55 protein-coding genes and 1 pseudogene (2 of these 56 running past the window's edge) are annotated in these 53,714 nt (G+C 70.4%); 34 read left to right on the plus strand and 22 right to left on the minus strand.

Annotated features, from left to right (window positions below):
* The 3 genes from HLB44_RS08445 to HLB44_RS08455 form a co-directional block, all read right to left on the minus strand.
* A protein-coding gene (locus HLB44_RS08445; protein WP_173122095.1) for an ABC transporter permease crosses the window boundary here: on the minus strand, nucleotides 1–590 show its beginning. It extends 619 nt beyond the left edge of the window; only the first 590 of its 1,209 coding nucleotides appear in the window; its start codon is at nucleotides 588–590; its stop codon lies beyond the left edge, outside the window.
* A complete protein-coding gene (locus HLB44_RS08450; protein WP_173122096.1) occupies nucleotides 587–1,282 on the minus strand; it encodes an ABC transporter ATP-binding protein in 696 nt (231 codons plus the stop codon). The genes HLB44_RS08445 and HLB44_RS08450 overlap by 4 nt, the downstream gene beginning before the upstream one ends.
* Before the next feature lie 93 nt (nucleotides 1,283–1,375).
* On the minus strand, nucleotides 1,376–2,548 hold the full coding sequence (locus HLB44_RS08455; protein WP_173122097.1) for an efflux RND transporter periplasmic adaptor subunit: 1,173 nt from the start codon (nucleotides 2,546–2,548) through the stop codon (nucleotides 1,376–1,378).
* Nucleotides 2,549–2,867: 319 nt separating this feature from the next.
* Between HLB44_RS08455 and HLB44_RS36740 the strand changes: the two genes are divergently transcribed.
* On the plus strand, nucleotides 2,868–3,479 hold the full coding sequence (locus HLB44_RS36740) for a PEP-CTERM sorting domain-containing protein (protein WP_217283569.1): 612 nt from the start codon (nucleotides 2,868–2,870) through the stop codon (nucleotides 3,477–3,479).
* An 83-nt stretch (nucleotides 3,480–3,562) separates the two neighbouring features.
* On the opposite strand, the gene HLB44_RS08465 is transcribed toward HLB44_RS36740, so the two are convergent.
* From HLB44_RS08465 to HLB44_RS08475, 3 genes are all read right to left on the minus strand, one after another.
* Nucleotides 3,563–3,994, minus strand: coding sequence for a PaaI family thioesterase (locus HLB44_RS08465; RefSeq protein ID WP_173122098.1), 432 nt, complete (start codon nucleotides 3,992–3,994; stop codon nucleotides 3,563–3,565).
* A 95-nt stretch (nucleotides 3,995–4,089) separates the two neighbouring features.
* Nucleotides 4,090–4,605, minus strand: a complete 516-nt coding sequence (locus HLB44_RS08470; protein WP_173122099.1) for a GFA family protein — start codon at nucleotides 4,603–4,605, stop codon at nucleotides 4,090–4,092.
* Nucleotides 4,606–4,622: 17 nt separating this feature from the next.
* The gene (locus HLB44_RS08475) at nucleotides 4,623–5,516 is read right to left on the minus strand and encodes a LysR family transcriptional regulator (RefSeq protein WP_173122100.1); all 894 of its coding nucleotides are present in this window, start codon (nucleotides 5,514–5,516) and stop codon (nucleotides 4,623–4,625) included.
* Nucleotides 5,517–5,618: 102 nt separating this feature from the next.
* Between HLB44_RS08475 and HLB44_RS08480 the strand changes: the two genes are divergently transcribed.
* The gene (locus tag HLB44_RS08480; RefSeq protein ID WP_173122101.1) at nucleotides 5,619–6,614 is read left to right on the plus strand and encodes a Bug family tripartite tricarboxylate transporter substrate binding protein; all 996 of its coding nucleotides are present in this window, start codon (nucleotides 5,619–5,621) and stop codon (nucleotides 6,612–6,614) included.
* On the plus strand, nucleotides 6,611–8,095 hold the full coding sequence (locus HLB44_RS08485; protein WP_173122102.1) for an N-acyl-D-amino-acid deacylase family protein: 1,485 nt from the start codon (nucleotides 6,611–6,613) through the stop codon (nucleotides 8,093–8,095). The genes HLB44_RS08480 and HLB44_RS08485 overlap by 4 nt, the downstream gene beginning before the upstream one ends.
* Here HLB44_RS08485 and HLB44_RS08490 read toward each other — a convergent pair.
* Both HLB44_RS08490 and HLB44_RS08495 read right to left on the minus strand, forming a co-directional pair.
* The gene (locus HLB44_RS08490; protein ID WP_173122103.1) at nucleotides 8,065–8,427 is read right to left on the minus strand and encodes a c-type cytochrome; all 363 of its coding nucleotides are present in this window, start codon (nucleotides 8,425–8,427) and stop codon (nucleotides 8,065–8,067) included. The two genes, HLB44_RS08485 and HLB44_RS08490, sit on opposite strands and share 31 nt — an antisense overlap.
* Nucleotides 8,428–8,446: 19 nt before the next feature.
* A complete protein-coding gene (locus tag HLB44_RS08495) occupies nucleotides 8,447–9,025 on the minus strand; it encodes a ferritin-like domain-containing protein (protein WP_173122104.1) in 579 nt (192 codons plus the stop codon).
* A gap of 219 nt (nucleotides 9,026–9,244) precedes the next feature.
* Here HLB44_RS08495 and HLB44_RS08500 point away from each other — a divergent pair, with 219 nt between their 5' ends.
* Nucleotides 9,245–9,772, plus strand: a complete 528-nt coding sequence (locus tag HLB44_RS08500; RefSeq protein WP_173122105.1) for a glycine zipper domain-containing protein — start codon at nucleotides 9,245–9,247, stop codon at nucleotides 9,770–9,772.
* A gap of 18 nt (nucleotides 9,773–9,790) precedes the next feature.
* On the opposite strand, the gene HLB44_RS08505 is transcribed toward HLB44_RS08500, so the two are convergent.
* From HLB44_RS08505 to HLB44_RS08515, 3 genes are all read right to left on the minus strand, one after another.
* Nucleotides 9,791–10,132, minus strand: coding sequence for a YciI family protein (locus HLB44_RS08505; RefSeq protein ID WP_173122106.1), 342 nt, complete (start codon nucleotides 10,130–10,132; stop codon nucleotides 9,791–9,793).
* A 16-nt stretch (nucleotides 10,133–10,148) separates the two neighbouring features.
* Nucleotides 10,149–10,622, minus strand: a complete 474-nt coding sequence (locus HLB44_RS08510; RefSeq protein ID WP_173122107.1) for a VOC family protein — start codon at nucleotides 10,620–10,622, stop codon at nucleotides 10,149–10,151.
* A gap of 106 nt (nucleotides 10,623–10,728) precedes the next feature.
* Nucleotides 10,729–11,988, minus strand: coding sequence for an RNA polymerase sigma factor (locus tag HLB44_RS08515; protein WP_173122108.1), 1,260 nt, complete (start codon nucleotides 11,986–11,988; stop codon nucleotides 10,729–10,731).
* Nucleotides 11,989–12,109: 121 nt separating this feature from the next.
* Between HLB44_RS08515 and HLB44_RS08520 the strand changes: the two genes are divergently transcribed.
* The 4 genes from HLB44_RS08520 (at nucleotide 12,110) to HLB44_RS08535 (ending at nucleotide 15,405) form a co-directional block, all read left to right on the plus strand.
* Complete coding sequence (locus tag HLB44_RS08520) at nucleotides 12,110–13,639, plus strand: MFS transporter (protein WP_173122109.1); 1,530 nt, start codon at nucleotides 12,110–12,112, stop codon at nucleotides 13,637–13,639.
* Nucleotides 13,640–13,680: 41 nt separating this feature from the next.
* Nucleotides 13,681–14,184, plus strand: coding sequence for a hypothetical protein (locus tag HLB44_RS08525; protein WP_173122110.1), 504 nt, complete (start codon nucleotides 13,681–13,683; stop codon nucleotides 14,182–14,184).
* Complete coding sequence (locus HLB44_RS08530; RefSeq protein WP_173122111.1) at nucleotides 14,175–14,549, plus strand: nuclear transport factor 2 family protein; 375 nt, start codon at nucleotides 14,175–14,177, stop codon at nucleotides 14,547–14,549. The genes HLB44_RS08525 and HLB44_RS08530 overlap by 10 nt, the downstream gene beginning before the upstream one ends.
* A 61-nt stretch (nucleotides 14,550–14,610) precedes the next feature.
* A complete protein-coding gene (locus HLB44_RS08535; protein ID WP_173122112.1) occupies nucleotides 14,611–15,405 on the plus strand; it encodes an alpha/beta fold hydrolase in 795 nt (264 codons plus the stop codon).
* On the opposite strand, the gene HLB44_RS08540 is transcribed toward HLB44_RS08535, so the two are convergent.
* Entirely contained in the window at nucleotides 15,380–15,712 is a 333-nt protein-coding gene (locus HLB44_RS08540) for a hypothetical protein (protein WP_173122113.1), read from the minus strand. The two genes, HLB44_RS08535 and HLB44_RS08540, sit on opposite strands and share 26 nt — an antisense overlap.
* A complete protein-coding gene (locus tag HLB44_RS08545) occupies nucleotides 15,709–16,173 on the minus strand; it encodes a RidA family protein (protein ID WP_173122114.1) in 465 nt (154 codons plus the stop codon). The genes HLB44_RS08540 and HLB44_RS08545 overlap by 4 nt, the downstream gene beginning before the upstream one ends.
* Nucleotides 16,174–16,385: 212 nt before the next feature.
* Here HLB44_RS08545 and HLB44_RS08550 point away from each other — a divergent pair, with 212 nt between their 5' ends.
* The 10 genes from HLB44_RS08550 (at nucleotide 16,386) to HLB44_RS08595 (ending at nucleotide 25,573) form a co-directional block, all read left to right on the plus strand.
* Nucleotides 16,386–16,631, plus strand: a complete 246-nt coding sequence (locus HLB44_RS08550) for a hypothetical protein (RefSeq protein WP_173122115.1) — start codon at nucleotides 16,386–16,388, stop codon at nucleotides 16,629–16,631.
* Entirely contained in the window at nucleotides 16,624–18,078 is a 1,455-nt protein-coding gene (locus HLB44_RS08555) for an efflux transporter outer membrane subunit (RefSeq protein ID WP_173122116.1), read from the plus strand. The genes HLB44_RS08550 and HLB44_RS08555 overlap by 8 nt, the downstream gene beginning before the upstream one ends.
* Nucleotides 18,075–19,301, plus strand: coding sequence for an efflux RND transporter periplasmic adaptor subunit (locus HLB44_RS08560; protein WP_173122117.1), 1,227 nt, complete (start codon nucleotides 18,075–18,077; stop codon nucleotides 19,299–19,301). Before HLB44_RS08555 ends, HLB44_RS08560 begins: the two co-directional genes overlap by 4 nt.
* A complete protein-coding gene (locus HLB44_RS08565; RefSeq protein WP_246312123.1) occupies nucleotides 19,298–22,408 on the plus strand; it encodes an efflux RND transporter permease subunit in 3,111 nt (1,036 codons plus the stop codon). The genes HLB44_RS08560 and HLB44_RS08565 overlap by 4 nt, the downstream gene beginning before the upstream one ends.
* Before the next feature lie 101 nt (nucleotides 22,409–22,509).
* Complete coding sequence (locus tag HLB44_RS08570) at nucleotides 22,510–23,127, plus strand: PEP-CTERM sorting domain-containing protein (protein WP_173122118.1); 618 nt, start codon at nucleotides 22,510–22,512, stop codon at nucleotides 23,125–23,127.
* A 122-nt stretch (nucleotides 23,128–23,249) separates the two neighbouring features.
* A complete protein-coding gene (locus HLB44_RS08575) occupies nucleotides 23,250–23,723 on the plus strand; it encodes a group II truncated hemoglobin (RefSeq protein WP_173122119.1) in 474 nt (157 codons plus the stop codon).
* A gap of 19 nt (nucleotides 23,724–23,742) precedes the next feature.
* Nucleotides 23,743–24,231, plus strand: coding sequence for a DUF6265 family protein (locus HLB44_RS08580; protein WP_173122120.1), 489 nt, complete (start codon nucleotides 23,743–23,745; stop codon nucleotides 24,229–24,231).
* A 174-nt stretch (nucleotides 24,232–24,405) separates the two neighbouring features.
* Nucleotides 24,406–24,633 carry a hypothetical protein gene (locus HLB44_RS08585; protein ID WP_173122121.1) on the plus strand — a complete coding sequence of 76 codons (228 nt, stop codon included), beginning with the start codon at nucleotides 24,406–24,408 and terminating at the stop codon, nucleotides 24,631–24,633.
* A 53-nt stretch (nucleotides 24,634–24,686) separates the two neighbouring features.
* Entirely contained in the window at nucleotides 24,687–25,112 is a 426-nt protein-coding gene (locus HLB44_RS08590) for a PaaI family thioesterase (RefSeq protein ID WP_173122122.1), read from the plus strand.
* Between the two features lie 56 nt (nucleotides 25,113–25,168).
* Nucleotides 25,169–25,573 (plus strand): GNAT family N-acetyltransferase, encoded by a 405-nt coding sequence (locus HLB44_RS08595; protein WP_173122123.1) that lies wholly within the window; start codon nucleotides 25,169–25,171, stop codon nucleotides 25,571–25,573.
* Between the two features lie 5 nt (nucleotides 25,574–25,578).
* Here the strand turns inward: HLB44_RS08595 and HLB44_RS08600 are convergent, their stop codons facing one another.
* Nucleotides 25,579–26,580, minus strand: a complete 1,002-nt coding sequence (locus HLB44_RS08600; RefSeq protein WP_173122124.1) for a Bug family tripartite tricarboxylate transporter substrate binding protein — start codon at nucleotides 26,578–26,580, stop codon at nucleotides 25,579–25,581.
* 16 nt (nucleotides 26,581–26,596) lie between these two features.
* The gene (locus HLB44_RS08605; RefSeq protein ID WP_173122125.1) at nucleotides 26,597–28,510 is read right to left on the minus strand and encodes an acyl-CoA synthetase; all 1,914 of its coding nucleotides are present in this window, start codon (nucleotides 28,508–28,510) and stop codon (nucleotides 26,597–26,599) included.
* Between the two features lie 116 nt (nucleotides 28,511–28,626).
* On the opposite strand from HLB44_RS08605, the gene HLB44_RS08610 reads away from it, so the two are divergent.
* Nucleotides 28,627–29,844, plus strand: coding sequence for a lanthionine synthetase C family protein (locus HLB44_RS08610; protein ID WP_173122126.1), 1,218 nt, complete (start codon nucleotides 28,627–28,629; stop codon nucleotides 29,842–29,844).
* Between the two features lie 58 nt (nucleotides 29,845–29,902).
* Nucleotides 29,903–30,382 carry a hypothetical protein gene (locus tag HLB44_RS08615; RefSeq protein WP_173122127.1) on the plus strand — a complete coding sequence of 160 codons (480 nt, stop codon included), beginning with the start codon at nucleotides 29,903–29,905 and terminating at the stop codon, nucleotides 30,380–30,382.
* Here the strand turns inward: HLB44_RS08615 and HLB44_RS08620 are convergent.
* Nucleotides 30,379–31,293: a LysR substrate-binding domain-containing protein gene (locus HLB44_RS08620; RefSeq protein ID WP_173122128.1), complete on the minus strand. Its 915-nt coding sequence runs from the start codon at nucleotides 31,291–31,293 to the stop codon at nucleotides 30,379–30,381. The genes HLB44_RS08615 and HLB44_RS08620 overlap by 4 nt on opposite strands.
* Nucleotides 31,294–31,397: 104 nt before the next feature.
* Here HLB44_RS08620 and HLB44_RS08625 point away from each other — a divergent pair, with 104 nt between their 5' ends.
* On the plus strand, nucleotides 31,398–31,700 hold the full coding sequence (locus tag HLB44_RS08625; protein WP_173122129.1) for a DUF6506 family protein: 303 nt from the start codon (nucleotides 31,398–31,400) through the stop codon (nucleotides 31,698–31,700).
* Between the two features lie 7 nt (nucleotides 31,701–31,707).
* Here the strand turns inward: HLB44_RS08625 and xdhC are convergent, their stop codons facing one another.
* The 3 genes from xdhC to xdhA are packed head-to-tail and all read right to left on the minus strand — an operon-like array spanning nucleotide 31,708 to nucleotide 36,387.
* On the minus strand, nucleotides 31,708–32,511 hold the full coding sequence (gene xdhC, locus HLB44_RS08630) for a xanthine dehydrogenase accessory protein XdhC (RefSeq protein WP_173122130.1): 804 nt from the start codon (nucleotides 32,509–32,511) through the stop codon (nucleotides 31,708–31,710).
* A 10-nt stretch (nucleotides 32,512–32,521) separates the two neighbouring features.
* Entirely contained in the window at nucleotides 32,522–34,849 is a 2,328-nt protein-coding gene (xdhB, locus tag HLB44_RS08635; RefSeq protein ID WP_173122131.1) for a xanthine dehydrogenase molybdopterin binding subunit, read from the minus strand.
* Nucleotides 34,846–36,387, minus strand: coding sequence for a xanthine dehydrogenase small subunit (gene xdhA, locus HLB44_RS08640; protein ID WP_173122132.1), 1,542 nt, complete (start codon nucleotides 36,385–36,387; stop codon nucleotides 34,846–34,848). The genes xdhB and xdhA overlap by 4 nt, the downstream gene beginning before the upstream one ends.
* 70 nt (nucleotides 36,388–36,457) lie before the next feature.
* Here xdhA and HLB44_RS08645 point away from each other — a divergent pair, with 70 nt between their 5' ends.
* From HLB44_RS08645 to HLB44_RS08685, 9 genes are all read left to right on the plus strand, one after another.
* On the plus strand, nucleotides 36,458–37,414 hold the full coding sequence (locus tag HLB44_RS08645; RefSeq protein ID WP_173122133.1) for a LysR family transcriptional regulator: 957 nt from the start codon (nucleotides 36,458–36,460) through the stop codon (nucleotides 37,412–37,414).
* Nucleotides 37,415–37,500: 86 nt separating this feature from the next.
* Nucleotides 37,501–38,799, plus strand: a complete 1,299-nt coding sequence (guaD, locus tag HLB44_RS08650; RefSeq protein WP_173122134.1) for a guanine deaminase — start codon at nucleotides 37,501–37,503, stop codon at nucleotides 38,797–38,799.
* A gap of 51 nt (nucleotides 38,800–38,850) precedes the next feature.
* Entirely contained in the window at nucleotides 38,851–40,428 is a 1,578-nt protein-coding gene (locus HLB44_RS08655) for an ABC transporter ATP-binding protein (RefSeq protein ID WP_173122135.1), read from the plus strand.
* On the plus strand, nucleotides 40,421–41,506 hold the full coding sequence (locus HLB44_RS08660; protein WP_173122136.1) for an ABC transporter permease: 1,086 nt from the start codon (nucleotides 40,421–40,423) through the stop codon (nucleotides 41,504–41,506). The genes HLB44_RS08655 and HLB44_RS08660 overlap by 8 nt, the downstream gene beginning before the upstream one ends.
* 3 nt (nucleotides 41,507–41,509) lie before the next feature.
* Complete coding sequence (locus HLB44_RS08665; RefSeq protein ID WP_173122137.1) at nucleotides 41,510–42,424, plus strand: ABC transporter permease; 915 nt, start codon at nucleotides 41,510–41,512, stop codon at nucleotides 42,422–42,424.
* A gap of 61 nt (nucleotides 42,425–42,485) precedes the next feature.
* Nucleotides 42,486–43,640: a BMP family ABC transporter substrate-binding protein gene (locus tag HLB44_RS08670; protein WP_173122138.1), complete on the plus strand. Its 1,155-nt coding sequence runs from the start codon at nucleotides 42,486–42,488 to the stop codon at nucleotides 43,638–43,640.
* 7 nt (nucleotides 43,641–43,647) lie between these two features.
* The gene (locus tag HLB44_RS08675) at nucleotides 43,648–44,748 is read left to right on the plus strand and encodes a hypothetical protein (protein ID WP_173122139.1); all 1,101 of its coding nucleotides are present in this window, start codon (nucleotides 43,648–43,650) and stop codon (nucleotides 44,746–44,748) included.
* Nucleotides 44,749–44,811: 63 nt separating this feature from the next.
* The gene (locus tag HLB44_RS08680; RefSeq protein ID WP_173122140.1) at nucleotides 44,812–45,861 is read left to right on the plus strand and encodes an adenosine deaminase; all 1,050 of its coding nucleotides are present in this window, start codon (nucleotides 44,812–44,814) and stop codon (nucleotides 45,859–45,861) included.
* Nucleotides 45,862–45,958: 97 nt separating this feature from the next.
* Nucleotides 45,959–46,429 carry a hypothetical protein gene (locus HLB44_RS08685; protein WP_173122141.1) on the plus strand — a complete coding sequence of 157 codons (471 nt, stop codon included), beginning with the start codon at nucleotides 45,959–45,961 and terminating at the stop codon, nucleotides 46,427–46,429.
* A 61-nt stretch (nucleotides 46,430–46,490) separates the two neighbouring features.
* On the opposite strand, the pseudogene HLB44_RS08690 reads toward HLB44_RS08685, so the two are convergent.
* The 3 genes and pseudogenes from HLB44_RS08690 to cysD form a co-directional block, all read right to left on the minus strand.
* Nucleotides 46,491–47,374, minus strand: a pseudogene (locus HLB44_RS08690) (PDDEXK nuclease domain-containing protein); the annotation flags it as partial.
* Nucleotides 47,375–47,400: 26 nt separating this feature from the next.
* Nucleotides 47,401–49,311 (minus strand): sulfate adenylyltransferase subunit CysN, encoded by a 1,911-nt coding sequence (gene cysN / locus HLB44_RS08695; protein WP_173122142.1) that lies wholly within the window; start codon nucleotides 49,309–49,311, stop codon nucleotides 47,401–47,403.
* Nucleotides 49,311–50,222 carry a sulfate adenylyltransferase subunit CysD gene (gene cysD / locus HLB44_RS08700; RefSeq protein WP_173122143.1) on the minus strand — a complete coding sequence of 304 codons (912 nt, stop codon included), beginning with the start codon at nucleotides 50,220–50,222 and terminating at the stop codon, nucleotides 49,311–49,313. Before cysD ends, cysN begins: the two co-directional genes overlap by 1 nt.
* An 84-nt stretch (nucleotides 50,223–50,306) precedes the next feature.
* Between cysD and cysQ the strand changes: the two genes are divergently transcribed.
* The 4 genes from cysQ to HLB44_RS08720 form a co-directional block, all read left to right on the plus strand.
* Complete coding sequence (gene cysQ, locus HLB44_RS08705) at nucleotides 50,307–51,098, plus strand: 3'(2'),5'-bisphosphate nucleotidase CysQ (RefSeq protein WP_246312124.1); 792 nt, start codon at nucleotides 50,307–50,309, stop codon at nucleotides 51,096–51,098.
* Nucleotides 51,095–52,270 carry an acyltransferase family protein gene (locus HLB44_RS08710; RefSeq protein WP_173122144.1) on the plus strand — a complete coding sequence of 392 codons (1,176 nt, stop codon included), beginning with the start codon at nucleotides 51,095–51,097 and terminating at the stop codon, nucleotides 52,268–52,270. The genes cysQ and HLB44_RS08710 overlap by 4 nt, the downstream gene beginning before the upstream one ends.
* A gap of 86 nt (nucleotides 52,271–52,356) precedes the next feature.
* On the plus strand, nucleotides 52,357–53,238 hold the full coding sequence (locus tag HLB44_RS08715; protein WP_173122145.1) for a tetratricopeptide repeat protein: 882 nt from the start codon (nucleotides 52,357–52,359) through the stop codon (nucleotides 53,236–53,238).
* A 32-nt stretch (nucleotides 53,239–53,270) separates the two neighbouring features.
* Nucleotides 53,271–53,714: the 5' end (the start) of a DMT family transporter gene (locus HLB44_RS08720; protein WP_173122146.1), read on the plus strand. Its footprint extends 465 nt past the window's final position; only the first 444 of its 909 coding nucleotides appear in the window; the start codon lies at nucleotides 53,271–53,273; the stop codon falls past the right edge of the window.

A 53,714-nucleotide genomic window follows, 5' to 3' on the forward strand; every position in this document is an offset into this window, starting at 1 on the left:
CCCTGGCCTGCCGGGGCCAGCACGCCGATCACCCGCAGCCGGCGCTCGCCCAGGCGCATCCACTGGCCGAGTGCGGGTTGGGCGCCGAACAGTTCGCGCTTCAGTTCCGAGCCGAGCACGATCACTGAAGAGCTGCGGCTCCATTCGTCGTCGGGCAGGAAGCGGCCCTGCGCCAGCGGCAGGCGGCGCACCGCGACGAACTCGCTGGTCGTGCCGACAACAGTGGTCTCACGCAGCCGCCCGCCGGTGCTGGCATCGGACAATCCGACGATGATCGGCGCCAGCCTGCGCACGGCGGTGGCGCGCTGCAACGCGCGGGCGTCGGCGACCGTCAAATCGCGCGTGGTGGTGGTGATCGCGCTGGCCGGGCTCAAGCCCCCGGTCTGCGAGCGGCCGGGCAGCACGATCACCAGGTTGCTGCCGATGGAAGAGAACTGGTCGACCACGTAGCGCCGGGCGCCGTCGCCGAGCGCGGTGAGCACCACCACCGCGGCAACGCCGATCGCCATCGCCACCATCATCAGCGCGGTGCGCAACGGGCTGCCGCCGGCGGCGTCGCGGGCGAAGGCGAGGATGTCGCGGGCTCTCATGACATCGCAGCGGTGGCCGCGCTGTCGTGCTTGATCGCGCCGTCTTCCATCGCCACCCGGCGCCGGGCGCGTGCGCCCATCTGCGCGTCGTGGGTCACGACGATCAGGGTCACGCCGCGCGCATTGAGCGCTTCGAGCAGGCGCATGACCTCGTCGCCGGTGGCGCGGTCGAGGTTGCCGGTCGGCTCGTCGGCGAGGATCAGCGCCGGCTGCATGATGGTCGCGCGGGCGATCGCCACGCGCTGGCGCTGGCCGCCCGACAGTTCGTTGGGCTTGTGCGCGGCGCGGTCGTCCAGGCCGTAGTCCTGCAGCGCCTGCGCCACGCGGGCGTTGCGCTCGCGCGGCGTGATGCCGGCCAGCACCATCGGCAGCGCGATGTTCTCGGCGGCGCTCAGCCGCGGCACCAGGTGGAAGCTCTGGAAGACGAAGCCGATGCGGCGGCTGCGCACGTGGGCCTGCTCTTCGGGTGTCAGCGTCGTCACGTCGCGGTCTTCGAGCCGGTAGCGGCCGGCGTCGGGCCGGTCGAGCAGGCCGACCACATTCAGCAGCGTCGACTTGCCTGAGCCCGAGGGCCCCATCACCGCGACGTATTCGCCGGCGTCGATGCGCAAGTCGAGCGCGCGCAGTGCATGCACCGGGCTGCCGCCGAGGTGGAAGACCCGCGCGATGCCTTCGAGCTCGACCTGGGCCATCGTGGTCCGGATCAGTCGGCGCTGGGCCGTTCCCAAGCCGACTGAACGCCCCCTCGGGGGGCAGCGAGCAACGCGAGCGTGGGGGCTGACATCTCAGCGCGCCTTGGCCGGCGCGGCCTCGACGGTCACGCGCGCGCCGGGCTTGACGCCTTCGCGTTCGAGCGAGGTCACGACCCGCTCGCCGGCGGTCAGGCCTTCCAGCACCTCGGCCTGCTCCCAGTTCGCCAGGCCCGTCTTCAGCCTGCGCTCGACCAGCTGGTCGCCCTCGACCACCAGCGCGCGGTTGCCTTCGCCGAGCGCCGCCGTCGGCACCCGCAGCACCTTGTCGCGCACATCGAGCACCACCTCGACATCGGCGCTGTAGCCCACCAGCAGCGGGCCGATCGCATCGCGCTGGTCGAAGCTGACGTCGATGTCGACCGTGCGCGCCTGCTTCTCGACCGCCGAGACAAAGGGCGCGATCCGCTTCACGTGGCCGGGGAAGGTCTGCCGCGGCAGCGCGTCGATCGAGATGCGCACCACCTGGCCGGGCTTGATGCGCGGCGCATCCACCTCGTCCAGCGGCGCCTTGACGTACAGGCAGGTGTCGTCGATGAGGTCGATCGCCGGTGGCGTCGGCACCCCCGGCGGCGAGGGCGTGGAGTATTCGCCGACCTCGCCGACGATCTTGGCCACGGTGCCGGCGAAGGGCGCCAGCAGCAGCGTGCGGCTTTGCTCGACGCGCGTGACCTCGACCCGCGCCTGCGCCTGGCGCACGTCGGCCTGCGCGGTGGCGCAGCTGCCACGGCGCGCGTCGGCCTCGCTGCGCGCGCCGTCTTCACGCGCGGTCGAGACGAAGCCCTGTTCGCGCAGCGCGGTCTGGCGCTGCGCCTCGCGCGCGGCCGCGTCGGCCATCGTGCAGGCTTCGGCCACCCGCTTGCGCGTGGTCTCGAGCTGCGCCTGCGCCAGCGCCTGCTGCGCCTGCTGGTCGTCGTTCCACAGCTTCATCAGCAGCTGGCCCTTCTTGACGCGGTCGCCCTCCTTGACCGCCAGCAGCTCGATGCGGCCGCCGCTGGTGGTCGACAGCTTGGTGCGCTGGCAGGCCTCGATGCTGCCGGCGCGCGTATTGGCGACGGTCGATTCGACCTTGCCCAGCGTGACCTCGGCCACCACCACGGCAACCGGCTTGCTGCGGCTGAACCATGACACCGCGGCGATGAGGGCGCCGAGCAGGACCAGCATCACCAGGCCGCGGCGCCACCAGGGTGAAAGGGAAGGGGGCTTCATCGTGGCGGCGATTCTGCCCCCGGGACTGCCCCTGGCCCGGCCAACTCCAGCGGCCGCTGCGCGGCCTGTGCCGGGCGTGCCAGTCGGCCAGCGACTACTTCGCAAAGCCGCTGGCCATCGCCGACTGCACGCGGGCGCTGGTCGAGGACCGGCGGCTGCCGGCGTCGGCCGTGCCGGCGCTGCGCGTGGTGGCCGGCTGAGGCTCACGACCCACCCCGAATGAGGGGGTGGCGCAGCGCCGCTGCGTCCGCTGCACAGGCCTTCCCGTAGGTACCCCGCCGCTGCTCCTGGCGGCTCGCACCCGGAAAGGCTTGCCACCATGAATCTCCGCCACGTCGCCGCAGCTGCGGCCTTCGGCTCTCTCACGCTTGGCGCACAGGCGGCACCCGTCGCCGACGCCGCCGGCGACTTCCTCGCCAGCTTCACCGGCACGCAGCAGGCGGCGCTCGACGTGCTGTCGTCCGACGTCAGCTTCGACGTCGTGCACCAGCGCTTCAACCTGCATGCCGTCACCAGCGGCGCGATCGCCGGTGCGCCCGGTGCCGCCTATGTCTTCGGCTTCGACCGCGGCGGCGCGGCGAACTCGCCCTTCGGCGCCATCGGCGCGCCCGGCATCGCCTTCAACGCGACCGCGGTGCTGCGCTCGAACGGCACCGGCAGCGTCGGCGCCAATCCGATCAGCGTGAACATCGTCGGCAATGAAATCTTCGCGACGGTGCTGGCCAGCCTGCTGCCGTCGAACGGCGCGGTCTTCGAGGACTACGAATGGGCGCTGTGGTCGATCGACGCGACGATCACCGGCCTGCCGCGCAACGCCGACTTCGCGCCGGGGGTCAATACGCTCGTCGCCGTCGTGCCCGAGCCGGCGAGCCTGGCGCTGGTGGCGCTGGGGCTGGCCGGCATCGGCGCGCTGCGGCGGCGCCGGGCCTAGATGGAGCACCCGGCCCCGCGGGTACGCGTGGCCACCCGCCAAGCGGGTTGCGCGGCCGCCTTGGGGCGGCCCGGCGCCGGCCGCTAGGCCGACGCCTCGTCGCCGACCACCGACAGGATCGTCTCGCCGGTGGCCACCAGCCGCTCACCTTCGGCGTCATGCGCGAACAACTCGCAGGCGGTGAACACCTGCGAGCGGCCGGCCTTGATCACGCGGGCGCGGGCGCTGAAACGCTCGCCGACGGCGGGGCGCAGGCAGTTGACCGAGTAGTGCGACGCCAGCACGCGGCCGGCGACCGTGGCCGCGGCATAACCGCAGGCGGTGTCGATCAGGGCGCCGACCAGGCCGGCGTGCAGGAAGCCGGCGTACTGCCCGGTGTCGCGCTTGAACGGCATGCTGATCTCGGCGCGACCGGGCTCGGCCGCGGTCACCTCGATGCCGCACCAGCGGTTGAAGGCCGCCGTCTGGTTGACAGCGCGCAGTTGTTCGAGCGTGGCGCGTGGCGACGTGCTCATGGCGGGCTTTCGAAGTGATGCTGCGTGCACTCTAGGCCGGCGGCGGCGCCGTGCCTGTCGCCTGTGCGACGGCACATGGCCACGTCCTTATGGCGCTAGGACTGCGCGTCCTTGCGCGGCGACGCCAGGCCATGCTGCTCGTGCCACTCGGCCAGCGACATCGACGGGTAGGCGTTGAAGCGCTCGTCACCCGTGCGGCCCTCCGCCTCGACCCAGTTGGCCTTCGAGCCGAGCATCAGGTGCACGTGCGCCGGCGGCACCGGCAGCGGCGTGTCGATCGCGCCGGCGTGCGGATGCACGAGCTCGGGCCAGCGCGGGTCGTACAGCCACAGCGGGCTGCCGCAGCGGCCGCAGAAGTGCCGCTGCGCGCTGCTCTCGCGCTCGCCCCCGGGGGCACTGTCGTCGGGCAGGCGCGCCTGGTAGATGCGCAGCTCGCGCTTGCCCTTCACCACCTTCAGCGTCGAGGCATCGGCGCCGAGGTTGATCGCGAATCCGCCGCTGCCGGCGGTCTTGCGGCAGATCGAGCAGTAGCAGCGCATGAAAGGCACGGGGCTGTGCGCCCAGACGCTGAATTGCACGCGGCCGCAATGGCAGGAGCCTTCAAGTTGCATGGCGTCGGTTCTCCGGTTCAGGCGGGGTCGCCGAGCGAGGTGAGCCACTGCTCGAAGCGGCGGATCGGCACCAGGTCGGCCTTCCAGGCCGGGTAGCGCAGGTAGTAGCCCTTGTCGGCCGTCACGCCCAGCGGCGACAGTTGTACCAGCTGGCCAGCCGTGTGCGCGCTGCTGGCCGCGTAGTCGGGCAGCAGCGCGATGCCCAGGCCGGCGATCGCGCCGTTCAGCGCCATCGACAGCAGGTCGTACTGCGGGCCGGCGCCCAGGTGATCCACCGGCACCGCGTCCTCCAGCCCGACCACGCGCAACCACGCCGCCCACCCGAGCGGCACGCTGGCGACGCGGATCAGCGGCAGCGTGCGCAGCCAGCGCTTGAGGTCGCCGCTCTGCACACGGTGCGGCGCCGCATAGGGCCGCACCACAAGCGGCAGCACGCGCGTTGCATGCAGCCCCGGCGCCGGGCCGTCGCAGAACTCGATCGCCGCATCGTGCGGCGAGCCCGCCAGATCGACCGGGCCGACATGTGTCGCCAGGTTCAGCGTGATCTCCGGATGCGCGGCAATGAAGCCGGCCAGGCGCGGAATCAGCCAGTAGGCGCCGAAGCTCGACGCCACCGACAGGTTCAGGCTGCCGCCGTCGCCGCGGTGCATCGCCAGGTCCTGCGTCGCGCGCTCGATCTGGCGCAGCGCCGGCGAGATCGCCGCCCAGTAGCCGCGGCCGGCGGCGGTGAGCTGCAGCCCGGCCTTGCGGCGCAGGAACAGCGGCACGCCGAGCTGGGCCTCGAGGCCGAGGATCTGGTGGCTCACGGCCCCTTGCGTCAGGTGCACTTCAACGGCGGCACGGGTGAAGCTCGAATGGCGCGCGCTGGCATCGAAGCAACGCAGCGCCCGCAGCGAGGGCAGGGTGCTCATGGATGAGAAAGTCTAATGCCTGCTGCAGAAGGATTCGATGGTCGACGCGGTGCCTCACCGATACATTGGCGCTCGACGAAGCAGCGTACGAGGAGTGTTGTCATGAGTGATGTCGATGGATTCGGGGCGCCCGGCCGGCGCCGCTGCCTGCAAGTGCTCGCCGCGGCAGCCACCGCACACGCGCTGCCGGCGCGCGCCGCCGGCTACCCCGACAAGCCGGTGCGGCTCATCGTGCCGTCGGCCGCCGGCGGCTCGCCGGACATGATCTGCCGCATCCTGGCCGAGGAGCTCGGCCGCACGCTCGGCCAGGCCTTCGTCGTCGACAACAAGCCCGGCGCCGGCGGCGCGATCGGCATGAGCGAGCTGGTGCGCGCCGCGCCCGACGGCTACACGATCGGCTACGGCAACGTCGGCACGCTGGCGATCAACCGCTCGCTGTTCACGAAGCTGCCCTACGACCCCGAGACGCTGACCGGCATCGCGCTGACCGGCACCGTGCACAACGCGCTGGTGGTGCGCAACGGGCTGCCGGTGAAGAGCGTGCGCGAGCTGATCGAGCATGCGCGTGCGCGGCCCGGCAAGCTGATGATGGGCTCGGCCGGCAACGGCACCACCGGCCACCTGGGCGGCGAGCTGTTCAAGGCGCTGACCGGGAGCTTCATCGTGCACGTGCCCTACCGCGGCAGCCCGGCCGCGATCCAGGACCTGATCGGCGGGCAGATCGACCTGATGTTCGACAACCTCGCGTCGGCGGGCCCGCACATCCAGGCCGGCCGCGTGCGCGCGCTGGGCGTCAGCGGGCCGCGGCGCAGCGCGCTGTATCCGGAGCTGCCGACGATCCAGGAGGCCGGCGTCAAGGGCTACGAGACGACCGCCTGGGGCGGGCTGGTCGGCCCGCCGGGCTTGAGTGTCGAGATCGTCGCGCTGCTGAACCGCGAGGTCAACCGGCTGGTCGCGCTGCCGGCCGTGCGCGACAAGTATGCGAAGCTGGCGGTCGAGACCCTGGCCTCGCCGCCGAGCCTGATCATGACGATGGCCAAGCTCGAGACGCCGCGCTGGGCCGAGGTCATCAAGCGTTCGGGAGCGAAGATCGAATGAAACCCGATACCGACATCATCGACACCACGCAGGCCTTCGTGATCCGCGGCGCCGAAGTCATCGATGGCAGCGGCGCGCCGCGTTTCGAGGCCGACGTCGTTGTGCGCGGCGGGCTGATCGACGCGATCGTTCCGCCCGGCAGCGCAAGCACGCCGCAGGTGCTCGACGGATCGGGCCTGATCCTGTGCCCCGGCTTCATCGACACGCATTCGCACGACGACCTGCTGGTGCTGCAGGCCACCGAGCCGCATCCGAAGCTGGCGCAGGGCGTCTGCACGGTGGTCACCGGCAACTGCGGCATCAGCTTGGCGCCCTTGCTGGTCGAGCATCCGCCGGCGCCACTGGACCTGCTGGACGCCGAGGGCGCACCGCGGCTGGCCGACTTCCGCGACTACCTGGCGCGGCTCGACGCGACGCCGCTGGCGCTGAACGTCGTGCCGCTGATCGGCCACAGCAACCTGCGCCTGAAGCACCTGGCCGACCTGCAGCGGCCGGCCGACGCCGCGCAGGTGGACGCGATGCGCGACGAGGTGAGCGCCGCGCTCGATGCCGGCGGATTCGGGCTGTCGACCGGTGTGTACTACCCGCCGGCGCGCGCCGCGACGACGGCCGAGCTGATCGGCGTCAGCGCCGCGCTGCAGGGCCGGCCCGGCGCGGTGCTGGCGATGCACCTGCGCGACGAGGCCGACCACATCGACGCGGCCATTGCCGAGGCGCTGGAGGTCGGCGCGTCGAACGGCGCGACGCTGGTGCTGTCGCACCACAAGGTGATGGGCCGCCGCAACCATGGCCGCACGCGGCAGACGCTGCAGGCGATCGAAACCGCCGCCGGCCTGCAGTCCGTGTGCATCGACTGTTATCCGTATGCGGCCTCGTCGACGATGCTGCGCCTGGACCGCATCGCCGATTCGGACGACGTGCTGATCACCACGTCGGTGCCGCATCCGGAGCAGGGCGGCCGGCGCCTGGCGGCGATCGCTGCCGACTGGGGTGTTCCCCAGTCCGAGGCGGCGCAGCGCCTGATGCCCGGCGGCGCGGTGTATTTCGCGCTGGCGGAAAGCGACGTCGAGCGTGTGCTCGTGCATCCGCTGGCGATGATCGGCTCCGACGGGCTGCCGCACGATCGCCATCCGCATCCGCGGCTGTGGGGCAGTTTTCCGCGCGTGCTCGGCCACTACAGCCGCGAGCGCGGCCTGCTGCCGCTGGAGAGCGCCGTGCACAAGATGACCGGGCTGCCGGCGCGGCGCTTCGGCCTCGCCGACCGCGGGCGGGTGGCGGTCGGGCAGGCCGCGGACCTGGTGCTCTTCGATGCCGCGCGCGTGCGCGATGCGGCGAGCTACGAAGCCCCCGCGCAGGCGCCCGAGGGCATTCACGCGGTGCTGGTCAACGGCCGGCTTGCGCAGTGGCAGGGCCGCGCGGTCGACCGCGCCGCGGGCCGCCGCCTGACCCGTCAGCGCGACGCCGACAAGGTCGCCAGGTAGGCGATCACGTCGGCGCGCTCGGCCGCATCGCCGAGCCGGTAGCCCATGCGCTGGCCGGGGATCAGGCTCTCGGGATCGGCGAGCCAGCGCTCCAGCGTCTGCGCATTCCAGCGCAGGGCGCTGGTCTTCAGCGCCGGCGAGTAGTCGAAGTCCATGACGCCGCCGGCGCGGCGCCCGACCAGGCCGGCGTGGCGCGGGCCGATGCGGTCGGTCTCGACCGCATGGCAGCCGCCGCAGCGCGCTTCGTAGAGCTTCGCGCCGCGCACCGCATCCGGCCCGGCCACCGCCGGCAGCGCTGCCGCGGCCAGCAGGCCGGCCAGCAGCGCTGCCATGGGACGCGCTTTTGGCACGCTAGGCTCCGAAGCTCAGCGCGCCGTTGGGCAGCGACTGTCCCAGCGCACCCATCAGCGCCGTGTAGTGCATCGTCTCGTCGGCGGCGAGCCGCGCTGCGACCTGGCCGAGCTTGTTGTCGCGGAAGGCCGGAATCACGCCGAGGTAGGCGTTGGTCGCGCCGAGCTCGAGCCGGGTGGCCAGCATCAGCACGTCGGCCTGGTTCTTCAGCGCGCCGGCGTTGAGCGCCTTGGCGTAGTCGTCCATCTTCTTCTCGGCCACCGGCATGCCGCCCATCTTCTGGATCGTCGCGATCAGCGCGTCGCGGTGCGCCTTGTGGTGCGACTGGAAGGCGACCGCGACGTCGAGCACCGCCTTCTGCAGCAGGCCGCTCATCGCGCCGAGCTGGTAGGCGTTGATCGCCTCGTGCTCGAGGCCGAGCGCGACGTTCAGGATGCCGACGTCGGCGGCCATCGAAGTCGACGACTGCGCATGGGCGGCGCCCGAGCCGGCGAGCAGCCCGACGGCGGCGGCCGACAGGGTGATCTGGCTGGAACGCGAAAGGAACAGGCGCCGCGGCGGCGCAATCAGCTGGCTCATGAATCTCTCCTGCGGGGGTCTTGGAAGGTGTGTCGAAAACCTCGACAGCAGGCCTTACGCGCGCCGCGGCGGATCGGATGCGGAAGTCCGCGACGGGCGTTGTAGGCCGCTTCCGACAAATCCGCGGCGCCTTGTCGCCAGTGGCGACGGGCTGCACCGGAATGGTCGCGCGCACGCCGCTTGCCTACGCTTCAGGCCACTACCTTGAAGGAGTTCACGATGACTCGGACCAGAGACATTCCCAGCACCACCGACGCCAATCTCGATCCGCTGACCGGCGCACCCGGTTCGCACCCGGTGGGCACCGGCGTCGGCGCCATTCTGGGTGGCGTCGCCACCGGCGCGGCGGTCGGCACTGCGGCCGGCCCGGTCGGCACGGCCATCGGCGCGGCGGCCGGCGCGATCGTCGGCGGCCTCGCCGGCAAGGCCATTGCCGAGCAGATCGACCCGACGGCCGAAGAGACCTATTGGCGCGAAAACTATTCGAAGCGCCCCTACGTCGACTACGGCGCGCCGTTCGACGACTACTCGCCGGCCTACAACTACGGCGTCGATGCGTACAGCCGCTTCCCGGGCGAGCGTTATGAAGACATCGAGCCGCGCCTGGCATCCGATTGGGACAGCGTGCGCGGCGAGTCGAACCTGACCTGGGAACGCGCAAAGGACGCCACGCGCGACGCATGGCAGCGTGTCAGCGACACGATCGAACGCGCGACGCCGGGCGACTCCGACCGCGACGGCAAGTAAACCCGCCCGGTGCGGTCCTCAGCGCAAGGGCCGCACTTCGATGCAATCGGTTCGCGCGGCAGGCATCTGCTGTGCGATGCGGATCGCTTCGTTCAGGTCCTTCGCCTCGATCAGGAAGAAGCCGCCGAAGAGCTCGCTGGTCTCGGCGAACGGACCGTCGGTGATCGACACGCGGCCGCCGCGCATGCGCACGCAGGTCGCCGTTTCCGGTGGCTGCAGTGCATGCGCGGCGATGCCGTGGCCCTGGCGTTGCAGCTGCGCGAAGTAGTCGACCTGCTCGCCCATGCAGGCTTCGAGCTCGGCGGGCGACTGCGTCTCGAGCCGGCCGTTTTCGCAGTAGACGAAACACAGGTAGCGCATCGGGGCTCCTTGGATCTCAGGATTTCTCGTAGGCGGCGTGCAGGCCGGCGATGTCGAACTTGACCATGCCGAGCATCGCCTGCATCACGCGCTGTGCGCGCTGCGGATCGGGGTCGGTCAACAACTTCTCCAGCACCGACGGCACGACCTGCCAGGAGACGCCGAACCGGTCGGTCAACCAGCCGCACTGCTGCGTGCTGCCGCCTTCGGAGAGGCCCACCCACAGGTGATCGATCTCGGCCTGCGTCTCGCAGCGCACGACGAAGGAGATCGCCGGCGAGAACTTGAACATCGGCCCACCGTTCAGCGCGATGAACTCCTGGCCCTCGAGCTCGAAGCTGGCGGTCATCACGCTGCCTTTCGGGCCGGGGCCGGCTTCGCCATAACGCGCGACCTTGCCAGTCCTGGCGTTATTGAACAGACGGGTGTAGAGCTCGACGGCTTCTTCGGCTTGCGTGTCGAACCACAGGAACGGGGCGATCTTCTGCATGGTGCTGTCCTCGTGAAGGGTATGCGGCCGACAGGTGGCTCGCGTCGCTAGACGAACGGCGGGTGCGTGATTCGACATCGCGCGCCGTCTTTTTTTCGAGCCGCCTTCAGGCCGGCGGCAACGCGGCCAGCCGGCGCTGCAGGAAACGCCGCTCGGGCTCCTGCTGCGCCAGCGCCAGCGCGGCTTCGTAGGCACGGCGCGCCTCGGCGAAGCGGCCGAGCCGGCGGCACAGCTCGGCGCGCGACGCCTGCGCCAGGTGGTATTGCGCCAGCTCGCCGCGCGCCAGCAGCGCGTCGATCAGCGCCAGCCCGGCGGCCGGCCCGTCGCGCATCGCCAGCGCCGCCGCATGGTTCAACGCGACCACCGGCGAGGGCTCCTGCTGCAGCAGCAGCTCGTACAGGGCGACGATCTGCGGCCAGTCGGTCGCCGCCGGCGTCGCTGCCGCGGCGTGCAGTGCGGCGATCGCCGCCTGCAGCGTGTACGGCCCGGCGCGGCCGGCGCGCAGCGCGCGCTGCACCAGGCCGCGGCCTTCGGCGATCAGTGCACGGTCCCAGCGGCCGCGGTCCTGGTCGTCCAGCAGCACCAGCTCGCCGTCGGCCGTGCTGCGCGCGGCGCGGCGTGATTCGTGCAGCAGCATCAACGCCAGCAGCGCGGGGAGCTCGGCGCCGGCGGCCTCCGGCGGCAGCAGCTCGAGCAGCAGCCGGCCGAGCCGGATCGCCTCGGCCGACAGGTCGTGGCGCGTCAGCGCCGGCCCGGCGGCCGGTGAATAACCTTCGTTGAACACGAGGTAGACCACGCGCAGCACCGGCTCCAGCCGCGCCGGCCACTCGCCGTCGGCCGGCACCTGGTACGGGATGCGGGCCTCGCGGATCTTGGTCTTCGCGCGCACGATGCGCTGCGCCAGCGTCGGTGCGCCGGTCAGGAAGGCATGGGCGATCGCCTCGGTCGTCAGCCCGCAGACCTCGCGCAGCGTCAGGGCCACTTGCGCGTCCGGCGCCAGCGCCGGGTGGCAGCAGGTGAAGATCAGCCGCAGCCGGTCGTCCTCGATCGGCTCGCGCTCGTTGGGTGCATCGCCCAGGCTGGCCGGGTCGACCGCGTCCGCATCGTCGGCGAGCGGCTCGAAACGCGCGCCGCGGCGCAGCGCATCGATGGCCTTGTAGCGGCCGGCCGAGACCAGCCAGGCGCGCGGGTTGTCCGGCAGGCCGTCGCGCGGCCAGTGTTCGAGCGCGGCACGAAAGGCCTCGTGCAGCGCCTCTTCGGCGCGGTCGAAGTCGCCGAGCAGCCGCACCAGCGTCGCGAAGATGCGGCGCGACTCGCTGCGGTAGATCGCATCGATCGTGGCGTGCAGCTCGGCGGATGCGCTCATGCAACGGAGTGTGCCGTGGCCCTGGGGTACGGGGGTTTCCCGCGACGGCTAGCATGGCTGTCGATTTGCAGCCGCGTCCTTCGTCGTGCAGGCAGATCCCACTTCAGCACGAGAGCGCAACATGACGCATCCCCCTCCCGGCCCGCGGGCGACCCGGCGCGAATGGATCGGCCTGGCCGTGATCGCGCTGCCCTGCCTGGTCTACGCGATGGACCTGACGGTGCTGAACCTGGCGCTGCCGGCGCTGAGCGCGGAGCTCAAGCCGTCGAGCGCGCAGCTGCTGTGGATCGTCGACATCTACGGCTTCCTCGTCGCCGGCTTCCTGATCACGATGGGCACGCTCGGCGACCGCCTCGGCCGGCGCAAGCTGATGCTGATCGGCGCCGCGGCCTTCGGCCTCGCGTCGGCGGCGGCCGCGTTCGCGCGGAGCGCCGAGATGCTGATCTTCTGGCGCGCCGTGCTCGGCATCGCCGGTGCCACGGTGGCGCCCTCGACGATGTCCCTGATCCGCAACATGTTCCACGACGAGCAGCAGCGCCGCTTCGCGATCGGCGTGTGGATCGCGAGTTATTCGGTCGGCGGCGCGATCGGCCCGCTGGTCGGCGGCGTGCTGCTGCAGTTCTTCCACTGGAGCGCCGTGTTCTGGCTGGCGGTGCCGGTGATGGGCCTGCTGCTGCTGCTGGGCCCGGCGCTGCTGCCCGAGTACCGCGACCGCCAGGCCGGCCGCATCGATGCGGCGAGCGTCGTGCTGTCGCTCGGCGCCGTGCTGGCGACGATCTACGGGCTGAAGCAGACGGCCGAGCACGGGCCATCGCTGGTCCCGCTGGGGATCGCGGCGCTCGGCATCGCGCTGGCCATCACCTTTGTGCGGCGGCAGCGCAGGCTCGCTTATCCGCTGCTCGACCTGGCGCTCTTTCGCACGCCGACCTTCGGCGCAGCGATCGCCGCCTACGCGCTGTCGTGCCTCGCCATGATGGGCGTGTACATCTTCATCACGCAGTATTTGCAGGGGGTGCTCGGGCTGACGCCGCTCGAGGCGGGGCTGGTCACGCTGCCCTGGGGCATCGGCTTCGTCGCCGGCTCGCTGCTGGCGCCCAAGCTCGCGCAGCGCGTGCCGCCGCTGGCGATCCTGGTCTGGGGCCTGGTCGCCGGCGCGATCGGCATGCTGCTGCTGGTGCCCGCCGACGGCCGCTTCGCGCTGCCGCTGATGATCGCCAGCATGGTCGTGATGAGCCTCGGCATGGCGCCGGTGTTCACGATCGGCAACGAGCTGATCATCACCGCCGCGCCGCCGCAGCGCGCCGGCGCGGCCTCGGCGCTGTCGGAGACCAGCGCGGAATTCAGCGGTGCGCTCGGCATCGCGGTGTTCGGCAGCGTCGGCATGGCGCTGTACCGCGGGCGGCTGGCGGCGGCGATGCCGGCCGGCTTGCCGGCGGACGCCGAACGCGCGGCCGCGGCGACGCTGGGCGGTGCGCTGGCCGCGGCCGACGCGGCGGCGGGGCCGGCCGGCGCCGCGCTGCAGGCGGCGGCGCGCGCGGCCTTCGGCGATGCGCTGCAACTCACCGCGGCGCTGGGCACCGTTGTGGTTATCGTTGCCGCCGTGCTGGCGGCGCGGATCGGCCGGGAGAGGGTCGTGGCGCAGGGCGCGTAGCGCTATGCTGCCGCTGTTGCAGGTCCGCACGCGAGGCTGGCATGGGCACACCCACTGCGCTTCTTCCATTGACTGCTGCCGTGCTGTTGATGATGGCCTGGCATCGCTCCCGGCTGCATGGCCTGATCCTGATCGCGATCGCCAGTGTTTTGCTCAGCGGGCCGCTCGGCGCGACCGCACTCGACGCTGAGGCGGCCCAGGGTGCGCTGCTCGCGGCCAGCGCGCTGCTCGCGGGGGGCGCGTGGTCGCTGTTCGCGGCGCTCGCGCGGCCCGGGCCCTCACGATCGATCAATCCGCAGCAGCGCTCCGGGGCGAGTGCGATTGCGCATGTGGCCTTGCGCCTGCTCGTCTGTGCCTTCGTCGCGATGTTCGCGTCGATGTTCGGCACGATCGCGCCGGGCATCGCCGACGCGGTCCCCGCGTTGACGGGCTACGGCATGGCAGGCGCTATCCTGCTGCTCGTCTGGTCGCTCTGGCCTGTCACCGAATACCACCGCGCATCATGTCCTTCACGATCACGCCTTCCGTCGCCTCAATGTCCATAGCCCCTGAAGTGATCGTCCAGCGCCAGCTCGACGCCTACAACGCCAAGGACCTCGAGGCCTGGCTCGCCACCTATGCCGAGGACGCGAAGCAGTACGAACACCCGGGCAAGTTGCTGACCGACGGCCACGCACAGATCCGCGCGCGCACCGCGCCGCGCTTTGCCGAGCCGAACCTGCATGCGCGACTGATCACGCGCTCGGTGATGGGCAAGGTGGTCATCGATCATGAAGAGGTCACGCGGACCTTCCCCGAAGGGCCCGGCCATGTCGAGCTGGTGTGCATCTACGTCGTCGAGCACGGGCTGATCCAGTCGGCGTCCTTTGTTTTCGGGCCGCCGGTGCTGGCCCCCCAGCCTACCGCCTGACCCCCGGCGCGGTCGCGCCGCTTTGGCCAAGCCGAAGGTTCGGGCCGCGAAACTGCGGGACATGCCAACGCTCACTCCCCCCGTGCACCCGGTGCTGCTCGACGACCGGCGCCACGACGTGCTGCGCCTGGGCAGCGGCGCCCCGGTGATCGTGCTGATCAATGGCGCCGGCGGGCCGGTCGATGCCTGGTTCCGCCTGCTGCCCCTGCTCGACGGATTGGGCACGCTGTTCGCGTACAACCGCCCGGGCATCGGCCGCAGCGCGCCGCCGCAGGCGCCGCAGACGAGCGCCGAGGTCGTGCGCACGCTGCGCCGGCTGCTGGCCGCATTGCGCCTCGCGCCGCCGTACCTGCTGGTCGCGCATTCGCTCGGCGGGCTGCATGCGCAATGGTTCGCGCGCGCGCATCCGCAGGAGGTCGGCGCGGTCGTGCTGCTCGACGCCACCGCGCCGCAGGACATCGCGCTGATGCAGTCGGGCGAGAGCGCGCTGCAGCGCGGCTTGCGTCGGCTGATCGACCGCTGGTCGCCGCCCGATCCGCTCGGCGAGACGCAGCAGGCTGCCATCAGCGCGGCCGCGCTGCAGGCCCTGCCGCCGTTCCCACCGCTGCCGCTGCGCGTGATCACCGGCGCGCGGCCGGCACTGCGCTGGCTGACGCCGGCTGCGCAGCTCGCCGGCCGCGCGCAGCACCAGCAGGAACTGGCCCGGTTGTCCCCGTGCGGCCGCCAGCTGATCGCTGCACGCAGCGGGCACTTTCCGCAATTCACCGAGCCGGCGCTGGTGGCCGCGGCGATCCGTGCGCTGGCGGCGGGTCAGGCGCCGACGGCGCGCGTCATGCACCCATCCACCAGCCGATGAGCGCCACGGCCGCGGCCACGCCGGGCAGCAGATTGCCGAGCCACACGCGCCGCTTGCCCGGACGATGGCCGGCCAGGCGCGCCTCGCCTTCGAGCAGCGCCCAGCGGTGCTCACGCGTCATGCCGTAGGCCACCCAGGCGCCGCTGACCAGCAACGCGACGACGATCGCGCCGAGCAGCGCCGGCATCAGCGCATGGCGCCAGAAGAGCAGCGGCACGAAGGCCAGGAAGCCGGCCACAGCGAAGACCTTCAAGCGGTCCTGCTCCACGTGTTCGAGCTCGTCCCCTGCCACGAGCGGTGCTTTCAAGCGAACTCCACGACCGCCTCGATCTCGACCGCGAAGCCGCGCGGCAGCGAGCCGACGCCGATCGCCGATCGTGCGTGTTCGCCGCGCGTGCCGAGCACCTCGATCAGCAGGTCCGAGCAGCCGTTGATCACCTCGGTGTGGCCGGTGAAGTCGGGCGTCGCGTTGACCATGCCGAAGACCTTGACCACCTGCTTGATGCGTTCGAGATCGCCGAGCGCCAGCTGGGTCACTGCCAGCAGGTACAGGCCGATCTCGCGCGCATGCGCCTTGGCTGCGTCGACCGACACCTCGGCACCGACCTTCGGCACCGGGCCGCCGCCCTCGCGCAGCGGGGCGCCCTTGCCCGACAGGGTCAGCAGGTTGCCGGCGATCGTGAAGGGCTTGAAGCTGCCGCGTGGCGTGGTCACGGCCGGCAGCGTGAGGCCGAGGGCGAGCAGGCGCGATTGAATGGTCTCGGGCATCAGCGGTGGGAGTGAGGAAAGGGGTTTCGCGGTCGCTCACTGCAGCGCGTACAGCTTGCCGTCCGCGCCGCCAATATAGATCACGCGCCCGCCCTGCGGCGCCATTTCATCCGTAATCGCGGCGCCGCCATTCGCAACCGCAGCGCAACGCCGCCCGGGCGAAATACGAATCCTGGTGCAGCCCCGCACCGCCCGCAACAGGAGACGAGTTCATGTCTGCCACGCACACCCTGGCCCCGAGCCGCCTGACGACGACCCGCTGGTTCGAGCGCTGGGTCGGCCAGCTCGCCGATGCCCTGCGCCGACCGCCGTCGTTCGACGATCTGCGCGGCCTCGATGCCCGCACGCTCGCCGACATCGGCATCGATGCCAGCGAGATCAGCTCCGTCGAGGCGGAGGCGCGCCAGCAGCGCCCGCTGACGCGCAAGCGCATCGTCCGGGGGAGCCGGCATGCATGAGCCGACCCTGCGCGCCGCGGCGCTGCCGCTGGCCGTCGTGGCGAGCCTGCTCTTCGCCGGCTGCGCAACGCCGCCGGCACCGGCGAACGAAGCCTTGTCGTTCGGCTCCGTCACGCTGCCGCAGCCGGGCGCCGCCACGAGCCTGCAATTCCAGAGGGACTTGAGCATCGAGCGCTGGTGGGTGCTGTTCGACGACCCGGCGCTGACCCGCCTGGTCGACGACGCGCTGCGCGACAGCCACGACCTCGCCGCCGCCGCGGCGCGGGTGCGCTCAGCGCGCGCACAGCTCGACGAGCGGCGCGGTGCGCAGGGCCCGGCGCTCGAGCTGCAGGCCGGCCACACCCGTGCGCGGCAGGCCGGCTTCGATGCCACCGGCACGCAGCACACGGCCGCGCTCGCTGGTCGTTATGAGCTGGACCTGTGGAGCAGGCTGGCGTCGGGCAGCGAATCGGCGCGCCAGAGCCTGCTGGCGCAAGCGTGGGCGCAGGCCGCGCTGCAGGCCAGCCTCGCCGCGCAACTGGCCGACGCCTGGTTCGCGCTGCGCGCGCTCGATCGCCAGATGCAGATCAGCGACGCGCTGCGCGAATCGCGCCGCGGCACGCTGCGCCTGCGCCACCAGGAGCGCGCGATCGGCGCAGCCAGCGAATTCGAGCTGCGCCGCGCCGAGGCGGAGCTGGCCGGCAGCGAGAGCTCGCTGGCAGGGATGAAGCGGCAGCGCAGCGCATTGGAGTCAGGCATCGCCTTGCTGGCCGGCCGCCCGGTGCATCAGATCGCGACGCTGACGATGCCGGCCGCGCCGCTCGACGTCAGCCAGCCATTCACGGCCCGCCTGCCGCAGGGCAACGCCGCCGAACTGCTCGCGCGCCGCCCCGACATCCGCCAGGCCGAGGCCGAGCTCGCCGCGGCGCGCGCCAACGTCAGCGCCGCGCGGGCCGCGACGCTGCCTTCGATCGTGCTCGCCGGCAACGTCGGCAGCGACGCGCGCAGCCTGAGCCGCCTGTTCGAAGGGCCCGGCTTCTTCTGGTCGCTCGCGCTCAGCGCCTCGCAGGTGCTGTTCGATGGCGGCCAGGCGCAGGCCCGCGTGCGCGGCGCCGATGCCCGAGCGGACGAGCTGTTGGCGAGTTATCGAAAGACAGTGACCGCGGCGCTGATCGACCTGCGCGACGCCTACGCCGAGCTCGAATTCAGCGAGGAGGCGCAGCGCGCCGAGCAGCAACGCGTGGCTGCGCTCGGCCGCGCGCGCGGCCTGGCCCAGCTGGGCGTGCGCAACGGCGCGCTCGGCACGCTGGACCTGCTGGACGCCGAGCGCAACCACTACCAGGCGCAGCTGGCCGAGGTCGACGCGCTGCGCGACCGGCTGCAGGGCCAGGTCGCCGCCTTCAAGGCGGTCGGCGGCGGCTGGAGCCCGGCCACGCTGGCCAAGAACACTTCCGGAGAACCTTCATGAGATGGCCTTTCAAGAACCCCGACTCACTGCTGCCCGGGCCGCTGGCCGCCGTGCCGCGCCGCCACGTGATCGGCACCGCCGCGGTGCTGCTGATGGGCGCTGGCGCGGCCGGCTGGCTGGTCAGCGCGCACAGCGGCGAGACCGATGACGTTCAATCGCGCAAGCAGGTCGCCGCATCCCACGCGGCCGCGTTGCCAGCGAGCCTGACGGTGCAGGTGCTGACGCCGCAGCGCCAGACCATCGCGCGCGGCCTTGCCGCCACCGGCAGCGTGGCCGCGCGCGACGAATTGATCGTCGGCTCGGATGCCTCCGGCGTGCGCCTGCTCGAGGTGCGAGTGGAGGTCGGCAGCGTGGTGAAGAAGGGCGACCTGCTGGCCCGCGCCGACGATGCGCAACTGCTCGCGCAGCTCGCGCAATCGGCGGCGCAGATCAAGGCCGCCGAGGTCGAGCTGCGCCAGGCCGAGGCCAATCTCGAGCGCGCCGAGCGCGTCGAGGAGTCGGGCCTCTACAGCGTCGAAGCGGTGCAGACGCGCCGCACGGCGATGCAGGCCGCCGCCGCGAAGCTGGAGCTGACGCAGGCGCAGCGCCGCGAGCTCGACGTGAAGCTCGCACAGACCCGCGTACTCGCACCGGCCGACGGCGTGATCGCCAAGCGCGCAGCCACCGTCGGCGCGGTGCTGCAGCCGGGCATCGAGCTGTTCCGGCTGATCCGCGACCAGCAGCTCGACTGGCTGGCCGAGCTGCCCAGCCACGCGCTGGCGCAGGTGCGCCCGGGCGTGGCGGTGCAGCTGCTGCTCGACGATGGGCGCACGCTGTCAGCGGCCGTGCGCCTGGTGGCGCCGACGCTCGATGCCGGATCGCGCAACGGGCTGGTGCACGTGGCGCTGCCCGCAGCCGCCGGCCTGAAGGCCGGCAGTCACGCGCGCGGCGAGATTCTGGTCGGCGAAGCCCGCGTGCTGACGCTGCCCGACAGCGTGCTGCTGATGCGCGACGGCCAACCGCACGTCTTCGAGCTCGGCAGCGACAGCATCGCGCGGCTGAAGCGCATCGAGACCGGCCTGCGCCAGCGCGGGCTGATCGAGGTGACCGCCGGCCTGACCGAATCGAGCCGCGTCGTCGGCACCGGCGCCGGCTTCGTCAAGGACGGCGAGCGCGTGCAGGTCGCGCCCGCTCCACAGGCCAGCGCGCAAGTGACCGGAGTGCCCGGAGGACCCAGGACATGATGCAGAACATCTCGGCGAAGTCGATTCGCCAGCCGATCCCGTCGATCATCCTTTTCATCCTGCTGACGCTGGCTGGGCTGCTCGGCTTTCACAAGCTCGGCATCAACCAGTACCCGGACATCGACATCCCGGTCGTCACCGTCACGGTGAACGATCCGGGCGCCGCGCCGGCCGAGCTGGAGACGCAGGTCGCGCGCATCGTCGAGAACGCGGTGGCCACGGTCGGCGATGTGGCGCACATCCGCTCGACCGTCAGCGACGGCTCGTCGGCGACCTCGGTCGAGTTCCACTTCGGCAAGGACGTCGACCGTGCCGTCAGCGACGTGCGCGATGCGGTGACGCGCATCCGCGGCGACCTGCCTGGCAGCGTCAACGAGCCGGTGATCACGCGCATGACGACCTCCGGCGGTCCGATGATGACCTATGTCGTGAAAGGCGCGGCCGGGCAGCTGAAGATGGCACCCGACCAGCTGTCGTGGTTCGTCGACAACGAGGTCGCGAAGCGGCTGCTGACGGTGCCCGGCGTCGGCCAGGTCAAGCGCGTCGGCGGCATCGACCGCGAAGTGCGCATCGTGCTCGATCCGCAGCGGCTGAACGCCCACGGCATCACCGCCGCCGAGGTCAGCAAGCAACTGCGCGCGACCAACATCAACCTGCCGGGCGGCAAGGCCACCGTCGGCGGCCACGAGCAGAGCATCCGCACGCTCGGCGGCGCGCAGTCGATCGAGGCGCTGCGCGCGCTGCAGATCGGCCTGCGCGACGGCCGCACGCTGCGCCTGGGCGACCTCGGCACGGTGATCGACGACGCCGCCGAAGCGACGCAGGACGCCTTCGTCGATGGCCAGCGCGTGGTCGCCTTCCAGGTCATCCGCGGCATCGGCTCGTCGTCGGTCGACGTCGCGCGCGCAGTCGAGAAGGCGGTGCAGCAGATCGACCAGGCGCATGCCAACGTCGACGTGACGCTGTTCAATTCGACGGTCGAGTTCACGAAGGAGAGTTACTACGCCTCGATCGAGGCGCTGATCCTCGGCGCGCTGCTGGCCGTGGTCGTCGTCTTCTGGTTCCTGCGCGACTGGCGCGCGACCTTGATCTCGGCCATCGCGATGCCGCTGTCGGTGATCCCGACCTTCATCGTGATGTCCTGGCTCGGCTTCTCGCTGAACCTGATCACGCTGCTCGGGCTGTCGCTCGTGGTCGGCATCCTGGTCGACGATGCGATCGTCGAGGTCGAGAACATCGTGCGCCACATGCGCATGGGCAAGAGCGCGTACCAGGCAGCGATCGACGCGGCCGACGAGATCGGGCTGGCGGTGGTGGCGACGACGCTGGCGATCGTCGCGGTGTTCGTGCCCGTGAGCTTCATGTCCGGCGTGCCCGGGCAGTTCTTCCGCCAGTTCGGCATCTCGGTGGCGGTGGCGGTTGTCTTCTCGCTGCTGGTCGCGCGGCTGCTGACGCCGGTGATGGGCGCCTACTGGCTCAAGCCGCACGGCACGACGCAGACCGAGGACGGCCCGGTGATGCGGCGCTACCTCGCGCTCGTGCGCTGGGGCCTGAAGCACCGCAAGCTGGCGATGTTGTCGGGCGTGGGCCTGTTCGCCGGTTCGATGGCGCTGGCGCCGCTGCTGCCGAGCGGCTTCATTCCGAACAGCGATCGTTCGGTGTCGACGATCAACTTCGAGCTGCCGCCCGGCACGCGCCTGGCCGACACCGCGGCCGCCGCCGAAGCAGCGCGGCAGCTGTTGGCGCGCCATCCGGAAGTGAAGGCGGTGCTGGCGACGGTGGGCACCGGCGCCGCGCTCGATGGCATGGGCACCGCCGGCAATGCCGAATCGCGCGCCGGCACGATGACGGTGTCGCTGGTGCCGCCGTCGAAACGCGACGTCACGCAGCGTGAATTCGAGAAGCAGGTCGAGCGCGAGCTGCGTTCGATCCCGGGCCTGCGTTTCCGCTTCGGCGGCGGCGAGGCCGGCGAGACGCTGGAGGTGATCCTGGTCGGCGACAACCCGCGTTCGCTGGAGCAGGCGGCGGAAAACGTCGAGCGCGAGATGCGCGGCGTGCCCGGTGTCGGCAACCCGGCGGCGGCTTCGTCGCTGAAGCGGCCGGAGCTGGTCGTGCGGCCGGACCTGGCGCGCGCGGCGGACCTGGGCGTCACGGTCAGCGACCTCGCGACGACGGTGCGCGTGGCGACCATCGGCGACAGCGCGACGCAACTGCCGAAGTTCCACCTCGACGAGCGCAGCCTGCCGATCCGCGCGCAGCTGGCGCTGCCGGCGCGCGACGACCTCGATACGCTGCGGCTGCTGCGCGTGCCGACTGCAGATGGCAAGAGCGTCACGCTCGACACCGTCGCGACGCTGGAGATGGCCTCGGGCTCGGCGCAGATCACGCGCTTCGACCGCCAGCGCAGCGTCAGCATCCGCGCCGATGTCGGCGGTGCGCCGCTCGGTGAGGTCAACGAGGCGATTGCCAAGCTGCCGTCGGTGCGCCAGCTGCCGTCGGACGTGCGCCAGGTCGAATACGGCGACAGCGAGCGCATGACGCAGCTGTTCGAGGACTTCGGCATCGCGATGATCGCCGGCGTGCTGCTCGTCTACTGCGTGCTGGTGCTGCTGTTCCACGACTTCGCGCAGCCGGTGACGATCATGGCGGCGCTGCCGCTGTCGATCGGCGGGGCGCTCGGCCTGCTGCTGCTGGCGGGCGAGGCGATGAGCCTGCCGGCGACGATCGGCATCCTGATGCTGATGGGCATCGTGACGAAGAACTCGATCCTGCTGGTGGAGTACGCGCTGGTCGCGCTGAAGAACGGCGCGTCGCGGCGCGAGGCGATGCTCGATGCCTGCAGCAAGCGCGCGCAGCCGATCCTGATGACGACGGTGGCGATGGGCGCCGGCATGCTGCCGATCGCGCTGAAGATCGGCGCCGACGCCGACTTCCGCGCACCGATGGCGATCGCGGTGATCGGCGGGCTGATCACCTCGACGGTGCTGTCGCTGTTCTACGTGCCGGTGGTGTTCAGTTATGTCGACGATGCGAAGCGGTGGGTCCTGCAGCGCTTCGAGCGGCCGGTGGCACCGGGGCAGGACGCCCAACCTGTCTCCGTCGAGTAAGGGGGTGCGCCCGCGGGCGCACCTTCCTATACTCGCCCCCGGGCGCGCGCACAGCGCCCGGGACCGGCGCAATCACGCGCCGGCACAAGGGAGGAGTTTTCATGATTCGTCGATTCTTCGCGGCCGTGGCCGCGCTTTTGCTTTTCCAGTTCCAGCCGGCCGCGTCGGCCGCCGTCGTCACCGTCCATGAGGTGATCGACGCGCGCGACATCGTGATGCACACCGGCATTTCCGATGACCATTCGCCCTTCACGCTCGCGCCGGGCGACATCCTGAAGATCCGCTTCGACTTCCTGCCGGGCCAGGCGCTGCAGGTCGTGGATCTGGTGGCCCTGGGCGTGATCCTCAACGCCACCGATGGTGCGGACCATGCCGTGACCAACGGCAATGCGATGAGCTTCTTCGGCCTGCAGGGGCCTGCGCACGATCCGGCGCCGAACACCACCACGACGACCGGTTTCGGGCTGCTGTCGGTCTTCTACGCCAACGACATTCTCGACAACCCGCCGCACGGCGTCATTTCGTTCAGCGGCTTCGAGTTCACGATCTCGCTCGACTCGTTCTCGGACGGCCTGTCCGAGCGCACCTACCACCCGGCGATGATGTTCGTCAGCGGCGCATCGATCGCCGTGCTGCCCGAGCCTTCGACCATGCTGCTCGTGCTGTTGGCGCTGGGCGGCATCGCTGCGGTGCGTGCCGGTACGCGCGGGCGGCGCTGACCAGCGGCAGGTCGTCGAGCCGGGCGAGCGCATCGGCGCTTGCTCGGCGGGGTTGCCTCGATCCGATCGTGTCCCGGCCGCGCTAGAGTGCGGACCAGTTCGCTTCACCGATCGAGGAGCCCATGCCCGAGACGACCATCCCCACTCTCTACGAATGGCTCGGCGGCATCGAAGCGCTGACTCGCCTGACCACGCGCTTCTATGAACGCGTCAAGGACGACGAGGTGCTCGCGCCGGTCTTCGCCCACATGGGCGGCGAGCACCCGGCGCATGTCGCCGCCTTCCTCGGCGAAGTGCTCGGCGGACCGACCACGTACTCCGAGCAGCACGGCGGCCATCCGCACATGATCCGCCAGCACCTGAACCGCCACCTGAAGCAGGAGCAGCGCCGCCAATGGGTCGCACTGCTGCTCGACACCGCCGATGAGCTGAAGATGCCGGACGACCCGGAGTTCCGCTCCGCGCTGGTCGGCTACCTCGAATGGGGCTCGCGGCTGGCGGTGATCAATTCGCAGCCCGGCGCCGGTGCCGATCCGGATGCGCCGATGCCGAAGTGGGGCTGGGGCGAGGTCAAGGGGCCGTACGTCGGCAGCTAGGGTGAACCGCCTCGCTGCGATGAACGGCCTGCGCCTCGGCATTGCGCTGGCCTTCACGCTGGTTGCAGGACTTGCTGTACCGGCTCGCGCACAAGGCATCGAGCAGCTGGCCTGGCTCGCCGGCTGCTGGAGCGCCGAGGGGGGCGAGCCGGGCTCGGGTGAGCAGTGGATGGCACCCGCCGGCGGCACGATGTTCGGCATCGGCCGGACCATCCAGCGCGGCCGCACGGTCGAGTACGAGTTCGTGCAGATCAAGAGCGGTGCCGATGGCCAGCTGGTCTATGTCGCGACGCCATCCGGCCAGCGCGAAACGACCTTCACGCTGAAGAGCCAGTCGACGCACGAGGTGGTCTTCGAGAACTCGGCGCACGACTTTCCGCAGCGCGTGATCTATCGGCTGCTGCCCGACGGCCGGTTGGCCGCGCGCATCGAGGGGCTGCGGCAAGGCGTCTTGCGTGGCATCGACTTCCCGATGCGGCGCGCGGCGTGCGAGGCGCTCGCGCGATGAGCCCATCGCATCTCGGCCATTCCCGGCCGAGCGGCAAATTCCCGTCGGAGCATCCAACAAGTGCATCGCCGCAGCGGTGATGCGCCGGTGTACGCTGCGCGCCGAGGTTTCCACCTCGCCGAGGATCCCCCCCGGCCACCCCAAGGTCAGTCAGTCCCCAGCCAAGGAGCGCTCATGAAGCAAGTCATCGCATTGCTGGCAGCCATCGCCCTCACGGGCTCGTCGGCCACGTTCGCCGCCCAACCCAACATGGAAGCCGCGCTGGTGAGCCTGGAACAGGCGCGGGCGAGCCTGGAGAAGGCCACCGCGGACAAGGGCGGACACCGCGTCAAGGCCATCAAGGCCGTCGACGAGGCGATTGCGCGGGTCAAGGCCGGCATCGAGTACGCCAAGACGCACTGAACCGAGCCCGGCGCGCCGGTGGCCGCGGCACCACCGGCGCTTATGCTCGCCCGATGGACAAACAATCCTTCTTCTGGCGCATCATGGCCGGCGAGCTGCCGCCGCCGCGCGCGGCGCAGACGCTCGGCGCGGTGTTCCTGCATGTCGACGGCGAGGCCGGCCTGGCCGAGCTGCAGTTCGACGGCAAGCCCGAGTTCACCAACCCGGCCGGCAACATCCAGGGCGGCTTCCTCGCCGCCATGCTCGACGACACGATGGGCCCGGCGCTGGCCGCGACCTTGAAGCAGGGCGAATTCGCGCCGACGCTGAACCTCAATGTCTCGTTCCACCGCGCGGCGGTGGTCGGCGTGCTGACGGGCAAAGGACGCGTGATCAAGCGCGGCCGCGACGTCTGCTTCCTCGCCGGCGAGCTGTTCCAGAACGGCGAGCTGGTGGCGTCGGCCACCGCGACGGCGATCGTGCGGGCAATGACGAAGTGACGGGTGGACCGCCGATCGGGGCGCTGCTGCGTCCGCTCGAAGCCGCTGAATGTTCCGTGGTTGCCCGCTGGGCAATCGCCGAAGGATGGCCTGGCCGCAGCAAGGACGTGCCGCTGGACGAGGCGGAGTTCGTCCAGCTGCTGCGCCTGCCGCAGCACTACAGCCACGCGCTGGCCGACGAGGCCGGCAGCGTGGTCGGCTTCGGCCAGGTGTGGATCAACCCGGCAGGGCGTGTGAACCTGGTGCGCGTTCTGGTCGACCCCGCGCGGCGCGGACAAGGCATCGGCAGGCGCCTGTGCGCATTGCTGTTCGCCGAGGCGCAGCGCCACTCCGCCGATGGATCGGTGTGGCTGCGCGTGCGGCGCGACAACGCTGCCGCGATCAGCGTGTACCGTGCACTCGGGTTCGAGGTGATCGAGATCGAGTCGAACGACGTGGCGTGTTCGATGAGGTTCGGCTGAAAGACCTACTCCAGCTTCGCCCCCGACTGCTTGACCATGCGCTGCCACACCGGCAGCTCGCGCTTGTAGACCGCCGCAAACTGCTCCGGCGTGTTGGCGCGCACGTCGAAGCCCATCGCGACGATGCGGGCCTTGACGTCGGGCTGCTCGCAGGCGGCGCGCAGCTCGTCGGCCAGGCGCTGCAGCACCGGTTTCGGCGTGTTCGCGGGCGCGGCGATGGCGAGCCAGCCGGTCAGCCGGTAGGCCTCGTCCTTCAGGCCCTGCTCGGCCATCGTCGGCACGTTGGGCAGCGTCGCGATGCGGTTCTCGCCGGTGACGCCCAGCACCTTCAGCTTGCCGGCCTCGATGTGCGGCTTGGCCTGCAGCGCGCTGGCGTAGGCGATGTGGATCTGGCCGCCGATCAGGTCCTGCACCATCGGTGCCTCGCCCTTGTACGGCACGTGCGACATGTCGCCGTTGGCCACGTCGCTCATGTGCGCGCCGGCCAGGTGCGGATAGGCGCCGATGCCGTAGGAGCCGTAGGACAGCTTGCCCTTGTTCTTGCCGATGTACTGCATCAGCTCGCCGGCGTTGTTCGCCGGGATGCTCGGGTGCGCGATCAGCAGCAGCGGCGCGACGGCGATCTGCGACACCAGCGTCAGGTCGCGCTCGACGTTGTACGGCAGCTTCTCGTACAGGAACTGGTTCGTCAGCAGCGAGTTCGACAGGCCCAGCACGATGGTGTGGCCGTCCGGCGGCGACTTGGCGACGAGATCCGTGCCGACGATGCCGGCGGCACCAGGCTTGTTCTCGACCAGCACCGGCTGCCCCATCTTCGGCGCCATCTTCTCGGCCAGCAGGCGGGCCAGGATGTCCGTTGCGCCACCGGGTGCGAAGGGCACGATGATCTTCACCGGCTTGCTGGGATAACCCTGTGCATGAGCGGCCGGCGTGGCCAGGCCGGCGGTGGCCGCGGCGGCGAGTGCCAGCACGCACAGGCGCCGTTCGAGCGAGGTTCTCTTCGTCATGCTGTCTCCGGAAGGTTCATTGCGGCCGGCTGATCCGGCTCGGGAAGGGCAGGCGTTCCAGCGCCCGCCGCAGGGCTTGTTCGAACGCCGCGGCGGCGCCGGCGGGCAGCGTCACGGCGATGCGCTGGTCGCCTTCGTTGGCGATCTGCATGCCGGCCGGGTCGGCGCCGTGCTCGCGGCACAGCGCCTCGGCGATGTCGCGCGCCACCGCCGCTGCCGCCATCGCGCGCAGCTCGGGCTTGTAGATCTTGCCGACGTTGGTCTGCGGCATGCGCTCGATGATGATCACGCGCTTCGGCTTTGCCGGCGCCTCGTCGACACGCTCGGCGGTGAAGGCCAGCAGCTCGGCTTCGCTGACGGGCGCGGCGCCGGGCGCGAGTGTTGCGAATACCACCGGCAGCTCGCCGGCATACGCATCCGGCGCGCCGACCGCGGCGCAGAGCTGGATCGCCGGATGCGCGCCCAGTGCGTCCTCGATCACCTTCGGGTCGATGTTGTGGCCGCTGCGGATGATCAGGTCCTTCGAGCGGCCGGTCAGGTTGAGCCTGCCCTCGCCGTCGATCCAGCCCAAGTCGCCGGTGGCGAGCCAGCCGTCGGCGGTGAAGGCCTTGGCGTTGTCGGCGGGATCGACGAAACCGGAGAACAGGTTCGGCGACTTGAACAGCACCATGCCGGTTTCGCCGGGGGGCAGCTCGGTGTCGCTGGCGCCCCCTTGCGCATCGAGCGCGACGATGCGCAGCTGCGAATACGGCATGCGAAAGCCCACGCAGCCCGCCGGCGCCGTGACGCCCGGCGGCGTGATCGTGGAGATGCCGGCCATCTCGGTCATGCCCAGGCTCTCGTGCGGATGCAGGCCGCTGATCCGTTCGAAGCGCGCCGACAGCTCGGGCGACAGCGGCGCGGCGCCGGTGCGGCAGAAGCGCAGCGACGAGATGTCGGCCGCGCCGACCGGCACGTTGGCCAGCGCCGCGAGCACCGTCGGCACGGCGGACAGCACGGTCGCGCGGTGCTGCTCGACGAGGCGCCAGTAGTGCTCGATCACCGCGCGGTTGCGGAACAGCGCCGGCGTCGGGATCACCGTTTCCATGCCGCAGGACAGCGCCGCCAGCGTGCCCGGCAGCACGCCGGCGACATGGAACAGCGGGTAGCCATTGATCGTCACGTCGTCGGCGCGTGCGCCCTGCAGCTGCACGCAGGCCCAGGCGGTGAAGACTTGCGCGCCATGGCTGTGGCGCGCCAGCTTGGGCGCGCCGGTGGTGCCGCCGGTGTGGAAGTAAGCTGCAATGTCCTCGGCCGCGATCTGGCGCCCGCTGACGAGGCGATCGTCGGGCTCGGCAGCGCGCGCCGCGGCGAAGTCCAGCACGCCGTCGGGCAGCGCGGCGGGCGTGGCGGTCTCGCCGAGCGGCGCCACGCGCAGGATCGTGCGCAGCGCCGGCAGCTGCGCGCGCAACCGCAAGGCCTTGGACCAGTAACCCGCATCGTCGTCGCCGCCCCAGGCGAACAGCACGGTCGCGCGCGCCGCCTTCATCAGCGAGATGAGCTTCTCGTCGCTGAGCAGCGGGTTCAGCGGCTGCACGATCGCCGCCGCCTCGCCGCCCCACAGCGCCAGGTGGTAGTCCAGGCAGCCGGGCAGCAGCACCGCGACCGCATCGCGCGGCGTCACGCCGAGCCGGTGCAGCAGGTTCGCGGTCTGGTGCACGCCGGCCAGCAACTCGGCATAGGACCAGCGCAGCGGCGCGGTGCCGGGCGCGGCGTCGGGCAGGAAGCTCAGTGCGGTCTTCGCGCCGAAGGCCTGCGCCGAATTGCGCAGGATCTCGTAGGTACTGCGCACCGGCAGCGCCTCGGCCAGCGGGCGTTGCTCGAGCCGGCGCACGTCGTCGAGGCTGCGGATCGGGAACGACGGGGCGAACGGCGGGTGGAGCTCGGGCATGCGGCGATCCAAAGCGGGTCGTCGATGATGCCACCCGGGCCCGGTGCGCGGTGTACCGGCCGTGACAGCAGGAACGCGCATGGCATAGTGCCCGGCCGCTACCCGAAAGCCGCGCGATGACGAGCCTGTTCGACCCCGCACGCCACGAGGCGCTGGCCGGCCCGCGCTGGGATGCTGCGCTCGCGCGCAGCGCGCTTCAGCGCATCGCTGCCGAGGCCATCGCCGCCTTCGAGCCCGGCCGCGGCTGGCCGGCCCATGCACGCGACGATCCCGAAGCGCCCGGGCAGCGTTTCGACATGCTGTACATGGGCTCAGGCGGCGTGATCTGGGCGCTGCAGCATCTGGCGCGCAGCGGCGTGATCGAAACGCCACCGCCGGCGCTGCTCGACGAGGCGCAGGCGCTGCCCGAGCGCAACCGAGCGCTGACCACCGGCTGGGGCTACGGCACCGCGTCGTACTTCATGGGCGATGCCGGGCTGATGCTGCTGCAGCACCGCCTGGCGCCGAGCGCGGCGCTGGCCGATGCGTTGTACGCGGTGGTCGAGGGCAACTTCGGGCATCCGGCGCGCGAGCCCTTGTGGGGCTCGCCGGGCACCTTGATCGCCGCGCTGCACATGGCCGAGCGCACGGGCGAGGCGCGTTGGCGCATGCTGCTGCAGCGCGGCCTCGAGCATCTGTGGCAGCAGATGCAGTTCGACGAATCGGCCGGCGGCGTGTGGCTGTGGCGGCAGGACCTGTACGGCAAGCAGCGCTGCTTTCTCGGCGCCGCCCATGGCTTCGTTGGCAACCTGTACCCGGCGCTGCGGGGTGCCGCACTGCTCGATCCGGCGCTCGTCGCGCGGTTCCTCGAACGCGGCCTTGCGACGCTCGAGGCCACTGCCCTGCGCGACGAGGCCGGCCGCATCAACTGGCATGGCTTTGCCGACCCGGCACTGGCCGCGAAGGCCCTGCCGCTGGTGCAGGACTGCCACGGCGCGCCGGGCGTGATCTGCCGCCTGGCCGGCGCGCCGCGCACGCCCGCGTGGGACGCGCTGTTGCTCGCCGCCGGCGAACTGATCTGGCATGCCGGCCCGCTGGCCAAGGGCGCGGGCCTCTGCCACGGCAGCGCCGGCAACGGCTGGGCGCTGCTGAAGCTGGCCCGGCGCAGCGGCGAAGAGCGCTGGCTCGATCGCGCACGCGCCTTTGCGATGCATGCGATCGGGCAGGTCGAGCAGCAGCGCGAGAAGAGCGGCCACGGCTGGTACTCGCTGTGGACCGGCGACCTCGGTGTCGCGCTGTTCCTCGCCGCCTGCCTGAGCGGCGACGACGCCTGCCCGACGCTGGACGTGTTCTGAGCGCCGGAGCCCCTGGCCCTGTCGAGGAAGTAGAGTCGACGACATCGAAGGAATCCCGGTGATCGGAACCGTATCGCGCAGACTGCTCTTCGCCGGGCTCGGTCTGTCCCTGCTGGCGGCCTGTGGCGGAGGCGACCCGGAAGCGGCCACGACGGAGCTCGTGCACGTCAGCCTCGAAGGGCTCGGCAGTGTCGCCGCGGGTCAGTACGTGTTTCGCACGCAGGCCGAGTGGCAACGCTTCTGGGCGGAACACCCGCACCATGACAGCCACAGCCGCCGGCCGGCGCCGGACGTCGACTTCACGCGCTACGCCGTCGCCGGGGTCTTCGCGGGGCCGAAGCCCCGGTGCCGCAGCCTCGCCATCACCGACTCGCGCAGCGACAACGAAACCATCACCCTTCGATACCGCGTGATCACGTTTGGCCAGAGCACCCCCTCGTCGTGCATTGGTGGCGACATGTTCTTCTTGAACCTCGCCGATGGGGTGCTCGTCCCTCGGCAGGTCAATGACGTGCGGTTCGAGCTGAGCGACGGTTAAGGCCTCGCGCTGGCCGACGTGCCGGCGCCCGCCAGCTCCACGAACAACCGTCCCGCGGCACTGGCCGCCTCGCGCCGCCACACCAGGAAGATCCGCAAGGCCATCGGCAGCCACGGCAGCGCGCGAAACACGACGCCGGGCGGCGCGATGCGCTCGCTGCTGTGTTGCACGATCGCCAGGCCGAGCCCGGCGCCGACCAGGCTCAGCACGGCGGCCGGCTCGGCCGCTTCGTAGCGCACGTCGGGCGTGAAGCCGCCGGCCTGGCAGCCGGCGAGCCACTCGCTGCGCGCCGCGGCATGCGTCGCCGCGGGCATCGTGATGAAGACCTGGCCGTCGAGCTGCGCGGGGCGAAGCGCGGCGCGGCGCCGGCCGGCCAGCGGGTGCGATGCCGGCAGCGCCAGCACCAGCGGCTCGCTGAAGCGCAGCGCCGAAGCGAGCAGCGGATCGTCGTCGGCCGGGGCCGAATACGCGTAGCCGGCATCGAGCTCGCCGCGCCGCAGCCCGTCGAAGATGCCAGCCGAGCGCAGGCCGCGCAGGTCGATCACCACCTTCGGTGCCTCGCTGCCGAAGCGCAGCATGTCGGCCTGCACCAGTCCCGCATGCAGCGCGCCTTCGACGGTACCCAGCGTCAAGCGGCCTTCGGTGCCCTGCGCGGCGCGCAGCGCGTCCTGCTCGACCTGCGCGGCATGCGCCAGCAGCGCCTGCGCCTGCGCGAGGAAGTCGCGCCCGGCCGGCGTCAGCTTCAGCCGCCGCTGCGCCCGCGTGAACAGCGCCAGCCCGAGTCGCTGCTCCAGGTCCTGGATCTGCCGGCTCAGCGGCGGCTGCGAGATCGCCAGGCGTTCGGCCGCGCGGCCGACATGCTCGGCCTGGGCGACGGCGACGAAGTAGCGCAGTTGTCGAAGCTCGAGCATCGGTTCTCCACGGCATCAGGCCAGACCCGAACGGTATTGGACGCCATGTGCCCCGGCCGGCACGCTACGCAGCGTTCGTTCCCAACCCTTTCGGAGATTCACCCATGGCTTTGCAATCCTTCGGCTTCATCGTCGCCGGCAACGGCTTCAACCCCGCCACGCACCGCAGCACGATGCAGTCCGAGCAGTTCACGATGCTGGCGGTCGGCGTGAGCCAGCCTGCCGAAGCGCCGGCCGTCGCGCGCGAGATGGTCGAGGCCGGCGTGCAGCTGATCGAGCTGTGCGGCGCCTTCGGCGCGGCCGACACCGCGCGCGTGCAGCAAGCGGTGCCGGAGAGCGTTCCGGTGGGCGCGGTGAGCTACGGCGGCGCGGCGATCGGCGCGCTGCATCGCCTGGTGGCGGCCTGAGGTCGGCCTAGGCGCTCGCCTGCAGCAGCTGCGCCAGCACCGCGATCGCGATGATCTCGGGCTCCTTGCCTTCGATGCCGGGCACGCCGATCGGGCAGGTCAGGCGGCCGAGCACTTCATGGCCTATGCCGCGTTCCTCGAAGCGGTGCAGGAAGCGCGCGCGTTTGGTCTGGGAGCCGATCAGGCCCAGGTAGCCGAAGTCGGCGCGCTTCAGGATCGCCTCGGTGATGCGCAGATCGAGCTCGTGGCTGTGCGTGAGCACGAGGTAGAAGCAGCCCGGCGGCGCGGCGGCGACTTCGGCCTCGACCGGCTCGACGCACATGCGCTCGATGTGCGCCGCGCTCGGCTCGGGCGGGAATTCGCTCTCGCGCTCGTCGATCCACTGCACCTTGCAGTTCAGGCCTTCGAGCAGCTTGATCATCGCGCGGCCGACATGGCCGGCGCCGTAGAGCTGCAGCGTGAAGCGCGGTGTCTCGGCCGGCCAGGCGGCGAGGGATTCGCTGGTCAGCCCTTGCGTGCGCAAGGTCAGCGCGCCGCCGCAGCATTGGCCGAGCGTGGGGCCGAGCGCGATTTTGCGGTCGTGCGGTGCCGGGTTGCCGGCAACCAGCTGCGCACGGGCGTCGGCAATGGCCTGCAGCTCGAGGTGGCCGCCGCCGATCGTGCCGGCGACCTGGTCGGCCGCGACCAGCATGCGCGTGCCGGCTTCGCGCGGCACCGAGCCGCGGGAATCCAGCACCTGCACTTCCATCGCCGGCCGGCGCTCGACCAGCCAGCGGCGGGCGATGTGCTGCAGCGAGTCGGGGGCGCTCATCGCGATGGCTTCAGGCTTCAGCGGTCGCGGCGCGCACCGCATCGACCGCGTCGAGGATCGCCTCGGGCGTCGAGGGCGCGCGCAGCGGAGGGTTCACCTTGTGATCACCGACCGCCGACACCGCATCGCGGATCGCGAGGAACACCGAGAACGGCAGCAGCAGCGGCGGTTCGCCGACGGCCTTGCTGCGATGGATCGTGTCCGCCGGGTTCTGCGTGTCGTACAGCGCGACCCGAAAATCCGCCGGACAGTCGTTGGCGGTCGGGATCTTGTAGGTCGACGGCGCATGCGTCATCAGCTTGCCGCTCTGCGGATGCCACCACAGCTCTTCCGTCGTCAGCCAGCCCATGCCCTGGATGAACGCGCCCTCGACCTGGCCGATGTCGATCGCCGGGTTCAATGATTGGCCGACGTCGTGCAGCACGTCGGCGCGCGTGAGCTTCCATTCGCCGCTCAGCGTGTCGATCACCACCTCGGAGCAGGCCGCTCCGTATGCGAAGTAGAAGAACGGGTTGCCCTGCAGCTTCTCGCGGTCCCAGTGCAGGCCGGGCGTCGCGTAGAAACCGTCGCTCCACAGCTGCACGCGGGCGAAATAGGCCTGCTGCACCAGCTCGTCGAAGGGCACGCTGAGGCCGTTGACCAGCACGCGGTCGTTGCCGAAGCGCACGTCCTCGACCGCGCCGCCATGCTTGCCGGCGGCGAAGCCGGCCAGGCGGTGCTTGATCTGCTTCGCCGCGTCCTGCGCCGCCTTGCCGTTCAGGTCCGAGCCGGTCGACGCGGCAGTCGCCGACGTGTTGGCCACCTTGTGCGTATCGGTGGCCGTGACGCGCACGCGATCGAGCCGCACGCCGAGCTCGTGCGCGACGACCATCGCGACCTTGGTGTTCAGGCCCTGGCCCATCTCGGTGCCGCCGTGGTTCGCGAGGATCGTGCCGTCGGTGTAGACGTGCACCAGCGCGCCGGCCTGGTTGAAGTGCGCGACGTTGAACGAGATGCCGAACTTCACCGGCGTCAGCGCGAGGCCGCGCTTGAGCACTGGGCTGGTGGCATTGAAGGCCGCGATTTGCGTGCGCCGTGCGCGGTAGTCGCAGCTCTCTTCGAGCCGTGCGACCAGCGGCTCGATGATGTTGTCGCGCACCACCTGGCCATACGGCGTGACGTTGCACTCGCTGGTGCCGTAGAAGTTCGCGCGGCGCACGTCGAGCGGGTCCTTGCCGAGGCCGCGCGCCACGTCGTCGAGGATCATCTCGATCGCCAGCGCGCCCTGCGGGCCGCCGAAGCCGCGGAATGCCGTGTTGCTCTGCGTATTGGTGCGCGCGCAATAGCCGTGCGCGGCGACCGCCGGCAGCCAGTAGGCGTTGTCGAAGTGGCAGAGCGCCCGCGTCATCACCGGCGGCGACAGGTCGGCCGAGAAGCCGGCATTGGCGACCAGGTCGATCTCGACGCCGGTGATGCGGCCCTCGGCATCGTGGCCGACCTCCCACTGGAACTCAAAACCGTGGCGACGGCCGGTGATGAGCATGTCGTCATCGCGGTCGGGCCGCAACTTGACCGGGCGCTTGAGCTTCGCCGCGGCGAGCGCCGCGACGCAGGCGAAGAGGGCGCTCTGGCTTTCCTTGCCGCCGAAGCCGCCACCCATGCGCCGGCAGACGACCTGCACGCGGTGCGCGCCGAGCTTCAGCGCATGCGCCACCGTGTGCTGCATCTCCGTCGGATGCTGCGTCGAGCAGTGCACCAGCAGGCCGCCGTCTTCCTGCGGGATCGCGTACGAGATCTGGCCTTCGAGGTAGAACTGCTCCTGGCCGCCGAGCGAGAAGCTGCCGCTCACGCGTTGCTCGGACGCAGCGAGCGCGGCGCTCGCATCGCCGCGCTTGAGGTGCATCGGCGGCACGACGTACTGCTGCTTCGCATGCCCGTCCAGCGCCGTCAGCACCGGCGGCAGCGCCTCGTGTCGGATCACCTGCTTGGCCAGGGCGGCGGCGCGGCGCGCGGCGAGCCGGTCGGTGGCGATCACCGCGAACACCGGCTGCCCGAGGTAGTGCAACACGCCGTCGGCGAGGATCGGATCGTCGTGCACGATCGGGCCGCATTCGTTGGCGCCGGGGATGTCGGCGGCGCTGAACACCGCCACCACGCCTGGCTGCGCGCGCAGTGTGTCGAGGTCGATGCCGAGCAGCCTGCCGTGCGCCACCGGCGACAGGCCGAGCGCGGCATGCAGCGTGCCCTGGACCTCGGCGATGTCGTCGACATACGGTGCGGCGCCGGCGACATGCAGATGCGCGGATTCGTGCGGCCGGGCGGTGCCGACGACGGGGAGGGTGTCCTGGGGTGCGTTCATACGATGTCGCTCCACACCGAGATCTGCTTTGTCGACAAAGGCGACGCCGGGCGCGTTTCGAGGAACAGCCGCTGCAGCAGGTTGCGCGCGGCGCGGCGCCGATAGTTGTCGCTGGCGCGCAGGTCGGAGAGCGGCGTGTAGTCGCTGTCCAACGCGGCCATCGCGGCCTGCAGCGTCGCCTCGTTCCATGCGTGACCACGCAAAGCCGCCTCCGCGCCCTTTGCACGTTTGACGATCGCTGCCATGCCGCCGAAGGCGAAGCGCGCGTCGCGCACGATCTCACCGTCGAGCTGCAGCCACAGTCCGCAGGCCAGCCCCGAGATGTCGCTGTCGTAGCGCTTGCTGAGCTTGTAAGCGCGCAACACCTGACTTGCGCGCGGCAGCGGCACGCGCAGCGCCTGCACGAATTCACCGGGCTCGAGCCGGTTCTTCATGTAGTCGACGTAGAAGTCCTCGAGCGGCATCTCGCGCACTGCCTCGCCATGTCGCAGCACGATCGAAGCACCGAGTGCGATCAGCACCGGCGCCGAGTCGCCGATCGGCGAGCCGTTGGCGATGTTGCCGCCCATCGTGCCGGCATGGCGGATCGGCGGCGAGGCGAAGCGCAGGTGCATTTCGCGCACGGCAGGCCAATGGCGACTCAGTGCGGACCAGGCGTCTTCGAGCGATGCGCCGGCGCCGATCTCCAGCATGCCGTCGACTTCGCCAATGGCCTTCAACTCGGCCACCTCGCCGATGTACAGGATCTCGCCCAGGTCGCGGAACTGCTTGTTGACCCACAGGCCGATGTCGGTGCAGCCGGCGAGCAGGCGCGCCTCGGGCTTCGCGGCGCGCAGCGCAGCGAAATCGGCCAGCGTGCGCGGCGCGCGGAAGTCCGGGCGCCGCAGCGGCGGCTCGTTGCGCAGCGAACGCAGCGCGGCCGCGATCGGTGCTTCGTCGATGCGCTGCACAGGCAGCTCGAACATGCGCTGCCCGGCGTCGAGGATCGGCCGGTAGCCCGTGCAGCGGCACAGGTTGCCGGACAGCTCGTCCGCCAGTTCCTGGCGCGTCGGCTGCGTGCCGAGCGCCTGGTGGCGCTCGTAGCAGGCGGTCATCGACATCACGAAGCCGGGGGTGCAGAAACCGCACTGCGAGCCGTGGCAATCGACCATCGCCTGCTGCACCGGATGCAGCACCGCGGCCGCGGCGGGCTGCTGCGGATCGGTCTTTGCCAGGTCCTCAACCGTCATCAGTGCCTTGCCGTCGAGCACCGGCACGAACTGGATGCAGGCGTTGACCGTCTGCCACGCGATGTGCTCGCCGTGCAGCTCGCCGACCATCACGGTGCAGGCACCGCAATCGCCCTCGTTGCAACCCTCCTTGGTGCCGGTGCAGTGCGCGTCTTCGCGCAGCCAGTTCAGCACGGTGCGGGTGGGGGACACGTCGTCCAGCGAGACGATCTCGCCGCGGTGGAAGAAGCGCACCGGGCGCACCGTGTCCGGTGTCGCGGCCGGTCCGCCGCCGGAGGCGCTGGGAGCGCTGGTGTGTGCTTGGGACATACCCGTAACTTAGCTTCTGATCGCCGGCTGTGTATACGATCGCGCTTATAACTCCTATTGAAATGCTCGTATGGCACGCGGCGCTGCGTTCGACAAGATCGAGTTGTCTCTCGTCAGGGTCTTTCACACCGTGATCACCGAACGCAGCGTATCGCGTGCCGCCTTGCGGCTCGCGACCAGCCAACCGGCCGTGTCGGCCCAATTGAAGCGCTTGCGGGCGTTGACCGGTGACCCGTTGCTGGTGCGCAGCGGCACCGGCATGGCGCCCACCACCGTCGCGCTGTCGCTGCTGCCGGCCGCTGCGCAGATCCTGCAGGGCGCGCAGGCGCTGTTCGGCGGCCACTCGCCGGCGCAGGGCTTCGCGCCCGAGCATGCCGAGCAGACCTTCCGCATCGCCGCCAGCGACTACCTCGATCCGCTGTTCCTGCCCGAGCTGGTGTCGCGTGTGAAGACGCAGGCGCCGAACGTGCATCTCGACCTGCTGCCACTGACGCGCGACTTCGACTACCGCGGCCATCTGGCGCGCGGTGAGGTCGACGTCGTGATCGGCAACTGGCTGCAGCCGCCGGCGGAACTGCATCTGGGCCGGCTGATCAGCGACGAGATCGTCTGCCTTGTCGCGCAGGATCATCCTGCCGTGCGCAGCCCGCGCAGCTGGACGCTCGAGCGCTATCTGGCAAGCGAGCACATTGCGCCGACGCCGCTGCATGCCGGCGGCCGCGGTGTCGTCGAGGAGCATCTGCAGGCCGCGGGCCTCGAACGGAACATTGCCGTGCGCACGCCGCACTTCGGCCTCGCGCCGGCGATGGTCGCGCGCACCCACCTCGTGCTGACCACCGGCCGCCAGTTCTGCGCCCGCTATGTCGGCATCCTGCCGGTGCGCATCGTGCGCTGCCCGGTCGACTTCCCGCCGCTGACCTACTACCAGCTGTGGCACGACCTGACGCACGCGTCGGCGGCCATCCGCTGGCTGCGCGAGCAGGTGCGCGACGTCGCGCGTGGTTTGTCCGAAGGGGGCCGCGCATGACGGCGGGCCGAGCGCCGGGCCGCTCCCAAGCCGGCCCGCATCCCCTCGGGGGATCGGCCGATGTACTCATCGGACGAGGGGCTGACATGACATCTGTCAAGACGGCGGTTCGCGCGGACCTGCTCGATTTCACTGCCGATCCCGGCCTCGCCGACCTGAACAGTCCGGCGGTGCGTTTCCGCCCCGACCACTGGCTGCTGACCGACGAGCGCGGCCGCATCGCCGCGGTGCAGCCGCACGAACCGGGCGACGATTTCCTGAAGCTCGATCGCCGCGGCCAGCTGCTGCTGCCGGGCTTCATCGACACCCATGTGCACTGCCCGCAGATCGACGTGATCGCATCGTGGGGCGCGCAGCTGCTCGACTGGCTCGAGACCTACACCTTCCCGGCCGAAGCGCGCCATGCGGAACCCGAGTACGCCGCCGCCGGCGCGAAGCTCTTCCTCGATGCGCTGCTGTCGCACGGCACCACCTCCGCGGTGGTCTTCCCGACCGTGCACCGCAGCGCCACCGAGGCGCTCTTCGACGCCTCGACGCAGCGCGGCATGCGCATCATCGCCGGCAAGGTGCTGATGGACCGCCATGCGCCGGACAACCTGCGCGACGACGTCGACGGTTCCGAGATGGAGTGCCGCGCGCTGATCAAGGATTGGCACGGCCGCGGCCGCATCGCGTACGCGCTGACGCCGCGTTTCGCCGCCACCAGCAGCGACGCGCAGCTGGCGATGGCCGGCCGCTTGCTCGCGGAACACCCGGGCGTCTACATGCAGACGCACGTCGCCGAGAACCCGGCCGAGGTGCGCTGGATCGCCGAGTTGTTCCCGAGCTCGCGCAGCTACCTGGATGTCTATGCAAGCCACGGCTTGTTGACCGAACGGTCGGTGCTGGCACACGGCATCTGGCTGGACGACCTCGATCGCGCGCTGCTGCACGACAGCGGCGCGCAGATCGCGCACTGCCCCTCGTCGAACCTGTTCCTCGGCAGCGGCCTGTTCGGCTGGCGCGAGGCGCGGGAGGCGGGCTTCAACGTCAGCCTGGGCAGCGACGTCGGCGGCGGTACCTCGCTGTCGATGCACCGGACGATGGCCGACGGCTACAAGGTGCAGGCGCTGGCCGGCACCAAGCTCTCGGCCTGGGCGCTGCTGCATGCGGCGACCCGTGCGGCGGCCGTGGCCTTGCGGCTGCCGCACGAAATCGGATTCCTCGAACCCGGCTGCGCGGCCGATTTCTGCGTCTGGGACTGGGCCGTCGGCTCGGTCGCCGAACGCCGGCACAGCGTGGCGCGGGAGTTGCATGAGAAGGTCTTCGCCTGGATCACGCTGGGCGACGAACGCAATCTGGTCGAGAGCTGGGTCGGCGGCCTGCGCCGCTACCAACGTATCTGACCTGGATCGCGGGGCGCAAGACCTCGGAAGATCATTGCCAGGAGACAACCCATGCTGCGACTCGAACTCGCGGGCATCACGAAGCAGTACCCCGCGGTGCGGGCGAACGACGACGTGTGCTTGCGCGTCGCCCCCGGCCAGATTCACGCCGTGCTCGGCGAGAACGGCGCCGGCAAGTCGACGCTGATGAAGATCATCTACGGCGCGGTGCAGCCCGATGCCGGAGAGGTGCGCTGGAACGGCCAGCCGGTGCGCATTGCCAACCCGCAACAGGCGCGGCAGCTGGGCATCGCGATGGTGTTCCAGCACTTCTCGCTCTTCGATACCTTGAGTGCGGCCGAGAACATCTGGCTCGGCCTCGACAAGTCGCTGCCGCTGCCGCAGGTGACCGAGCGCATCCGCGGCGTCTCGAAGGACTACGGCATCGAGGTCGACCCGCTGCGCCCGGTGCACACGCTGTCGGTCGGCGAACGCCAGCGCGTCGAGATCGTGCGGGCGCTGCTGACGAACCCGCAGCTGCTGATCCTCGACGAGCCGACTTCGGTGCTGACGCCGCAGGCGGTGCAGACGCTGTTCGTCACGCTGCGCCAGTTGGCGAAGGAGGGCTGCTCGATCCTCTACATCAGCCACAAGCTCGACGAGATCCGCGAGCTCTGCCACCACTGCACGGTGATGCGGGGCGGCAAGGTCACTGGCGAGGTCGATCCGACCCAGCAGACCAATGCCAGCCTGTCGCGGCTGATGATCGGCGCCGAGCCGCCCGAGCTCGCGCACCGGCCGGCCAATCCGGGCGGCATCGCGCTCGAGGTGAAGAACCTGTCGCTGGCCAAGGGCGGGCCTTTCGGCCGCACGCTCGACGGCATCGGCTTCCAGGTGCGCGCCGGCGAGATCGTCGGCATCGCGGGCGTCTCGGGCAACGGCCAGCAGGAGCTGATGGCCGCACTGTCGGGCGAGGACACGCGGGCGACGCCGGGCACGATCACCTTGTTCGGCACCGACATCGCGAGCGCGTCGCCGCGCAAGCGCCGCCGTCTGGGCCTGAACTTCGTGCCCGAGGAGCGCCTGGGCCGCGGTGCGGTGCCGACGATGTCGCTGGCCGAGAACACGCTGCTGACGCGCACCGAGGCGATCGGCACCGGCGGCTGGTTGCGCACCGGCGCGGTCAAGGCCATGGCCGAGGACCTGATCCGCCGCTTCAACGTCAAGGCCGGCGGCGCGGGCGCGGCGGCGAAGAGCCTCTCGGGCGGCAACCTGCAGAAGTTCATCGTCGGCCGCGAGATCGATGCGAAGCCGAAGCTCTTGATCGTCTCGCAGCCGACCTGGGGTGTCGACGTCGGCGCCGCGGCCTTCATCCGCGGCGAATTGCTGCGGCTGCGCGACGAAGGCTGCGCGCTGCTGATCGTCAGCGAGGAGCTCGACGAGCTGTTCGAGATCAGCGACCGGCTGCTGGTGATCGCGCAAGGCAAGGTTTCGCCGAGCATCCCGGTCGCCGAGGCGACGGTCGAGATGATCGGACAGTGGATGTCGGGGCTGTGGGACGAGCCCCCACCGCCGACCGATGCCGACGGTGCCAGCAGCGCCGTGGTCCACCCGTTTCCCGCGCCGGTGAGGAGTGCCCGCCATGCTTAAGCTCGAAGCCCGCCCGCAGCCTTCTGCGGCGATGTCGGTCGCCTCGCCCTTGATCGCGCTGGCGGTGACCATCGTGATCGGCGTGATCCTCTTCACTGCCCTCGGCAAGGATCCGCTGCGCGGCCTGCAGATGTTCTTCATCGAGCCGGTGAAGAATGCCTACGCGCTGAGCGAGATCGCGATCAAGGCGACGCCGCTGGCGCTGATCGCGCTGGGCCTGTCGATCTGCTATCGCTCGAACGTCTGGAACATCGGTGCCGAAGGGCAGTTCGTGCTCGGCGCGATCTTCGCCAGCGGTGTCGCGATGCAGGCAGGGCCGGACACCTCGCGGTTGATCGTCTTCGTCGTGCTCGCCGCCGGCGTGGTCGGCGGCATGGTGTGGGCCGGCATCGTCGCGCTGCTGCGCGACCGCTTCAACGCCAACGAGATCCTCGTCAGCCTGATGCTGGTGTATGTCGCGGAGCTGCTGCTGTCGTACCTGGTCTACGGGCCGTGGAAGGATCCGAAGGGCTACAACTTCCCGCAGACGATCACCTTCGCGGCGGTGACCAAGATCCCGCGCATCGTCGACGGCTTTCGCGCCAACATCGGCGTGCTGGTGGCGCTGGGCGCGGTGGCGTTGACCTGGCTCTTGCTGTTCCGCACCTATGCGGGCTTCCAGCTGCAGGTCGGCGGGCTGGCGCCGGCGGCGGCACGTTATGCCGGGTTCTCGTCGCGGCGCACGCTGTGGCTTGCGCTTCTGCTGTCCGGTGGACTCGCGGGCCTGGCGGGCGGGCTCGAAGCGGCCGGGCCGCTCGGCCAGCTGACGCCGTATGTCCCCGTGGGCTATGGCTTCGCGGCGATCATCGTCGCCTTCGTCGGCCGGCTGCATCCGGTGGGCGTGCTGTTCGCCGCGGTGCTGATGAGCATGTTCTACATCGGCGGCGAGCTGGCGCAATCGCGCCTCGGGCTGCCGAAGTCGATCACCGGCGTGTTCCAGGGCCTGCTGCTGTTCGCGCTGCTGGCCGCCGACACCTTGATCCACTACCGCGTGCGCTGGCAGGGCATTCGCCGCGCGCCGCAACCGGCGAGGGCCTGAACGATGGAATCTCTTGCACTTCTTGTCGCCGCGACCTTGTCGGCCGGCACCGTGCTGGCGATAGCCGGCCTCGGTCTCCTGATCAACGAACGCGCCGGCGTGCTGAACCTCGGCGCCGAAGGGATGATGCTGGTCGCGGCGATTGCCGGTTTCGCGACCGCCGTGACGACCGGCAGCGACCTGATGGCCTTCGCCGCCGGCATGGGCGCCGGCGCGCTGATGGCGCTGGTCTTCGGCCTGCTGGTGATCTGGCTCAACACCAACCAGTACGCCAGCGGCCTGGCGCTGAGCCTGTTCGGCATCGGCTTCTCGGCCTTCGCGGGCATCCGCTTCACGCAGGAGAAGCTGGGGCCACGCTTCAAGTTCGAGATCCCGGGGCTGGCCGATATCCCGTTCGTCGGACCGGCGCTGTTCAAGCACCACCCGATGGTCTACATCGCGGTGATCATGACCGTCGCGCTGGCCTGGTTCCTGTACCGCTCGCGCGCCGGGCTGGTGCTGCGGGCGGTGGGCGAATCACCCGACTCCGCTCACGCGCTGGGTTATCCGGTGCGGCGCATCCGGCTGCTGGCGGTGGTGGTCGGCGGCGCGCTGTGCGGCCTGGCCGGTGCCTACGTGTCGGTGGTCTACACGCCGCTGTGGGTCGAGGGGATGATTGCCGGCAAGGGCTGGATCGCGCTGGCGCTGACCACCTTCGCCACCTGGCGGCCGGCGCGCATCCTGCTGGGCGCCTACCTCTTCGGCGGCGTCACGATGCTGCAGTTCCACCTGCAGGGCGAGGGGGTGCAGATCCCGAGCCAGTGGCTGTCGATGCTGCCCTACCTGGCGACGGTGGTCGTGCTGGTGCTGATCTCGCGCAATCCGACGTGGATCCGCATCAACATGCCGGCTTCGCTCGGCAAGCCCTTTGCGCCATGACTTGCGCACCATGACGCGTGTCCATAATCCCCGTTCGCCCTCATCCCCAACTGGAGAAATCATGACGCCGACCTCGAAGCGCACGCTCCTGAAATTTGCTGGCTGGTCCACGCTCGCAGCCACCGCGGCCCTGGTGGGTTGCGGCAAGAAGGAAGAACCGCCGGCCCCGGCAGCCAGCGCGCCGGCGGCAGCGGCCCCGGCCAAGCCCGCACCGCTGAAGATCGCCTTCGCCTACGTCGGCCCCGTCGGCGACGGCGGCTGGACCTTCGCGCACGACAACGGGCGCAAGGCGGTCGAGAAGGAGTTCGGCGACAAGGTGGTCACCAGCTTCGTCGAGAAGGTGCCGGAGGCGGCGGATGCCGAGCGCGTCTTCCGCGACATGGTCGGCCAGGGCAACAAGCTGATCTTCGGCACCACCTTCGGCTACATGGAGCCGATGCTGAAGGTGGCGCCCGATGCCAAGGACGTCAAGTTCGAGCACGCCACCGGCTACAAGACGGCCGACAACCTGCGCACCTACGACTCGCGCACCTACGAAGGCGCGTACATGGCCGGCGTCATCGCCGGCAGCATGACGAAGACCAACACGCTGGGCGTCGTCGGCTCGATCCCGATCCCCGAGGTGATCCGCAACATCAACTCGTTCACGCTCGGCGCGCAGAGCGTCAACCCGAAGATCAAGACCAAGGTGGTGTGGGTCAACGAGTGGTTCAACCCGCCGAAGGAAACCGAGGCCGCCACCGCGCTGATCAACGGCGGCGCCGACGTGCTGATGCAGAACACCGATTCGGCCGCGGTGCTGAAGACCGCCGAGGAGAAGGGCAAGCGCGCCTTCGGCTGGGATTCCGACATGACCGCCTACGGCCCGAAGGCGCACCTCGGCTCGGCGATCATCAACTGGGCGCCGTACTACATCAAGGCCACGCGGGATGCGCTGGAAGGCAAGTGGGCCACCGGCAAGGCCTGGTGGGGCGTCAAGGAAGGCGCGATCGACATGGTCTCGGTCGCCGAGGACGTGCCGGCCGAGGCCAAGGCCAAGCTCGAAACGGTCAAGTCCGGCCTGAAGGACGGCAGCTTCTCGATCTGGAAGGGACCGATCACCGACAACACCGGCAAGGTGGTGATCGAGAAGGACAAGGTCGCCGACGATGAGTTCCTCGGAGGCATCAAGTTCTACGTCAAGGGCGTCGAAGGGAAAGTCCCGGGCGACAAGTAAGCCGGCCATGCGCAGCGATCGAGGCTGCACCGGGGTGCTTCGCGCCGGGTGCGGCCTCGTCGCCTTTCTCGCGGCGCTGGGCACATCGCTGGCGGCGCAGGCCGATTCCGCCAGCCTGCTCGCGCAGGCCCAGGCGGCCGACCCGGTGCGCTACGCGTTCGTCGTCGCCAGGAACACCGAGATCCGCGCCACCAGCGACAACAAGGCCTTCACGATGTGGTGGCAGCCGGCCACCGGCAAGGTTCCGGCCGGCGTGATCGTGCCGCTGAGCGGCCACGACGGCTGGGCGCACGACGGCATCTACCTGTGGCACGCCTACGCCGAGAAATACGGCTACGCGATCCTGTCGCTGCAATGGTGGTTCGGCGCCGGCGAGGCCACCGACGACTACTACCGCCCGGAGCACATGTACCCGCTGATCGCCGCGGCACTGAGCGACAAGGGCGTCAAGCCGGGCAGCGTGTTCTTCAATGGCTTCTCGCGCGGATCAGCCAACAGCTATGCGATGGCGGCGCTCGACCATGCCGCCACCGGCCGGCGATTCTTCGGCCTGGTGCTGTCCAATGCCGGCGGCGCGGCGGCCAACTACCCGCCCAACCAGCAGATCGAGTCCGGCGCGTTCGGCCCGTTGCCGTTCAGCGGTATCCGCTGGGCGATGTATTGCGGCCAGAAGGATCCCGATCCGATGCTCAGCGGCTGCCCGGCGATGACCGCGGCGCGTGATTGGGTCGTCAAGCACGGCGCCTCGGTGGTGCTGTTCATCGACGATCCGAACGGAGACCACGGCGGCTTCATGCTGAACAGTGCCAACGTCGAAACGGCGCTGGCCAGTTATGCAGCGATCCTGGCCACGACATCGAACGTGCTGTCGAATGCCGAATCGGATTGCCTTTTCAGCTGGGGCGAAGACACCTACGCGGCGCTGCTGTCGCCGCGCCGGCCGGCGTCGCTGGTCTCGGCGCCGTACTACTACCGCCACTACGCCGGCACGAACACTTACGTCGGCGTCTCGTCGGCGGACAACCATCTCTACCTTCTCGATGGCCGCGGCGCGCTGAGCGACCTGGGCCCGGCCGCCCCCTGGTCGGCGCGGGCCGGCTGCCGCTGAAGCGCCGCGCCCGTCGCAGGCACCCGGTATGCTGCAACGTCCGCGCACCGACACGAGCCGATCATGATCCAGTTCGACAACATCCCCCGCTCCAAGCTTCCGGACCTGCTGCGCAAGGCCCCGAAAGCCGAGCTGCACATCCACATCGAAGGCTCGCTCGAGCCCGAGCTGATCTTCAAGCTGGCGCAGCGCAACGGCGTCGCGCTGGCCTACCCGAACGTCGAGGCGCTGCGCGCCGCCTACGCCTTCACCGACCTGCAGAGCTTTCTCGACATCTATTACGCCGGCGCCAGCGTGCTGTTGAAGGAGGAAGACTTCTTCGACATGGCCTGGGCCTACTTCGAGCGCGCGGCCGCCGACAACATCGTGCGCGCCGAGCTCTTCTTCGACCCGCAGACGCACACCGCGCGCGGTGTCGACACCGGCATCGTGATCCGCGGGCTGCACCGCGCCTGCCAGCGCGCGCAGTCGGAGCTGCGCATCAGCGCCGACCTGATCCTGTGCTTCCTGCGCCACCTGAGCGAGGAAGAGGCGTTCGCGACGCTCGAAGCCGCGCTGCCGTACCGCGAGCTTTTCATCGGCGTCGGCCTCGACAGCAGCGAGCAGGGCCACCCGCCGGAGAAGTTCGAGCGCGTGTTCGCGAAGTGCGCAGAGCTCGGTCTGCACCTTGTCGCCCACGCCGGCGAGGAAGGGCCGCCGGACTACGTGCGCAGCGCGCTCGACGTGTTGAAGGTCGAGCGCATCGACCACGGCGTGCGCAGCCTCGAAGACCCGGCGCTGGTCGCACGCCTGGCGCGCGAGCGCATTCCGCTGACGGTGTGCCCGCTGTCGAACATCAAGCTCTGCGTGTTCCCGGACCTGTCGCACCACAATCTGCCGAAGCTGCTCGACGCCGGGCTGTGCGCGATGCTCAACAGCGACGACCCCGCGTACTTCGGCGGTTACCTGAACGACAATCTCGTGCAGACCTTCGAGGCGCTGCCGCAGCTCGGTGCGCGCCAGGCCTACCAGGTGCTGCGCAACAGCTTCGAGGCGAGCTTCGTGCCGGCCGAGCGCAAGCAAGCCTGGATCTCGCAGCTCGACACCTTGTTCGATCGCGTGTCGGCCAGCTGAGGGAGCGGCCCGGCGCCGACTGAATCCCATCAGACTAGGGGTAGTGAACCCCGCCGCTCATGCCGATACTGCCGCACCTTTTGCGTGCAAGAAAATCATGAGACAACTGCTCGGCAGCGAGCTGGCAGTCCGGCCGCTCGCATCCGCAGGACCGGATGACGAACCGAAGTGCGAGCTGTTGCGCGCAGGCGCGCCCACCGGATGCCAGGTGTTCGGCGCGGTGCTCGAGGCGGCGATCCTGTGGAACGACCGCACGCTGCTGTTCATGACCGACGGAATTCCCTATGAGGACTTCCTGACCATCCACCTGTTCGACGATCGTCTCTCGCCGCTCGACAGCGCCAGCATCGGCACGATGTTCTCGACCGGATCGTTCTCGCTGCTGCGCCTGGACGAGCCGAATCGGGTGGTCTTCCGCTTCATCGGCGACACCGCCTGGACGGTCGAGCTGCTCGAGCAACCGGTGCTGCAACTGCCACTGCTCGGCGATCCGCCCGGCGTGCAGCGCAGGCTGCGGCTGCAGCGGCATTTCCGGCTGCACACGCAGCCGCGACACCAAGCGGCCTGACGACCCCGGCTTGCGTTCCATCAGTTGTCTGCCCCGGGCGCATCGTCGGCCAGCGCACCCAGCTCCCGCTCAGCAGCAGGCCGATGGTGGGGTGGTCGTGCTCGTTCTTGACCTGCCGGTCCACGGCGGTGAGTAGAAGCCGAGCTGCCCCAGGTGCTCGGGCTTGAACTTGCCGGCCTTCAGCTCGATGACCACGTAGCAGCGCAGCTTGAGGTGATAGAAGAGCAGGTCGATGAAGAACTCGTCGCCGCCCACGTCCAGCAGCACCTGGCGGCCAACGAAGGCGAAGCCCGCGCCGAGCTCCAGCAGAAAGCGGGTCACGTGCCGGACCAGCGCCTGTTCCACCTCGCGCTCCTGGGCGGCGTCGGTCAGGCCCAGGAAGTCGAAGCGGTAGGGGTCCTTCAGCGACTCGCGCGCCAGGTCGGACAGCGGCGCGGGCAGGCGCGCATCGAAATTGGTGATGGCCTGCCCCGCACGGGCGTGCGCCTGGGTCTCGATCTGCATCACCAGCACGTTGCGCGACCAGTTGTGTGCGATGGCCTGGGCGGCGTACCAGCGCCGTTGCTCGGGGTCGGCCAGCTTGTCGAGCAGGGCGAGCTGGTGATACCAGGGCAATTGTGCAAGCACCGCTTGCACGAACTCGGCGTTCGGCCATGCCTGGGCGAACGCGCGCATGTACTTCAGGTTGCGCGGCGAGAAGCCCTTCATGTTCGGAAAGGCCGTGCGCAGATCGTGCGCCAGCCGGTCGATGACTTTCGCGCCCCAGCCCTCGCGGTCTTGCCGCTCGAGAATGTCGCGGCCGATCTGCCAGTACAGCAGCACCAACTCGCGATTGACCGCCAACACCGCCCGCTGCTGCGCGCTGTGGATGCGGGCCTTCAGCTCGGCCAGCCAGTCGGCATAGCCGGCAGGCGGCGGCGTCAGCGAGGCGGGGCGGTCGGTCATGGGTGCGGTAGCACGCAGCAGTGGCTTCAATGCGAGTCCAGCAGCCCCAGCTCACGCATCCGCTCGATCACCCGGTCGGCACACTGCTCCGGTGTCGCCCCCACGGTCTGCAGCCGCAGCTCGGGATGCTCCGGCGCCTCGTACGGCGAGTCGATGCCGGTGAAGTTGGCCAGCTCGCCGCGGCGCGCCTTGCGGTACAGGCCCTTGACGTCGCGCGCCTCGGCCACTTCGAGCGGCGTGTCGATGTGGATCTCGACGAACTCGCCGGGCTCGACCAGGCCGCGCGCCATGCGGCGCTCGGCGCGGAACGGCGAGATGAACGCGGTGATGACGATCAGGCCCGCGTCGACCATCAGCTTGGCGACCTCGGCGATGCGGCGCACGTTCTCGACGCGATCGGCCTCGGTGAAGCCCAAGTCGCGTGACAGGCCGTGGCGCACGTTGTCGCCGTCGAGCAGGTAGGTGTGCTTGCCCATCGCATGCAGCCGCTTCTCCACCAGGTTGGCGATCGTCGACTTGCCGGCGCCGGACAGGCCGGTCAGCCACAGCACCGCCGGCTTCTGATGCTTGTGCGCCGAGCGCGCGGTCTTGTCGACGTCGACATGCTGTACCTGGATGTTGTGCGCGCGGCGCAGCGCGAAGTGCAGCATGCCGGCACCCACCGTGTGGTTGTGGATGCGGTCGATCAGGATGAAGCCGCCGGTCTCGCGGTTGACGTTGTACGGATCGAAGGCCACCGGCCGGTCGAGCGAGACATTGCAGACGCCGATCTCGTTCAAATCCAGCTTCTTCGCCGCCAGGTGCTCCAGCGTATTGACGTTGAGCTTGTACTTCGGCTCGGTGATCGTCGCGTTGACGGTGCGCGGGCCGATCTTCAGCAGGTACGGCCGGCCCGGCAGCATCGGCTCGTCGGCCATCCAGACCAGCGTCGCCTCGAACTGGTCGGCCACTTCCGCCGGCGCCGACGCGGCGGCGATCAGGTCGCCGCGCGAGATGTCGATCTCGTCGGCCAAAGTGAGCGTCACCGACTGGCCGGCGACCGCCTGCTGCAGATCACCATCGGCGCTGACGATGCGCGTCACCGTGCTCTCCCGGCCCGAGGGCAGCGCGCGGATGCGGTCACCGGGCTGCACCGCGCCGCCGGCAATCGTGCCGGCGAAGCCCCGAAAGTCGAGGTTCGGCCGGTTGACCCATTGCACCGGCAGGCGGAAGGCGGCGGCGCGCTGCCGCGTCTCGTCCTGCTCGACCGTCTCGAGGTAGCCCATCAAGGTCGGCCCGTGGTACCACGGCATGTGCGTGCTGGCGCTGAGCATGTTGTCGCCGGCCAGCGCCGACAGCGGCATCGCGACGATGTCGGCCAGCCCGATCTGACCCGCGAAGCCGCGGTAGTCCTCTTCGATGCGGCGGAACGTGCTCTCGGCATACCCAACCAGGTCCATCTTGTTGATCGCCAGCAGCACCTTGCGGATGCCGATCAGCGAGACCAGGAAGCTGTGGCGGCGCGTCTGCGTCAGCACGCCCTTGCGCGCATCGACCAGGATCACCGCGACATCGGCGGTCGACGCGCCGGTGACCATGTTGCGCGTGTACTGCTCGTGGCCCGGCGTGTCGGCGACGATGAACTTGCGCCGCTCGGTCGAGAAGAAGCGGTAGGCCACGTCGATCGTGATGCCCTGTTCGCGCTCGGCGGCCAGGCCGTCGACCAGCAGCGCGAAGTCGATCTCGCCGCCCTGCGTGCCCCACTTCTTCGAATCGGCCTCGACCGCGGCCAGCTGGTCCTCGAACAGCATCTTCGAGTCGTACAGCAGCCGCCCGATCAGCGTGCTCTTGCCGTCGTCGACCGAGCCGCAGGTGATGAAGCGCAGCAGGCTCTTGTGCTCGTGCTGCTTCAGGTAACGCTCGATGTCGGTGGCGATCAGGTCGGAGGTGTGGGCCATCAGAAGTAGCCTTCCTGCTTCTTCTTCTCCATCGACGCCGAGGTGTCGTGGTCGATCAGCCGGCCCTGGCGTTCGCTGGTGCGCGTCAGCAGCATCTCCTGGATGATCGCCGGCAGCGTGTCGGCTTCGGACTCGATCGCGCCGGTCAGCGGATAACAACCCAGCGTGCGGAAACGTACCTTCTTCATCATCGGCGTTTCTCCCGCCTTCAGCGGCAGCCGCTCGTCGTCGACCATGATCAGCATGCCGTCACGCTCGACCACCGGCCGCTCGGCGGCGAAGTACAGCGGCACGATCGGGATGTCCTGCAGGTAGATGTACTGCCAGATGTCGAGCTCGGTCCAGTTCGACAGCGGAAAGACGCGGAACGATTCGCCGGGGCGCTTGCGCGCGTTGTACAGATGCCAGAGCTCGGGGCGCTGGTGCTTCGGGTCCCAGCGGTGCTGTGCCGAGCGGAACGAGAAGATGCGTTCCTTCGCGCGCGACTTCTCCTCGTCCCGCCGCGCGCCGCCGAAGGCCGCGTCAAAGCCGTAGTGATCCAGCGCCTGCTTCAGCCCCTGCGTCTTCCACAGGTCGGTGTGGATCTGCGAGCCGTGCTCGAAGGGGTTGATGCTCAAGCGCTGCGCCTCGGGGTTGCGCCAGACCAGCAGCTCCATGCCGGCTTCGGTCGCCATGCGGTCGCGCAGCGCGTACATGTCGCGGAACTTCCAGGTCGTGTCGACATGCAGCAGCGGGAAGGGCGGCGGCGCCGGGAAGAACGCCTTCTTCGCCAGGTGCAGCATCGTCGCCGAGTCCTTGCCGATCGAGTAAAGCATCACCGGCTTCTCGCACTCGGCGACGACCTCACGCAGGATGTGGATGCTCTCGGCCTCGAGCCGCTGCAAGTGCGTGAGGCGCTGCGATTCAGTCATGGCGTTCGTCACGGAGGGGGCGCGCCGATTCTGGCGCACAATCCGCGCCGCCCAATGATCCCGTGCGCTGCAGGAGCGAAGCCGATGAGTCCGATCCCGATGCCGCTGTCGGCGCTGCTCGACGCCGTCGCGATCATCGTGCGCCAGGCCGAGAGCATCGTGATGGTGGTCTACGGCAGCGAGTTCGTGGTGCGCGGCAAGGACGACAAGTCGCCGGTGACTGAAGCCGACGAGCGCGCCGAGCAGCTGATCACCGAGGCGCTGCGCGCCTTGACGCCGGAGATCCCGGTGATCGGCGAAGAGGCCGTCGCCGCGGGCGTCGCGCCACAGATCGGCGAGCGTTTCTGGCTCGTCGACCCGCTCGACGGCACCAAGGAATTCATCAGCCGCAATGGCGAGTTCACCGTCAACGTCGCATTGATCGAGCAGGGCGAGCCGGTGCTCGGCGTCGTCGGTGCACCGGCCCAGGGGCGCTTGTACGGCGGCGCGCGCGGCGTCGGCGCCTGGGTCGAGGAGGCCGGCGGCATGCGCCAGCCGATCGGCTGCCGCGCGGCGCCCGAGACCGGGCTGACCGTCGTCTCCAGCCGCTCGCATGGCGACGCCGCGGCGCTCGAAGCCTTTCTCGCCGGCAAGCCGGTCGCCGACACGCGCTTCGCCGGCTCGTCGCTGAAGCTGTGCCTGCTGGCCGCCGGCCAGGCCGATCTCTACCCGCGGCTGGGTCCGACGATGGAGTGGGACATCGCCGCCGGGCATGCGGTGCTGGCGGCCGCCGGCGGGACCATCGTCGACCTGCAGGGCGAGCCGCTGCGCTACGGCAAGCCGGACCTGCGCAATCCGCATTTCGTCGCCAGCGGGCTGTGCGCGCCGGCGGCATGACGGCGGCACCCGGCGCTGCGCCGAGCGGCGGACGTTCGCGCGCGCTCGACGTGCTGCGCGGCGCGACGGTCGCGCTGATGATCGGCGTCAACAACCCCGGCAGCTGGAGCGCGCTGTACCCGCCGCTCGCTCACGCCCCGTGGCACGGCTGCACGCCGACCGACCTGGTGTTTCCGTTCTTCCTGTTCGCGGTCGGCAATGCGCTGGCGTTCACGATGCCGGGGCTGCTGGCGGCACCGCCGGCGGTCTTCTGGGCCAAGGTGCTGCGCCGCACGCTGCTGATCTTCGCGCTCGGCTTGTTGCTCAATGCCGCGCCTTTCGCGCGTTGGCAGCCGGACGGGACGCTCGGCTGGCGCGACTGGGAAACGCTGCGCGTGATGGGCGTGCTGCAGCGCATTGCGCTGGCCTGGTGCGCAGCGGCGCTGATCGTGCGCTGCGGCGGCCGGCGGGCAGTGATCCCGGCCGCCGCGGCGCTGCTGCTCGGCTACTGGGCGCTGTGCGTCGCCTTCGGCGCTCCGGGCGATCCGTACAGCCTGCACGGCTGGTTCGGCACCGCGGTCGATCGTGCGCTGCTCGGTGAGTCGCACCTGTACCGCGGCGAAGGTGTGCCCTTCGACCCCGAGGGGCTGGTCAGCACCGTGCCGGCAATTGCGCAGGTACTGCTCGGCTACTGGATCGGCGAGCGGCTGAAGGGCGAAGCACCGTCCGCGGCCGGCGTCGCGCGGCTCTTCACGCTCGCCGCCGGGCTGCTGGTGCTGGCCTACCTGTGGCAGCTGGTGATGCCGTTCAACAAGAAGATCTGGACCAGCTCCTACGTGCTGCTGACGACCGGGCTCGCGGTCGCGCTGCTGGCGCTGCTGGTGCAGCGGCTCGACCTGCACCGGCGCGCGGGTGCGTGGGTGTCGTTCTGCGAGGTCTACGGCAAGAACGCGCTCTTCGTCTACGTGATGAGCGGGCTGATCCCCAGGGTCGACGGCTTGCTGCGCTGGAACGCCGGCAGCACCGAGCAGCCGCGCTGGCTGACGCCGATGGGCTGGGCGGCGCGCGAGCTCTTCGAGCCGATCGCGCCCGACCCGCGCTTCGGCTCGCTGCTGTTCGCGCTGGCGAACGTCGCGGCCTACTGGGCGCTGGCCTGGTGGCTCGACCGGCGCCGCATCTACATCCGCGTCTGAGAAGCTCACAACCCCGTGATCGCGGGCCCACCCAGGCAGGGGGTCGTGCCTGGAGACGCGCTCGCGCCGAGGGAACATCGCGGCCCATGACGCCGTACCACCGCCTGCTGTTGCGAGCCCTCGTCTTCGCCGCCATCATGGCCGCGCTGCCGTACGACGCCGCCGCCGACAACCCGCGTGACGCCGAGCTCGCCGCCCTCGGCCACCAGGCCCGCCTGTGGACCGAGCTCGACCGGCCCGAGCGTGCGCTGGCCAGCTACACGGCGCTGCTGCAGCGCGCGCCGCAGGACAGCGCGGCCTGGCTCGCCCGCGCGCGCCTCTTCGCGCGCCAGGGCGAGCACGCGTCGGCCGCCGCCGACTTCGAGCGCGCGCTGGCGCTCGATGCGTCCGACGCCGAGGCCTGGTACCAGCTGAGCCTCGCCCGCTACGAGCTCGGCCAGCGCGCCGCGGCGATCGAGGCGCTCGAAGCCGCGCTGCAGCGCGCGCCCGCACATGCCGCCGCGTGGGGCCAGCTGGGCGTGCTGCAGCTGCAGGCCCGGGCCTTCGACGCCGCGATCGAGAGCCTCGACACTGCGCTGAAGCTCGACCCGCACGACGGCGATGCGCTGCGCAACCGCGGCAGCGCCTGGCTGCACAAGCGCGACTTCGCGCGCGCCGTCGCCGACCTCGACGCCGCGATCCGCCTCAACCCGCAGGATGCCACCGCGCACGGCAACCGCGGCATCGCCTTCACCCGCCAGGCCGAGTTCACCCGCGCGATCGCCGATTTCGATGCCGCACTGCAGCTGCAGCCGGACAACGCGGTGCTGCACTTCAACCGCGGCGTCGCGTTCGAAGCGCGCGGCGACTGGGCGCCGGCGCTCGCCAGCTACGACGCGGCGCTGCGCCTGCAGCCGGGGCTGACACCGGCGCAGCAGCGCCGTGATGCGGCCGTGCGCCAACTGCATCAGCGCAAGCGCGCCGGCTGAAAGCCTGCCCCACCGCCGCAGACAATGCGGCCATGAGTCCTTCCCCCGCCGCCCTGCGGCCGGCCGAGCTGCAGCTGGCCTACGCGCTGGTCTTCATCACGCCGGCGCTGTGGAGCGTCAACTACCTGGTTGCGCGCTGGGCGCCCGGCGTCATCGCGCCGCATGCCCTGGCCTTCGGCCGCTGGAGCATTGCCGCGCTGCTGCTGGCCGCGCTCAGCTGGCGCGAGTTGCGCGACAAACGGCAGCTGATCCGCGCCGAGGCCGGCCGCTTCATCGTGCTCGGAGCGCTGGGCATGTGGGTCTGCGGCGCCTTCGTCTACATCGGCGGGCGCAGCACCTCGGCGATCAATATCGGCCTGCTGTATTCCGCGGCGCCGGTGCTGATCGCGCTGGCTTCGGCGCTGTGGCTGCGCGAACGGCTTGGGCCTTTGCAGGCGCTCGGCGTCGCGCTGTCGCTGGGCGGCGTGCTGCACATC

The sequence above is a fragment of the Pseudaquabacterium terrae genome (genome assembly GCF_013266755.1).
Taxonomy (GTDB): domain Bacteria; phylum Pseudomonadota; class Gammaproteobacteria; order Burkholderiales; family Burkholderiaceae_C; genus Pseudaquabacterium; species Pseudaquabacterium terrae.

What these genes read in the sequence shown, in the direction of transcription:
- HLB44_RS08680 (WP_173122140.1), top strand. Translation starts at nt 44,812, where the DNA reads ATGATCCAGTTCGACAACATCCCCCGCTCCAAGCTTCCGGACCTGCTG.
- HLB44_RS08530 (WP_173122111.1), top strand. Translation starts at nt 14,175, where the DNA reads ATGTCCATAGCCCCTGAAGTGATCGTCCAGCGCCAGCTCGACGCCTAC.
- HLB44_RS08455 (WP_173122097.1), bottom strand. Translation starts at nt 2,548, where the DNA reads ATGAAGCCCCCTTCCCTTTCACCCTGGTGGCGCCGCGGCCTGGTGATG.
- xdhB (WP_173122131.1), bottom strand. Translation starts at nt 34,849, where the DNA reads ATGAACGCACCCCAGGACACCCTCCCCGTCGTCGGCACCGCCCGGCCG.
- HLB44_RS08570 (WP_173122118.1), top strand. Translation starts at nt 22,510, where the DNA reads ATGATTCGTCGATTCTTCGCGGCCGTGGCCGCGCTTTTGCTTTTCCAG.
- HLB44_RS08525 (WP_173122110.1), top strand. Translation starts at nt 13,681, where the DNA reads ATGGGCACACCCACTGCGCTTCTTCCATTGACTGCTGCCGTGCTGTTG.
- HLB44_RS08470 (WP_173122099.1), bottom strand. Translation starts at nt 4,605, where the DNA reads ATGCAACTTGAAGGCTCCTGCCATTGCGGCCGCGTGCAATTCAGCGTC.
- HLB44_RS08670 (WP_173122138.1), top strand. Translation starts at nt 42,486, where the DNA reads ATGACGCCGACCTCGAAGCGCACGCTCCTGAAATTTGCTGGCTGGTCC.
- HLB44_RS08475 (WP_173122100.1), bottom strand. Translation starts at nt 5,516, where the DNA reads ATGAGCACCCTGCCCTCGCTGCGGGCGCTGCGTTGCTTCGATGCCAGC.
- HLB44_RS08545 (WP_173122114.1), bottom strand. Translation starts at nt 16,173, where the DNA reads ATGCCCGAGACCATTCAATCGCGCCTGCTCGCCCTCGGCCTCACGCTG.
- HLB44_RS08585 (WP_173122121.1), top strand. Translation starts at nt 24,406, where the DNA reads ATGAAGCAAGTCATCGCATTGCTGGCAGCCATCGCCCTCACGGGCTCG.
- HLB44_RS08715 (WP_173122145.1), top strand. Translation starts at nt 52,357, where the DNA reads ATGACGCCGTACCACCGCCTGCTGTTGCGAGCCCTCGTCTTCGCCGCC.
- HLB44_RS08560 (WP_173122117.1), top strand. Translation starts at nt 18,075, where the DNA reads ATGAGATGGCCTTTCAAGAACCCCGACTCACTGCTGCCCGGGCCGCTG.
- xdhC (WP_173122130.1), bottom strand. Translation starts at nt 32,511, where the DNA reads ATGAGCGCCCCCGACTCGCTGCAGCACATCGCCCGCCGCTGGCTGGTC.
- HLB44_RS08495 (WP_173122104.1), bottom strand. Translation starts at nt 9,025, where the DNA reads ATGAGCCAGCTGATTGCGCCGCCGCGGCGCCTGTTCCTTTCGCGTTCC.
- HLB44_RS08645 (WP_173122133.1), top strand. Translation starts at nt 36,458, where the DNA reads ATGGCACGCGGCGCTGCGTTCGACAAGATCGAGTTGTCTCTCGTCAGG.
- guaD (WP_173122134.1), top strand. Translation starts at nt 37,501, where the DNA reads ATGACATCTGTCAAGACGGCGGTTCGCGCGGACCTGCTCGATTTCACT.
- HLB44_RS08485 (WP_173122102.1), top strand. Translation starts at nt 6,611, where the DNA reads ATGAAACCCGATACCGACATCATCGACACCACGCAGGCCTTCGTGATC.
- HLB44_RS08580 (WP_173122120.1), top strand. Translation starts at nt 23,743, where the DNA reads ATGAACGGCCTGCGCCTCGGCATTGCGCTGGCCTTCACGCTGGTTGCA.
- HLB44_RS08685 (WP_173122141.1), top strand. Translation starts at nt 45,959, where the DNA reads ATGAGACAACTGCTCGGCAGCGAGCTGGCAGTCCGGCCGCTCGCATCC.
- HLB44_RS08520 (WP_173122109.1), top strand. Translation starts at nt 12,110, where the DNA reads ATGACGCATCCCCCTCCCGGCCCGCGGGCGACCCGGCGCGAATGGATC.
- HLB44_RS08710 (WP_173122144.1), top strand. Translation starts at nt 51,095, where the DNA reads ATGACGGCGGCACCCGGCGCTGCGCCGAGCGGCGGACGTTCGCGCGCG.
- HLB44_RS08500 (WP_173122105.1), top strand. Translation starts at nt 9,245, where the DNA reads ATGACTCGGACCAGAGACATTCCCAGCACCACCGACGCCAATCTCGAT.
- HLB44_RS08665 (WP_173122137.1), top strand. Translation starts at nt 41,510, where the DNA reads ATGGAATCTCTTGCACTTCTTGTCGCCGCGACCTTGTCGGCCGGCACC.
- HLB44_RS08535 (WP_173122112.1), top strand. Translation starts at nt 14,611, where the DNA reads ATGCCAACGCTCACTCCCCCCGTGCACCCGGTGCTGCTCGACGACCGG.
- xdhA (WP_173122132.1), bottom strand. Translation starts at nt 36,387, where the DNA reads ATGTCCCAAGCACACACCAGCGCTCCCAGCGCCTCCGGCGGCGGACCG.
- HLB44_RS08575 (WP_173122119.1), top strand. Translation starts at nt 23,250, where the DNA reads ATGCCCGAGACGACCATCCCCACTCTCTACGAATGGCTCGGCGGCATC.
- HLB44_RS08610 (WP_173122126.1), top strand. Translation starts at nt 28,627, where the DNA reads ATGACGAGCCTGTTCGACCCCGCACGCCACGAGGCGCTGGCCGGCCCG.
- HLB44_RS08565 (WP_246312123.1), top strand. Translation starts at nt 19,298, where the DNA reads ATGATGCAGAACATCTCGGCGAAGTCGATTCGCCAGCCGATCCCGTCG.
- HLB44_RS08660 (WP_173122136.1), top strand. Translation starts at nt 40,421, where the DNA reads ATGCTTAAGCTCGAAGCCCGCCCGCAGCCTTCTGCGGCGATGTCGGTC.
- HLB44_RS08675 (WP_173122139.1), top strand. Translation starts at nt 43,648, where the DNA reads ATGCGCAGCGATCGAGGCTGCACCGGGGTGCTTCGCGCCGGGTGCGGC.
- cysQ (WP_246312124.1), top strand. Translation starts at nt 50,307, where the DNA reads ATGAGTCCGATCCCGATGCCGCTGTCGGCGCTGCTCGACGCCGTCGCG.
- HLB44_RS08590 (WP_173122122.1), top strand. Translation starts at nt 24,687, where the DNA reads ATGGACAAACAATCCTTCTTCTGGCGCATCATGGCCGGCGAGCTGCCG.
- HLB44_RS08600 (WP_173122124.1), bottom strand. Translation starts at nt 26,580, where the DNA reads ATGACGAAGAGAACCTCGCTCGAACGGCGCCTGTGCGTGCTGGCACTC.
- HLB44_RS08625 (WP_173122129.1), top strand. Translation starts at nt 31,398, where the DNA reads ATGGCTTTGCAATCCTTCGGCTTCATCGTCGCCGGCAACGGCTTCAAC.
- HLB44_RS08555 (WP_173122116.1), top strand. Translation starts at nt 16,624, where the DNA reads ATGCATGAGCCGACCCTGCGCGCCGCGGCGCTGCCGCTGGCCGTCGTG.
- HLB44_RS08620 (WP_173122128.1), bottom strand. Translation starts at nt 31,293, where the DNA reads ATGCTCGAGCTTCGACAACTGCGCTACTTCGTCGCCGTCGCCCAGGCC.
- HLB44_RS08490 (WP_173122103.1), bottom strand. Translation starts at nt 8,427, where the DNA reads ATGGCAGCGCTGCTGGCCGGCCTGCTGGCCGCGGCAGCGCTGCCGGCG.
- HLB44_RS08450 (WP_173122096.1), bottom strand. Translation starts at nt 1,282, where the DNA reads ATGGCCCAGGTCGAGCTCGAAGGCATCGCGCGGGTCTTCCACCTCGGC.
- HLB44_RS08605 (WP_173122125.1), bottom strand. Translation starts at nt 28,510, where the DNA reads ATGCCCGAGCTCCACCCGCCGTTCGCCCCGTCGTTCCCGATCCGCAGC.
- HLB44_RS08465 (WP_173122098.1), bottom strand. Translation starts at nt 3,994, where the DNA reads ATGAGCACGTCGCCACGCGCCACGCTCGAACAACTGCGCGCTGTCAAC.
- HLB44_RS36740 (WP_217283569.1), top strand. Translation starts at nt 2,868, where the DNA reads ATGAATCTCCGCCACGTCGCCGCAGCTGCGGCCTTCGGCTCTCTCACG.
- HLB44_RS08510 (WP_173122107.1), bottom strand. Translation starts at nt 10,622, where the DNA reads ATGCAGAAGATCGCCCCGTTCCTGTGGTTCGACACGCAAGCCGAAGAA.
- HLB44_RS08505 (WP_173122106.1), bottom strand. Translation starts at nt 10,132, where the DNA reads ATGCGCTACCTGTGTTTCGTCTACTGCGAAAACGGCCGGCTCGAGACG.
- cysD (WP_173122143.1), bottom strand. Translation starts at nt 50,222, where the DNA reads ATGACTGAATCGCAGCGCCTCACGCACTTGCAGCGGCTCGAGGCCGAG.
- HLB44_RS08550 (WP_173122115.1), top strand. Translation starts at nt 16,386, where the DNA reads ATGTCTGCCACGCACACCCTGGCCCCGAGCCGCCTGACGACGACCCGC.
- cysN (WP_173122142.1), bottom strand. Translation starts at nt 49,311, where the DNA reads ATGGCCCACACCTCCGACCTGATCGCCACCGACATCGAGCGTTACCTG.
- HLB44_RS08655 (WP_173122135.1), top strand. Translation starts at nt 38,851, where the DNA reads ATGCTGCGACTCGAACTCGCGGGCATCACGAAGCAGTACCCCGCGGTG.
- HLB44_RS08515 (WP_173122108.1), bottom strand. Translation starts at nt 11,988, where the DNA reads ATGAGCGCATCCGCCGAGCTGCACGCCACGATCGATGCGATCTACCGC.
- HLB44_RS08480 (WP_173122101.1), top strand. Translation starts at nt 5,619, where the DNA reads ATGAGTGATGTCGATGGATTCGGGGCGCCCGGCCGGCGCCGCTGCCTG.